The organism is Apilactobacillus timberlakei (genome assembly GCF_002993965.1).
GTDB classification, from domain to species: Bacteria; Bacillota; Bacilli; order Lactobacillales; family Lactobacillaceae; genus Apilactobacillus; species Apilactobacillus timberlakei.
On the sequence record NZ_POST01000003.1, the window covers coordinates 57,672 to 115,342 of the forward strand.

Annotated in this window: 65 protein-coding genes and 1 other annotated feature (2 of these 66 cut by a window edge); of the genes, 25 read left to right on the plus strand and 40 right to left on the minus strand. The window is 29.7% G+C overall.

Going from position 1 to position 57,671, the window contains the following annotated elements; all coding sequences use genetic code 11:
• The 8 genes from C7N71_RS04090 to C7N71_RS04125 form a co-directional block, all read right to left on the minus strand.
• Positions 1-4,914 carry the 5' end (the start) of a DUF5776 domain-containing protein gene (locus C7N71_RS04090; protein ID WP_105987865.1) on the minus strand. The gene continues 5,457 nt to the left of window position 1, outside the view, so 4,914 of the gene's 10,371 nt are visible here — the first part of the coding sequence; the start codon lies at positions 4,912-4,914; its stop codon lies off the left edge, out of view.
• Positions 4,915-5,177: 263 nt separating this feature from the next.
• Positions 5,178-5,726, minus strand: a complete 549-nt coding sequence (locus C7N71_RS04095) for a hypothetical protein (RefSeq protein ID WP_105987866.1) — start codon at positions 5,724-5,726, stop codon at positions 5,178-5,180.
• 63 nt (positions 5,727-5,789) lie between these two features.
• A complete protein-coding gene (locus C7N71_RS04100) occupies positions 5,790-6,329 on the minus strand; it encodes a GNAT family N-acetyltransferase (protein WP_105987867.1) in 540 nt (179 codons plus the stop codon).
• Positions 6,330-6,347: 18 nt separating this feature from the next.
• A complete protein-coding gene (locus C7N71_RS04105) occupies positions 6,348-7,343 on the minus strand; it encodes a C40 family peptidase (RefSeq protein ID WP_105987868.1) in 996 nt (331 codons plus the stop codon).
• A gap of 4 nt (positions 7,344-7,347) precedes the next feature.
• On the minus strand, positions 7,348-8,268 hold the full coding sequence (locus C7N71_RS04110) for a D-alanyl-D-alanine carboxypeptidase family protein (protein WP_105987869.1): 921 nt from the start codon (positions 8,266-8,268) through the stop codon (positions 7,348-7,350).
• A 13-nt stretch (positions 8,269-8,281) separates the two neighbouring features.
• Positions 8,282-9,265 carry an LD-carboxypeptidase gene (locus C7N71_RS04115; RefSeq protein ID WP_438829996.1) on the minus strand — a complete coding sequence of 328 codons (984 nt, stop codon included), beginning with the start codon at positions 9,263-9,265 and terminating at the stop codon, positions 8,282-8,284.
• Between the two features lie 94 nt (positions 9,266-9,359).
• Positions 9,360-10,184 carry an SPFH domain-containing protein gene (locus C7N71_RS04120; protein WP_105987871.1) on the minus strand — a complete coding sequence of 275 codons (825 nt, stop codon included), beginning with the start codon at positions 10,182-10,184 and terminating at the stop codon, positions 9,360-9,362.
• Positions 10,185-10,203: 19 nt separating this feature from the next.
• Positions 10,204-10,512, minus strand: coding sequence for a toxin-antitoxin system HicB family antitoxin (locus tag C7N71_RS04125; RefSeq protein WP_105987872.1), 309 nt, complete (start codon positions 10,510-10,512; stop codon positions 10,204-10,206).
• A gap of 151 nt (positions 10,513-10,663) precedes the next feature.
• On the opposite strand from C7N71_RS04125, the gene C7N71_RS04130 reads away from it, so the two are divergent.
• The 4 genes from C7N71_RS04130 to brnQ all read left to right on the plus strand — a co-directional run bounded on the left by C7N71_RS04130 (position 10,664) and on the right by brnQ (position 13,934).
• Positions 10,664-11,044 carry a YbgA family protein gene (locus tag C7N71_RS04130; RefSeq protein WP_225361877.1) on the plus strand — a complete coding sequence of 127 codons (381 nt, stop codon included), beginning with the start codon at positions 10,664-10,666 and terminating at the stop codon, positions 11,042-11,044.
• Entirely contained in the window at positions 11,041-11,403 is a 363-nt protein-coding gene (locus C7N71_RS04135; RefSeq protein ID WP_105987873.1) for a TIGR02328 family protein, read from the plus strand. The genes C7N71_RS04130 and C7N71_RS04135 overlap by 4 nt, the downstream gene beginning before the upstream one ends.
• Positions 11,404-11,478: 75 nt before the next feature.
• Positions 11,479-12,120 carry a hypothetical protein gene (locus C7N71_RS04140; RefSeq protein ID WP_105987874.1) on the plus strand — a complete coding sequence of 214 codons (642 nt, stop codon included), beginning with the start codon at positions 11,479-11,481 and terminating at the stop codon, positions 12,118-12,120.
• A gap of 88 nt (positions 12,121-12,208) precedes the next feature.
• Positions 12,209-12,438: a binding site (T-box leader), on the plus strand.
• 137 nt (positions 12,439-12,575) lie between these two features.
• Complete coding sequence (gene brnQ, locus C7N71_RS04145; RefSeq protein ID WP_404799022.1) at positions 12,576-13,934, plus strand: branched-chain amino acid transport system II carrier protein; 1,359 nt, start codon at positions 12,576-12,578, stop codon at positions 13,932-13,934.
• A 79-nt stretch (positions 13,935-14,013) separates the two neighbouring features.
• On the opposite strand, the gene C7N71_RS08260 is transcribed toward brnQ, so the two are convergent.
• From C7N71_RS08260 to C7N71_RS04155, 3 genes are all read right to left on the minus strand, one after another.
• The gene (locus C7N71_RS08260) at positions 14,014-14,148 is read right to left on the minus strand and encodes a hypothetical protein (protein WP_263850906.1); all 135 of its coding nucleotides are present in this window, start codon (positions 14,146-14,148) and stop codon (positions 14,014-14,016) included.
• Between the two features lie 215 nt (positions 14,149-14,363).
• Positions 14,364-14,975: a LemA family protein gene (locus tag C7N71_RS04150; protein WP_105987876.1), complete on the minus strand. Its 612-nt coding sequence runs from the start codon at positions 14,973-14,975 to the stop codon at positions 14,364-14,366.
• A 26-nt stretch (positions 14,976-15,001) separates the two neighbouring features.
• Positions 15,002-15,892 (minus strand): TPM domain-containing protein, encoded by an 891-nt coding sequence (locus C7N71_RS04155; protein ID WP_140929696.1) that lies wholly within the window; start codon positions 15,890-15,892, stop codon positions 15,002-15,004.
• An 89-nt stretch (positions 15,893-15,981) separates the two neighbouring features.
• Here C7N71_RS04155 and C7N71_RS04160 point away from each other — a divergent pair, with 89 nt between their 5' ends.
• From C7N71_RS04160 to C7N71_RS04180, 5 genes are all read left to right on the plus strand, one after another.
• Positions 15,982-16,341 (plus strand): hypothetical protein, encoded by a 360-nt coding sequence (locus C7N71_RS04160; RefSeq protein WP_105987878.1) that lies wholly within the window; start codon positions 15,982-15,984, stop codon positions 16,339-16,341.
• Positions 16,342-16,419: 78 nt separating this feature from the next.
• Entirely contained in the window at positions 16,420-17,589 is a 1,170-nt protein-coding gene (locus C7N71_RS04165; protein ID WP_105987879.1) for a tetratricopeptide repeat protein, read from the plus strand.
• Between the two features lie 179 nt (positions 17,590-17,768).
• Entirely contained in the window at positions 17,769-18,656 is an 888-nt protein-coding gene (locus C7N71_RS04170) for an XRE family transcriptional regulator (protein ID WP_105987880.1), read from the plus strand.
• Positions 18,657-18,659: 3 nt separating this feature from the next.
• Positions 18,660-19,397: an ABC transporter permease gene (locus C7N71_RS04175; RefSeq protein WP_105987881.1), complete on the plus strand. Its 738-nt coding sequence runs from the start codon at positions 18,660-18,662 to the stop codon at positions 19,395-19,397.
• 4 nt (positions 19,398-19,401) lie between these two features.
• A complete protein-coding gene (locus tag C7N71_RS04180) occupies positions 19,402-19,677 on the plus strand; it encodes a hypothetical protein (protein ID WP_105987882.1) in 276 nt (91 codons plus the stop codon).
• Positions 19,678-19,717: 40 nt separating this feature from the next.
• Here C7N71_RS04180 and C7N71_RS04185 read toward each other — a convergent pair whose 3' ends face one another.
• The 6 genes from C7N71_RS04185 to C7N71_RS04215 all read right to left on the minus strand — a co-directional run bounded on the left by C7N71_RS04185 (position 19,718) and on the right by C7N71_RS04215 (position 23,757).
• The gene (locus tag C7N71_RS04185; protein ID WP_105987883.1) at positions 19,718-20,605 is read right to left on the minus strand and encodes a DNA/RNA non-specific endonuclease; all 888 of its coding nucleotides are present in this window, start codon (positions 20,603-20,605) and stop codon (positions 19,718-19,720) included.
• 105 nt (positions 20,606-20,710) lie between these two features.
• Positions 20,711-21,463, minus strand: coding sequence for a nicotinamide riboside transporter PnuC (pnuC, locus tag C7N71_RS04190; protein WP_105956674.1), 753 nt, complete (start codon positions 21,461-21,463; stop codon positions 20,711-20,713).
• A gap of 651 nt (positions 21,464-22,114) precedes the next feature.
• Complete coding sequence (locus C7N71_RS04200) at positions 22,115-22,540, minus strand: hypothetical protein (protein WP_105987885.1); 426 nt, start codon at positions 22,538-22,540, stop codon at positions 22,115-22,117.
• An 18-nt stretch (positions 22,541-22,558) separates the two neighbouring features.
• A complete protein-coding gene (locus C7N71_RS04205; protein ID WP_105987886.1) occupies positions 22,559-22,957 on the minus strand; it encodes a hypothetical protein in 399 nt (132 codons plus the stop codon).
• Positions 22,958-22,971: 14 nt separating this feature from the next.
• Positions 22,972-23,373, minus strand: coding sequence for a hypothetical protein (locus C7N71_RS04210; protein ID WP_105987887.1), 402 nt, complete (start codon positions 23,371-23,373; stop codon positions 22,972-22,974).
• A 15-nt stretch (positions 23,374-23,388) separates the two neighbouring features.
• A complete protein-coding gene (locus C7N71_RS04215; protein WP_105987888.1) occupies positions 23,389-23,757 on the minus strand; it encodes a hypothetical protein in 369 nt (122 codons plus the stop codon).
• A 478-nt stretch (positions 23,758-24,235) separates the two neighbouring features.
• Between C7N71_RS04215 and C7N71_RS04225 the strand changes: the two genes are divergently transcribed.
• Complete coding sequence (locus C7N71_RS04225) at positions 24,236-25,603, plus strand: class II fumarate hydratase (RefSeq protein WP_105987890.1); 1,368 nt, start codon at positions 24,236-24,238, stop codon at positions 25,601-25,603.
• A gap of 44 nt (positions 25,604-25,647) precedes the next feature.
• Here C7N71_RS04225 and C7N71_RS04230 read toward each other — a convergent pair whose 3' ends face one another.
• The 8 genes from C7N71_RS04230 to C7N71_RS04265 form a co-directional block, all read right to left on the minus strand.
• Positions 25,648-26,382: a sulfite exporter TauE/SafE family protein gene (locus C7N71_RS04230; RefSeq protein WP_105987891.1), complete on the minus strand. Its 735-nt coding sequence runs from the start codon at positions 26,380-26,382 to the stop codon at positions 25,648-25,650.
• A 52-nt stretch (positions 26,383-26,434) separates the two neighbouring features.
• Entirely contained in the window at positions 26,435-27,196 is a 762-nt protein-coding gene (locus C7N71_RS04235; protein WP_105987892.1) for a CPBP family intramembrane glutamic endopeptidase, read from the minus strand.
• 62 nt (positions 27,197-27,258) lie between these two features.
• Entirely contained in the window at positions 27,259-27,960 is a 702-nt protein-coding gene (locus C7N71_RS04240; RefSeq protein ID WP_105987893.1) for a CPBP family intramembrane glutamic endopeptidase, read from the minus strand.
• A gap of 65 nt (positions 27,961-28,025) precedes the next feature.
• Positions 28,026-28,421 (minus strand): DUF3021 family protein, encoded by a 396-nt coding sequence (locus C7N71_RS04245; protein ID WP_105987894.1) that lies wholly within the window; start codon positions 28,419-28,421, stop codon positions 28,026-28,028.
• A 10-nt stretch (positions 28,422-28,431) separates the two neighbouring features.
• Positions 28,432-28,893 (minus strand): LytTR family DNA-binding domain-containing protein, encoded by a 462-nt coding sequence (locus C7N71_RS04250; RefSeq protein ID WP_105987895.1) that lies wholly within the window; start codon positions 28,891-28,893, stop codon positions 28,432-28,434.
• A gap of 43 nt (positions 28,894-28,936) precedes the next feature.
• Positions 28,937-29,788 carry an ABC transporter permease gene (locus tag C7N71_RS04255; protein ID WP_105987896.1) on the minus strand — a complete coding sequence of 284 codons (852 nt, stop codon included), beginning with the start codon at positions 29,786-29,788 and terminating at the stop codon, positions 28,937-28,939.
• Positions 29,789-29,790: 2 nt separating this feature from the next.
• On the minus strand, positions 29,791-30,678 hold the full coding sequence (locus C7N71_RS04260) for an ABC transporter ATP-binding protein (protein WP_105987897.1): 888 nt from the start codon (positions 30,676-30,678) through the stop codon (positions 29,791-29,793).
• Positions 30,679-30,833: 155 nt separating this feature from the next.
• Entirely contained in the window at positions 30,834-31,742 is a 909-nt protein-coding gene (locus C7N71_RS04265) for a prenyltransferase (protein ID WP_105987898.1), read from the minus strand.
• Between the two features lie 116 nt (positions 31,743-31,858).
• On the opposite strand from C7N71_RS04265, the gene C7N71_RS04270 reads away from it, so the two are divergent.
• Genes C7N71_RS04270 through cydC form a run of 5 tightly spaced genes read left to right on the plus strand, consistent with a single transcriptional unit; the run spans position 31,859 to position 39,026 of the window.
• Positions 31,859-33,040, plus strand: coding sequence for an NAD(P)/FAD-dependent oxidoreductase (locus tag C7N71_RS04270; protein ID WP_105987899.1), 1,182 nt, complete (start codon positions 31,859-31,861; stop codon positions 33,038-33,040).
• A 17-nt stretch (positions 33,041-33,057) separates the two neighbouring features.
• A complete protein-coding gene (locus tag C7N71_RS04275) occupies positions 33,058-34,494 on the plus strand; it encodes a cytochrome ubiquinol oxidase subunit I (RefSeq protein ID WP_105987900.1) in 1,437 nt (478 codons plus the stop codon).
• Positions 34,491-35,519: a cytochrome d ubiquinol oxidase subunit II gene (gene cydB / locus C7N71_RS04280; protein WP_105987901.1), complete on the plus strand. Its 1,029-nt coding sequence runs from the start codon at positions 34,491-34,493 to the stop codon at positions 35,517-35,519. Before C7N71_RS04275 ends, cydB begins: the two co-directional genes overlap by 4 nt.
• Before the next feature lie 26 nt (positions 35,520-35,545).
• On the plus strand, positions 35,546-37,285 hold the full coding sequence (gene cydD, locus C7N71_RS04285; protein ID WP_105987902.1) for a thiol reductant ABC exporter subunit CydD: 1,740 nt from the start codon (positions 35,546-35,548) through the stop codon (positions 37,283-37,285).
• A complete protein-coding gene (cydC, locus tag C7N71_RS04290; RefSeq protein ID WP_105987903.1) occupies positions 37,278-39,026 on the plus strand; it encodes a thiol reductant ABC exporter subunit CydC in 1,749 nt (582 codons plus the stop codon). Before cydD ends, cydC begins: the two co-directional genes overlap by 8 nt.
• Here the strand turns inward: cydC and C7N71_RS04295 are convergent.
• Positions 39,023-39,997, minus strand: a complete 975-nt coding sequence (locus C7N71_RS04295) for a polyprenyl synthetase family protein (protein ID WP_105987904.1) — start codon at positions 39,995-39,997, stop codon at positions 39,023-39,025. The genes cydC and C7N71_RS04295 overlap by 4 nt on opposite strands.
• Positions 39,998-40,207: 210 nt before the next feature.
• Between C7N71_RS04295 and C7N71_RS04300 the strand changes: the two genes are divergently transcribed.
• Both C7N71_RS04300 and C7N71_RS04305 read left to right on the plus strand, forming a co-directional pair.
• Positions 40,208-40,936, plus strand: coding sequence for a gamma-glutamyl-gamma-aminobutyrate hydrolase family protein (locus C7N71_RS04300; protein ID WP_105987905.1), 729 nt, complete (start codon positions 40,208-40,210; stop codon positions 40,934-40,936).
• Between the two features lie 13 nt (positions 40,937-40,949).
• Positions 40,950-42,242 carry an APC family permease gene (locus tag C7N71_RS04305; RefSeq protein ID WP_105987906.1) on the plus strand — a complete coding sequence of 431 codons (1,293 nt, stop codon included), beginning with the start codon at positions 40,950-40,952 and terminating at the stop codon, positions 42,240-42,242.
• 39 nt (positions 42,243-42,281) lie between these two features.
• On the opposite strand, the gene C7N71_RS04310 is transcribed toward C7N71_RS04305, so the two are convergent.
• Both C7N71_RS04310 and C7N71_RS04315 read right to left on the minus strand, forming a co-directional pair.
• Complete coding sequence (locus C7N71_RS04310; RefSeq protein ID WP_140921710.1) at positions 42,282-42,986, minus strand: class I SAM-dependent methyltransferase; 705 nt, start codon at positions 42,984-42,986, stop codon at positions 42,282-42,284.
• Between the two features lie 146 nt (positions 42,987-43,132).
• A complete protein-coding gene (locus C7N71_RS04315) occupies positions 43,133-43,747 on the minus strand; it encodes a YdhK family protein (RefSeq protein WP_105987908.1) in 615 nt (204 codons plus the stop codon).
• A gap of 169 nt (positions 43,748-43,916) precedes the next feature.
• Between C7N71_RS04315 and C7N71_RS04320 the strand changes: the two genes are divergently transcribed.
• Positions 43,917-45,200 carry a hypothetical protein gene (locus C7N71_RS04320; protein WP_105987909.1) on the plus strand — a complete coding sequence of 428 codons (1,284 nt, stop codon included), beginning with the start codon at positions 43,917-43,919 and terminating at the stop codon, positions 45,198-45,200.
• A 43-nt stretch (positions 45,201-45,243) separates the two neighbouring features.
• Here the strand turns inward: C7N71_RS04320 and budA are convergent, their stop codons facing one another.
• On the minus strand, positions 45,244-45,957 hold the full coding sequence (gene budA, locus C7N71_RS04325) for an acetolactate decarboxylase (protein ID WP_105987910.1): 714 nt from the start codon (positions 45,955-45,957) through the stop codon (positions 45,244-45,246).
• A 110-nt stretch (positions 45,958-46,067) separates the two neighbouring features.
• A complete protein-coding gene (locus C7N71_RS04330; RefSeq protein WP_105987911.1) occupies positions 46,068-46,580 on the minus strand; it encodes a type 1 glutamine amidotransferase domain-containing protein in 513 nt (170 codons plus the stop codon).
• A 153-nt stretch (positions 46,581-46,733) separates the two neighbouring features.
• Between C7N71_RS04330 and C7N71_RS04335 the strand changes: the two genes are divergently transcribed.
• A complete protein-coding gene (locus tag C7N71_RS04335; RefSeq protein ID WP_105987912.1) occupies positions 46,734-47,327 on the plus strand; it encodes a DUF3862 domain-containing protein in 594 nt (197 codons plus the stop codon).
• Positions 47,328-47,359: 32 nt separating this feature from the next.
• Here the strand turns inward: C7N71_RS04335 and C7N71_RS04340 are convergent, their stop codons facing one another.
• The 4 genes from C7N71_RS04340 to C7N71_RS04355 all read right to left on the minus strand — a co-directional run bounded on the left by C7N71_RS04340 (position 47,360) and on the right by C7N71_RS04355 (position 50,346).
• Positions 47,360-47,638: a hypothetical protein gene (locus tag C7N71_RS04340; protein ID WP_105987913.1), complete on the minus strand. Its 279-nt coding sequence runs from the start codon at positions 47,636-47,638 to the stop codon at positions 47,360-47,362.
• Between the two features lie 99 nt (positions 47,639-47,737).
• Entirely contained in the window at positions 47,738-48,772 is a 1,035-nt protein-coding gene (locus C7N71_RS04345) for an oxidoreductase (RefSeq protein WP_105987914.1), read from the minus strand.
• Positions 48,773-48,865: 93 nt separating this feature from the next.
• Positions 48,866-49,111 carry a hypothetical protein gene (locus C7N71_RS04350; RefSeq protein ID WP_105987915.1) on the minus strand — a complete coding sequence of 82 codons (246 nt, stop codon included), beginning with the start codon at positions 49,109-49,111 and terminating at the stop codon, positions 48,866-48,868.
• A 14-nt stretch (positions 49,112-49,125) separates the two neighbouring features.
• Positions 49,126-50,346, minus strand: a complete 1,221-nt coding sequence (locus C7N71_RS04355; protein ID WP_105987916.1) for a multidrug efflux MFS transporter — start codon at positions 50,344-50,346, stop codon at positions 49,126-49,128.
• Positions 50,347-50,459: 113 nt separating this feature from the next.
• Here C7N71_RS04355 and C7N71_RS04360 point away from each other — a divergent pair, with 113 nt between their 5' ends.
• Positions 50,460-51,485: a YdcF family protein gene (locus tag C7N71_RS04360; RefSeq protein WP_157944352.1), complete on the plus strand. Its 1,026-nt coding sequence runs from the start codon at positions 50,460-50,462 to the stop codon at positions 51,483-51,485.
• Between the two features lie 34 nt (positions 51,486-51,519).
• Here the strand turns inward: C7N71_RS04360 and C7N71_RS04365 are convergent, their stop codons facing one another.
• Positions 51,520-52,185, minus strand: coding sequence for a type 1 glutamine amidotransferase (locus C7N71_RS04365; RefSeq protein WP_105987918.1), 666 nt, complete (start codon positions 52,183-52,185; stop codon positions 51,520-51,522).
• 21 nt (positions 52,186-52,206) lie between these two features.
• On the minus strand, positions 52,207-52,557 hold the full coding sequence (locus C7N71_RS04370; protein ID WP_105987919.1) for a hypothetical protein: 351 nt from the start codon (positions 52,555-52,557) through the stop codon (positions 52,207-52,209).
• Between the two features lie 98 nt (positions 52,558-52,655).
• Between C7N71_RS04370 and C7N71_RS04375 the strand changes: the two genes are divergently transcribed.
• Both C7N71_RS04375 and C7N71_RS04380 read left to right on the plus strand, forming a co-directional pair.
• Complete coding sequence (locus tag C7N71_RS04375; protein WP_105987920.1) at positions 52,656-53,381, plus strand: hypothetical protein; 726 nt, start codon at positions 52,656-52,658, stop codon at positions 53,379-53,381.
• A 31-nt stretch (positions 53,382-53,412) separates the two neighbouring features.
• Positions 53,413-53,916, plus strand: coding sequence for a GNAT family N-acetyltransferase (locus tag C7N71_RS04380; protein ID WP_105987921.1), 504 nt, complete (start codon positions 53,413-53,415; stop codon positions 53,914-53,916).
• 50 nt (positions 53,917-53,966) lie between these two features.
• On the opposite strand, the gene C7N71_RS04385 is transcribed toward C7N71_RS04380, so the two are convergent.
• From C7N71_RS04385 to C7N71_RS04395, 3 genes are read right to left on the minus strand one after another with little or no spacing between them, the layout of a single operon-like run.
• On the minus strand, positions 53,967-54,359 hold the full coding sequence (locus tag C7N71_RS04385; RefSeq protein WP_105987922.1) for a DUF805 domain-containing protein: 393 nt from the start codon (positions 54,357-54,359) through the stop codon (positions 53,967-53,969).
• Positions 54,360-54,379: 20 nt separating this feature from the next.
• Positions 54,380-54,811 carry a DUF805 domain-containing protein gene (locus C7N71_RS04390; RefSeq protein ID WP_105987923.1) on the minus strand — a complete coding sequence of 144 codons (432 nt, stop codon included), beginning with the start codon at positions 54,809-54,811 and terminating at the stop codon, positions 54,380-54,382.
• A gap of 58 nt (positions 54,812-54,869) precedes the next feature.
• Positions 54,870-55,292, minus strand: a complete 423-nt coding sequence (locus C7N71_RS04395) for a DUF805 domain-containing protein (protein WP_105987924.1) — start codon at positions 55,290-55,292, stop codon at positions 54,870-54,872.
• Between the two features lie 118 nt (positions 55,293-55,410).
• Between C7N71_RS04395 and C7N71_RS04400 the strand changes: the two genes are divergently transcribed.
• The 3 genes from C7N71_RS04400 to C7N71_RS04410 all read left to right on the plus strand — a co-directional run bounded on the left by C7N71_RS04400 (position 55,411) and on the right by C7N71_RS04410 (position 57,208).
• Positions 55,411-55,812, plus strand: coding sequence for a TM2 domain-containing protein (locus tag C7N71_RS04400; protein ID WP_105987925.1), 402 nt, complete (start codon positions 55,411-55,413; stop codon positions 55,810-55,812).
• A 93-nt stretch (positions 55,813-55,905) separates the two neighbouring features.
• Complete coding sequence (locus C7N71_RS04405) at positions 55,906-56,760, plus strand: SDR family oxidoreductase (RefSeq protein WP_105987926.1); 855 nt, start codon at positions 55,906-55,908, stop codon at positions 56,758-56,760.
• Positions 56,761-56,782: 22 nt separating this feature from the next.
• The gene (locus tag C7N71_RS04410; protein WP_105987927.1) at positions 56,783-57,208 is read left to right on the plus strand and encodes an Rrf2 family transcriptional regulator; all 426 of its coding nucleotides are present in this window, start codon (positions 56,783-56,785) and stop codon (positions 57,206-57,208) included.
• 50 nt (positions 57,209-57,258) lie between these two features.
• Here C7N71_RS04410 and C7N71_RS04415 read toward each other — a convergent pair whose 3' ends face one another.
• Positions 57,259-57,671, minus strand: partial view of a sucrose-6-phosphate hydrolase gene (locus C7N71_RS04415; RefSeq protein WP_105987928.1) — the 3' end only. The gene runs 1,036 nt beyond the window's last position; the window shows 413 of its 1,449 coding nt (coding positions 1,037-1,449); its start codon lies beyond the right edge, outside the window — the gene reads right to left on this strand; the stop codon is at positions 57,259-57,261.

The following is a 57,671-nucleotide window of genomic DNA, read 5'->3' on the forward strand; positions in this document are numbered from 1 at the left end:
TTGTCCACCATCTAAAGTTCCATTGTATCCAGCTGTTTGAGCTGCATTATGATGACTGTTAGCATAACTAGGATCCTTAGTAGTTGCGTTGTTAGCATCGCTAACTCCAGCATTAACACTATTATTCATATCAACTCCGGCTTTATAAGATGGRTCATTTTTATATTTATCTTGGTTTACTTGACCAGGGTTAGCTTTAGCATCATTATATCCAGCTTTTGCTTGTTGATAACCATAGTCATCAGCTGTTCTTTCAGCAGCTGTCCCTTCATTTGGATTATTAGTATTGTTACCATTTACATAACTTTGTGCACCTGTATTTGCAGCTGCTTTAGCAGCCGTTTGGGCATCGGTAAATGCTTTACTGTAAATAGGATCTGATTTTTGAGTAGGCATCATCGTACCAGTACCACCATTAGCATATCCAGCTTTTGCTGCTTGATAGGCTCTCGATGCATTATCTGTGCCACTATATTTACTATCACTTTCAGTATTTGGATTCTTAGCTGCATCACTAGCCTTAGCTACCGCCTGTGGTGAATTGTTATAGGCTGCTTGTTGACCAGGACTTAAATTACTTGGGTCAATATCCCCTGAAGCAATTTTAGCAGCCGTTTGTTTTCCAGAATCATATGCCCTATTATATGCATCTTGATAAGCTTGAGATTGATTACTTAAATCAGGTTTAGGATCACCATTCATCCCAGCTTGTCCACCATCTAAAGTTCCATTGTATCCAGCTGTTTGAGCTGCATTATGATGGCTGTTAGCATAATTAGGATCCTTAGAAGTTGCTTTATTAGCATCATTTGCACCATTGTTTACTGCAGTATTCATATCAACTCCGGATTTATAAGATGGATTATTTTTATATTTATCTTGATCTATTGTATTAGGATTAGCTTTAGCAGCATTATATCCTTGTTGAGCTTGTTGATATCCATAGTTATCGGCAGCTCTTTCAGTAGCTGTCCCTTCAGTTGGATTATTAGTATTGTTACCATCTACATAACTTTGTGCACCTGTATTTGCAGCTGCTTTAGCAGCTGTTTGGGCTTTATCAAATGCGTTTTTATATACTGGATCATCAGAAGCTGGTTTATCTGTTCCGCCATTAGCATATCCAGCTTGGGCTCCTTGATAAGTTTTATCAGCATTAGTATCACCCTTATATTGATCATTTTTTGATGAATCAGCTGTTTGAGCATCGGTAGTAGCTTGATTCATGGCCTGTTGAGCTGTATTCTGGGCGGCTTGTTGAGCAGGCGTTAATGTAATGCCATCAGTATTACCACCATTTTTAGCAATTTGAGTAGCTGTATTTTGCGCATCCTTATATGCCTTATTATAAGCATCTTGATATACTTGTGGTTGACTACCTAAATCTGGCTGTATAGGATCATTGTTAATTCCAGCTTTAATGGCATTAACAGCTGCTTTATAGGCAGTTCTTTGAATATCATTACCGCTATAACTGTCACCTTGATTTGGATTATTATTAGCATCTGAAATTCCTTGTAATACGGATTGCCCTTGAGAAAAACCTAACTTATTGCCTACATTATCAGATTCTGATGGTAATGCATTAAGATTATTACCATTAAGTGACTCCATATATCCTTGATGCAAGTCTTTAGCTGCTTGACAATATCCTTTAGAAAATGCTCCTGGATCGGTAACATTTAATTTATCAGGAATTGAGGGAATGTGTGGATCTTCTTGATTATTAGGATCTCCAGAATTATCCATATAATATTTATATCCAGATTGTGCACTATCGTAAGCATTGGTGTAGTCTAAATCTTTTTGGTATTTAGTAGGCACTTTAGCATTAGAAGAATTAGTTTCAATATCAGATATTCCATTGTTCACACCATCATTAGAACTATTTAATTGTCCACTTGCAGATTGAACGTCACTTTCTTGTAGTTGACCATCATTTGATGAGTAACCTTCAGTATTAGCAGTATAAGACTGATTGCCTGCTTTATTAGTCGTAACAACAGCATTGACACCACTAACTCCATATCTCAATCTAATTCCATAAGATGAAGCATTAGTTCCATTAGGGACTTGAAAACTTAATGGAATTAAATCATTTTGTGATGGGACAATAGAATGATAATAATTATTATTATCAACATTTTGATACTTATCATTTTTAAATGGTTGATTATCAAACTGGTTTAATTTACTATATTTTGCATTATTTCCATAAGCATATTGAACATAAAGATTTCCGGCAGCTGAACTATATTTAGAAATCTTTGCATACCCATGAATGGTAGTAACACCTTGATCATTAGTAGTATAAATAGGCCCAATGAACGAAACTGATGGAACACTATTAATGTATAAACTATTGCCTGGAAGACTAAGTGTATTTTTTACTCCATCGACTCCTAGTACAGTAGCATTCCCATTTGAATCCATATTGAAATTATAATAGGCTGTGGGATTTTGATTATTATTAGTATTAGAAACAGTTACTGTATAAGCATTAATACCACCGTTAGTAAATTGGCTACCAGAAGCCTTATTATTAATGAGAGTAACTCCGCTATCTCCAACATTATAAATATTTAATGGTTGACCACCAACCAAGGTAATGGCTCCTCCACTATTGTCTATATCTTGAACACTTAAATTACCAAGATTAGAAATATTGATACTATTTTGGTTGTTAATTATTCCAGATGAGGTCGTAGAACCAAGATTTGAAACTTTCACGTTAATAAGACCACCGTTAGTAACATTAATTTTACCATTAGAATAAATCATCTGATTGCTACCATTTGCAAAGGCACTATTAGATTCAGCATTAATAGTTCCGCCATTGACATTAATAGTTCCAAGGTTATAAATTCCAGCGGTTTGATTACCATTATCATTATTCAAAAATATATTTAAAGAAGCATTATTATTAACATTTAAAATAGACTTTTGATTTTTTAAATAAACACTATAATTATTATTATCTGGACTATCCTGACCATTTGCTGCACCAGTAGGAACTAAAGTCATATTTGATCCTGTACCTAAAGTTAAATTACCATTAACTTGAACATTTTGGGAACCAGTTTGAGAAGCAGAAGAACCAAAATAATTAGCATTCACTCCTAAAATCATGTTTCCTACCTGTAAACCGGGTTGGTAGTTACCACCATTTCCATAGCCACCGTTATCATGATTACCAGAGGTTTGAGTTTGTACTGAAGAATTTACAGGCGAGGTATAAGTATCTACTTGATCAATATTTACATTTCCATTGATATATACATCACTATTGTAAGAAGAAACTAGTTTGGAGCCTACATAATTAAAATTACTATAAATAATAGAAGATGAAGTTATTTTATTGTCACTACCATTACTTACAATTGAGAATGGACCCCAATAGTTACTGCCATAAAGAGTCTTAAAGTTATGAATATTGATATTCATATTCATATTATTTGGTTGAAAATTATAATTATTATTCGTGATATCTAGAAGATGATTTTGACCATCTATATTCAAATTATTATTTATATTCACGGTGTTCCGAGGATACCCTTGTGAATTACTGCTGTCAGGATACATAACATCATTTACCAATTTAAGTGCTGTAACGTTGTTCATATTATTTTGCAATACATTGTCCATTTGACCAGAGTTTGATAAATATACAATGCCTTTTTGAGTATCATTAGCCACATCATTATAAGCACTTTGATACATATTACTATTACCACTACCAGTATAATTAGAAATTGTAGTGCCATTGGTTCCACTTTGAGTCTGATTTACTTGACTATTAATAGCAGCTTGAGCACCTAAATAGGCTTGATCATATGGATTGCTAGAACCAGCACTAGGTAGATATGATGCAGCAGTAGTTCCACCAGAATTGTTTTTAGTTTGACCATTCCATTTACCAGACTTGGCATCTACAACTCCTTGATTAGCCAAAAAGTAATTATAACCATATTGATAAGCTAATGCATATCCTGAATCAGTAGCATACTTTTTGTTATTTGCATATGTAGCAGCATTGGCTCCACTGATACTACTGTTTTGAGTTACTTGAATTTTACTGTTATTGGATTGAACACTTGCATTATTGGCAGTGTTTAAATTACCATCAATATTTTTCTGATAATCTGTAGCATTTTGTTTATTTTGAGTTGGTGTATCATTCTGTGATTTATTATTATCTTTCAACCACTGATTATATGAAGTGTAACTATTGGTGTTAGTTCCTTCATTTTTAGTTGCGTTATTATATGCTGCTTTAGCATCATTAGAACCATTATAAGCAGCATCATAATAATTTTTAGCATTATCAGATGTTTGAGTGCTTGTATTTTCAGAATTTCCATTAAAGGCATCCGCAGCACCAGCATTCATTGCACTACGATTTTGATTGTACTGACTAACACCATTTTGATATCCTGAATCACTTTTGCTTGGATTAGGATTGGTAGGTGTATTACTGTTTTGGCTCTGAACGACATTTTTACTGTCATTATTCATTGCATCTTTAAATCCTTGTGTTGAATTATTATAAGTATTTTTATAATCAGCACTGTTATCAGTATTATCCTTTTGGCCATTATTCCAATTGTTTTGAGCTTTAGTAGGTTCATCCACTGGTTGTGAACTTGGTGTTGCAACCTTATCGGATAATAATGTGGTTGATGTATGAACGGGAGTTGAATTTGATGCATTCTGATTTCTTCCAACGCTCGTAATTTTTGTTGAAATGGATTGATCATCTGCATGAACAATTGTTTCATTAGGATTAAGCATTTCAAATGCCGAAGCTCCTAACGCAGCAAATGCCGCAACAGATAAAACAACCCATTGTTTTTTAACTTTTCTCATCATTTTTTTGTCATTAATTTTCTTAATGTCACGCTTATTATATTGCATTAATAACATCCCCAACTTACAAATATTAAGTCAATTAAATATAGATATGTGAAAATATAATTTAATTTTGAGCAATAAATAATAGATTGATTGAAAGTTGTAAAAAACGATTAATTAGAATTATTATTACTTAACAACTTAAAACTAACGCTAATAATTCCTAATATCAAACAAATTGATTTTTAATTATTTTGCAATAACAATTTGGTTATCTTTAATGCAAACAAAAAACACGTTTATAAAATATAAACGTGTTKTATTAATTATTTTATTACTCCAGTAACTACTGTAATTGAAACAAAAATAACATATATAATGATTGATATCAAAGGCATTTGCCAATGCTTCATTAGCGATGAGTTCACTTGGCTTGTCCACTTGCCTAAAAATGTTCCTCCACTATTCTCATTCAAGTTATCCATTACATCAAAAGAAATACTAGAAAATGAATAAGCCATCCCTAATATAGATAACGTAATAATAAATTCAGCAATGGATCCCAAAATGTTTAGTCTTGGTAAAGTATAATAAAATTGTACTAGACTTTGCCCTGCACTCATTAAGAGAAATAAATTGGGAATCATCATAAATTTTTTTGATGGAATCATTGAAAATAATAAATAAATAACTAAAAAGAAGATTGCCATAACTAATTCTTTAAAATAGATTGCAAAATCAGTAAACAAAAAATTAATTTCAATCATTTTTATACCCGCATAATGAAAATTAATAAAACCAAAATAAACAGCTAATAAAAATATTACAACCGCAAATATCCATCCTTTAATAGACATATTAATTTTTTTAAACATAACGTAAAATCACCTTTCTTGTTTCAAATTTTACATTAAATAATACATAGTTACAAAAGGATTTCAATATTCTTTTTTTAACATGGACCAGCTATTTTCGTCGTGAAACCCATCTAAAAGTTTTTCATTTTCACGTAAAACGCCATCTAAATGAAAACCACATCTTTTAGCAACTTGATTACTAGCACGATTATCAACTGCTGCATTTATAATAATTTTATTTAGTTCATATTGTTTGAATCCAATTGATAGCATCCCCAAAACACAACGATGCATAATATTGTTGCCGGAATATGCTTTTCCCATCCAATAACCAATATCTGCGCTACAATTATTATGCTTAATCGTATTAAAACTAATCGTACCAACAATTGTTTTACGATATTGAATTAATAAGTTCAATGAATTTTTAGCTAAATATTGCTTTAAATTATCATCTAAAAAATCAATTTCGTCATCAACAGATTCAATTGCATTCGCCCAAGGCAGCCACCTAGCTAAGTATGAGCGATTCTCTTTGATGAGATTAAACATCATGGCACCATGCTTTTTTGGATTGGGCAAAATTAAACTAATTTCGTTATCAATTTTATAAGGAAACATCAATATCACCTACTTTAATTAGTAAACAATTCTTCTAACAGTATGATTAAATCTTGAACTCCAATGTGGATCTTTTAAGGATGAGATACCAACTCCACCAGTATCAGCCGAAGGTGAGTCATGCATAAATAAACCATTCCCTAAATAAAATCCAACATGGCAAAATTTTCCTTCTGACTTATCGTCGAAAAAGAAAATATCACCACGTTTCATATGCTTATAATTTACTGGTTTACCCATATTACGCAAACTAAAAGTGGTTGCTCCTGACATTGACCCCAAATGAATGCCCGCTTTGGAATAAATATAGTGAACAAATGATGAACAATCAAAATGGTGAGCTTTAATACTTGCTAGAGTTCTACCACCACCCCATGCATAAGGTGATTTTCCATAAAATTTATAGCCTGCTTCAAAGGCTTTTTCAATTTTATGATTATTTCCAATTAGTTCATTTAATTTAAACTTCAAATATTTACCAGCAATATAATAATTTTGGCCATCATAATTAAAACGATAGTAACCCTTTTTAGTATTCGTTTCAGCACGTCCATTAACAGTAATCCACTTATTAAGTAACCCCAATGATTCAGTGGTAGCTAATTTATGGTAACCTTTTGTATTCCTAGGTTGATTATAAACTTCAGTATTATGATTGCTAACTTGCATTGAGTAATTCATGTGACCAAATCCAGTTACCCATTGTGCAAATGCATTATGATCAATCCAGCCTTTTTTAGTTTTAACATATGTGACCTTAGGACTTGTTTTAGCAATCCTAGTTAATTTAAATCGTTTTTTATAATCATGTTTAGCTGAGCCAACCCATTTATTTTGATTAGGCTGCCTATAATAATTATATTTAGTGTGATACAAAACTTTATTAGTGTGATAAGGCTTATTGTATGTATTAGATGCATTAATGTTCAAACAATTAAATTTAATACTTATTCCAATTGTTATAACCATTAAAGATAAAATCATTAATAAGTTGTTTTTATATTTTAATTTCATAAGCTTAATTTTGCCCCTTTAATATATTACTTTGTATTTTATGAATCAATCTGGCTTGATCATATGAACCTTGTCGATCATTTAAAGTAGTAACTATTAGATGATTATGATTTGGTAGCTTACTTGTACTTACCAAACAATATCCGGCTAATGGTGTGTAACCAGTTTTTAATCCATCAACATGTAATGATGGTTGATAATTATAACCACCTTTTAATAATTCATTTTCATTTTTCATCTTTTGATGGCCCATATATTCAACTCGATGTTTAGCATCATTCACAATATTAGGATATAACTTTAATAAATGTGAGGCAATAGTAGTAATTGCTCTAGCACTAACACGATTATAATCATGATATTTTCCATATCGAATTCCATAACGATATAAATCATTATTTTCCAAACCAGACGAAGACACAAAATGGGCTTGATGATTAATATGCCATTGTTTAGCTTGAGCATTCATCATATTGATAAAATGATGATTAGATCCACCAACCCATTTGCCCAAAGTAATAGCTGAAGGATTAGAAGAGGCAATCAAACTAGCACGATACAAAGTTCGCACTGTATACTTTCGTCCAGAAACTAATCTAACATTCCCTAAATCTGGACTCTTACTCATCTTACTAAGATTATTACTAATTCTTACTCGATGATTCCAACCATTGCGTTCATGATTAATTTTATTAATAGTTAAATACAAAGTCATCAATTTAGTCGTTGAGGCAATCGCATAACGTTTATTGGCATTTTTAGTATAAAGGAAATGTCCCGTATTTAAATTCATTGCTGCTACAGCTTTAGCATGATTATGTAAATTTAGTTTGTTATTAGCATTGATAGTGCTAGTTGGTATTGTAACAAATAGCATCATCGACATGGTAATTGATACTAATCCTTTTTTTATTATATTTTTCAATTTATTAAACTCCTTATTTTAATATTTTATGAACAATAATTTCTTCTTTATGTGTATCTATCGTAACTATCCCTCCAATTGGAATTGTAAAAATTGGCTGTGCATGACCAAAATTAACATCATACATAACTGGAATTTGTTTTAAAATCGGAAATTTATTAAGTACATAAAATAATTTTTCTTCACTCATATTAGATTCAACTGGAAATCTACCAATCAATAGCGCTTTAGGATTGGTGGATGCTTGTAAGATTGCGGCTAAATGTCTCGACATTTCACTCCAATCCTGCCCTTCAGAAAATTCAAACAAAATTATATTGTTACTCAATTCAGGCTGATAATTGGTACCCATTAAAAGTCCAAAAGTGTCAAAGTTACCACCAACAGTTCTTCCTTCAACTATTCCATGATTATAAATTTTCCAAGAATTATCATGGAGAGACAAATTTGCATTTTCTTCATACCAAGGTCCACTTTGCCAATATTTAGAAGCATGTAATGTTAAATTCTGCGGAGTAGTTAACATTTTCTTAAAATATGAATCTTGATAAGTTCCAACTTTTCCAGACATTTTCAAGCTTGCATAGGCGGGACCATAAAATGTTATTAATCCTGTTTTAACAGTAATAGCATTAGCCAATGCAGTAAAATCAGAAAAACCACAAATTATTTTAGGATTATGCTTAATCAAATCGTAATCTATATATGGTAATAATTCATTAGATGTAAAACCACCAATAACTGAAAGAATAGCTTTCACTTTTTTGTCTTTAAATGCAGCATGTAAATCACTAACTCTTGACTTGATTGGAGAACTATTTGCAACATCGCATTCATTAATATGATCACCAAACGTGACTTTAAAGCCCATTTTTTCCAATTTATGTTTGGAACCTAAATTAGCTTTATATCCGCCAACACGTTTTAAAGAATCACTAGGTGCAATAATCCTTATTTCGTCTCCTTCTTTTAAAGGCTTTGGAAAAATATATTTCAATGAAGAAATCTCCTTTTTAATAAAATTATAAGCCATTTATAATAATAAATTAAGGACAAAATAAAAAGAGCTGTGAAAACAGCTCTTTAAAACATTATTGTTTATTCTTGTCATCTTTAAATATTTTCTTTAAGGTTGCCATTTGACCAAACTCATTAGTTTTATCCATAGGAGCAACAATTAAGTTACTATCAGACTTAGCAACTTCACTAAAAGCATTAATGGATTGATTTTCAAAATATTTTGCATCAGCATTTTTTAGACCTGATTGAACAGTATCAATCCGATATTTTTCAGCATCCGCTTTTAATTTAGTAGCCTTAGCATTAGCGTTAGCAGTGGCAATTAAAGCTTCATTTTGAGCCTTAGTTCTCAATTGGATAGATTGCGCATCCCCTTCAGCCTTCGAAATTTCAGCTTGGCGTTCACGATCAGCTGTTAATTGCTTATCCATAGCATCTTGAATCGCTGAAGATGGTGTTAATTCATCAATATTAATTCGATCAACATTAATCCCATAAGTATTAGTTAAATCACCGATGGCAATCGCTAAATTTTGGTTAATTTTAGCCGTGGAACCTAACACTTCATTCAATTCCATTCTTCCAATAATGTCACGCAAATGGCCACGTACTAATTGAGACATTGATTCAACGGAATCAGTATTTTCATATTGATATTTAACTGCATCGGTAACATGAAAATTCAAGGTAACACTAGCAGTAACTTCCGCATTATCCTTAGTGATAATTGAGTATCTTCTAAGGGTTTTTGGTTGCATTGCCAAGCTTACACTTCTAACCTTTTGCATAAATGGAACGTAGAAATGAAGACCTGATTGAATAGTTTTCTTATATTTACCCCAGTTTTCTACTAATCCTTCATAATTTTGTCTAACAACTTTAATTCCAAATGGCATAATAAAACTTCCTTTATACTTATTTTTTTAGATATAAAACATTGCCGTTATTGCCAACCACTGTATATTTAGCATCAGCAGTTGGTTCTTTTTCGTTAATTAAATCGAAACGATAATAAATGCCATCCATCATCACAAGATGACTTTTAATGTCCATTTTATTACCAACAATTTGCTTACCAACAAATTGACGTTGCTCAAAATTACCCGTTTTAACATGATTACTTAAAACATTAGTTATGTAATCCTCAATACTAGACTTTTCAGTAGCAGAAGCTTTTTTAACTTGATCTGCTAACATTGCATCTAGTTTGATTGTAACTTTCATAAATGATCCTCCTTTTTGCTGAAAGTATCCTAGATTATATAAGTTTCGATTAAATAATCAATACTTTTTAGTAATTTTTTATAAATAAATTAGCACTTGCATTTTTTAATAAAATACATAAAATAAGAAGAAAACTTTCGAGGTGATTAACTTGTCGTGGCAAAGTGATTGGGCATACAACAAATATTGGGTAATGGCACACTCGCAAAATGCATACAATGAAATTAGAAACCTCGCTAAAAATAATCAGTGGGATAAAGAAAAAGAATTACAATATCAAGAAATTGTACAATATTTAAAAAATATTCCACCTACCAAAGCAACCTTAGTAACTGCTTATCAACATATATGGGGATACTTCAAAAAAATTGCTGTACCAGCAGAAAAACAAAAATATTTAAAGTATTTAGATAATTTATCACCTGAAAAGGATGATTTAGGACCATTTTTGGCCCAATTAACTGATAAATATCAAGTGAAATATTTACAGAATTCTAGAATCATTATCGAAATTAAGGAGCAAAACAAATGAGATTATGGCATCAAAGTTTGATTAGTAAACTACCTCGTCAACAGTTATTAGGTCAACATCGAGAAATATGTGCACTACGTGGTAATGGCTGGGGTAAAAAACATGCCACTGTTAATTATGTATTTAAGCATTCTCCCTATAAACTGTTCCAATTCCATGAATTAGTAATCAATGAGATGCATATTAGAGGCTATTACCCTAATGAAAAATGGGAAAATAAAAATTATCGTGGTACTTCATGTGAACCATACAATAATTTAAAATCTGTAAAATTAACTGATCCTATTTACCCAGAACACAATGATAAATACTTAAAAGAATGCTTAGAAAATCTAGCAAATAAAGATATTTATATCTAAAAAGTAAATTTGTATTATCAAATATTAGTGTTAAGATTGTACTTATCATTAATTTAACTGAAAGGACATATTCCAATGAAATTTCAAAAAACGATTTTGGGTACAGTTGCTGTGTTAATTATTGCTGTTGGTGGCGGTGTCATATTTAATAATTTCAGTAACCATACTGATAAAGCTGACACGCTTACAAACAATTCAAATAACTTGATGAAACGTATTTCTGAAAATGACCAATATCAAAAATCATTAAAGCATCATAAAAAAGATACTGATAATTATGATAATGCAGCCACTCAAAGTGGTAATGATGTTAACAAAAAGCCAGTTTATAAACCCATTACTAAGGATTATTTAGGTAATTGGTACAAAGGATTAAATGCCAAAATGATTATTCAAAATAATATGTTTATGGCTGACCATCCTAGTGATCCTGTTGCTGGAATGCCTCCATTGAATATGGAACGTTACGGCAAAACTAATGCTATTTTTATTAGATCTGTTTACAGGATCAACACTTATTGGCCTGCAACTATTACTTACAATGGTCAAAAATATAAAGCAATGATTACAAGTAATGCTAAACAATTCAATCACTTTAAATTCTATACATCTGTAAAGACTGCTAAACCAATTCCAGACTACGTTTCTAAAAATAGTCATGCTGATTTAGTTGGTAAAAAAGATATTAATTTGGAACAATTAAGAACTGAAGAATAAAGAAAATCCAATCAATTGAGTGTCTTTTATTAGATTGACTTTTCTTTATTTTACTGATATATTTTTTAATATTAAATAAACAAGTTAATTAAAAGCGATGAAAAAGCAGAGTAATATTTTCACTTTAAATAGAGAGTCTTGGTATTCTGGAAAAAGATATAAAGTGAAATATGAAAGTATCTTTGGAGCTATATACGTAAAATCAAGAGAGTAACGTATATTGGGTACACCCATTAAAGTGTTAGCGTATGATAGTACGTGAAGTTGGCTATTTTTTGATAGCAATCAAGGTGGTACCGTGCAAAAAGCACCCTTAGTTTTATACTAAGGGTGCTTTTTTATTGCTTATTTAAAGGATTGGAGATGATGGTTATATGAAAGATGTCGTGAGTAAATGAAAATATAAATAAACAAACATTCAACGATATTTTGGAGGAAAAAACATGCAAGAAGAAATTAAAGACCTTAATAATAAACCATTATCCATCAAGCAATATTTAATTGTTGGATCAATGTTATTTGCCCTTTTCTTTGGTGCAGGTAACTTAATATTTCCAATTCATTTAGGACAATTATCCGGAGCCAACTGGATTCCAGCTGCTCTAGGCTTCTTAATTTCAGGAGTTTTATTACCGTTATTGTCAGTTTTAGCAATTAGTATTACTCGTTCTAAAGGAGTTTATGATATTGCAAAGCCTTTAGGATCAGGCTTTGCGATTGTATTTTTGGTATTAGTACATGCTACTTTAGGCCCATTGTTCGCAACACCCAGAACTGCTAGTGTCAATTTTACCGTTGGTATTCAATCATTTATTCCACAACAATATGCCCAAATTGGAATGTTTATTTTTACCGCTATCTTTTTTATTACCACTTTTTTATTAGCATATAAAACTAGTAGTATCTTAGATAGTTTAGGGAAAATATTAAATCCCCTATTTTTAGGCCTACTATTTTTATCATTTTTATTAGCATTTATTCATCCCATGGGGAGCGCATCTACTCAAGCAGTTTCTGCGTCATACCAACATGCATCATTTTTTAATGGATTTCTTGAAGGTTATAACACTATGGATGCTTTAGCTGGACTAGCATTTGGGGTTGCAGTGGTTAGTGCTGTAAATGTGCTAGGTAAAACTAATCCTAAATCAAATGCCAATGCAACTGCTAAAGCTGGTTTAATTTCTGAATCATTAGTAGGGATTATCTACATTATATTAATCTGGATTGGTGCTACCTCATTAAATTTATTTAAGATTAGTAATGATAATGGTGGAACTACTTTTAACCAATTTATGAGCCATTATTTAGGTGCAACTGGTCATGCATTATTAGCGACATTAATGACTTTAACTTGCATTACCACTGCCGTTGGCTTAGCGTCTGCATTTGCACAAGATTTCCATCAACATTTTTCTAAATTAAGTTATCATCAATGGTTAGGATTAAACTGTATTGTTTCATTTATCATTGCCAATGCAGGGTTGAACTTAATTATTACTTGGTCAACACCGGTGTTAATGTTCTTATATCCATTTGCCATTACGTTAATCTTACTTTCAATTTTTTCACCATTATTCAAGCGTGATAAAACCGTTTATATGACTACTATTATTTTCACTTTGATTCCTGCATTTTTTGATATGTTAGTATCATTACCACCAATGATTAGCCATCTTGGTTTCATTCAAGATTTAATTAAAATTGAACAACATATTTTACCATTTGCGAATATCAAAATGGATTGGGTCATACCAGCTATCGTTGGATCAATTATTGGTTTAATTATTTATAAATTTAAAAACAAGCATTAAAAAAGAACGCTCAATTAATTTTGAGCGTTCTTTTATTCTGGGAGGATAATATATATGAAGTATTTTATTTAGCAATCAATTATGGCTTTAACCATTTGAAAGTGTTCGGCTTGAAACTATGTCCACCCTTTAATTTTAATTCATATCGACCAATCATAATTGTAGTGTTTTCATTTAAACTAGTTGGATCCATTAAAATTTGTTTTCTTAACATAAAATCAAGCCTTCTTTCTTTATTGATTGTACTTAGTATATAAAATCTAGCTTAATAAAAACTTAAAATAGCCACTATTTATCTTTTTTACGAAATAAATTAACAATAGATCCACCAATGACTTTAACAAATATATAGTACAAAAATTTTAAAATGTCTCCTACAGCATCTATTAAGATTTCAATCATATAAACCATACCCAGCTATTTTAATTATTAAAAGTTAACCGATGGAGCTTTTTGTGCACTTTCATCAGCTTGGAAGTAATTAGCTTTCTTGTGATTAGTGATACTTGCAACTAATGAACCAGGGAATTTAACTAGTTTATTGTTGTATTCACGAGCAGTCTTGTTATAACGATTACGTTCAACACTAATACGGTTTTCACTGCCTTCTAGTTGAACCATTAAGGTTTGCATATTACTGTTAGATTCTAACTTAGGGTATGCTTCTCTAATTGATCCAACCATTACATTTAAGGCACGATCTTGACCACTTAAAGCATTAACTTTATCAGAACTATTATTAGCATTATTGTATTTTGATTTAGCATTGTAGTATTCAGTTCTAGCTTTACTAATATCACCGTAAACTTGTTTTTCTTGTTTTTGTTGTCCTTTTACAGCATTCATTAAGTTAGGAATTAAGTCAGCACGGCGTTGTAATACTGTTTGAACTTGACCTAATTGTTCTTCAACGCCTTGTTCACTAGTAGCCATACTATTTGATGATTTAATAAAACCACCAATTAATCCAATCAACACAACTGCAATCACAACGACTGTAATGAACCAACCACGTTTATAAAAAGGTTTATTTTCAATCATTTTTTATATTCTCCTCATTTAATAAATTAAATATCAGAGCCTCCGCCACCGAAGTCTCCGCCACCTCCGGAATCACCGAAGCCTCCAGAATCACCGCCAAAACCGCCATAATCATTATAAACGGAATTGGCTCCACCTAGTATTGCTCCCGTCCAGAAACCATTTCCTCCACCACCGGAATGATTATGATGGTCATCATCATTATTATTTTTCTTAAGATAATAAGCAATTCCTACGATAATTAAAACCAAAAACAATAAGATACCCCATGATACATATTTTTTGCGTTGATTAGCATCTTTAGTTGCTTTGGCATCTTTCAAAGATTTATTAGCATATTCCTTACTAACAATGGATGCAACATCTTGAAAAGTTTGCTGAATTCCGTTATCAACTTCAGATGAATTTTTTGATTTTAATAATGATTTATTATTATTTAAAATTTGATTAGTCTTGGCATCAGGTAAAATCCCTTCAATTCCATATCCAGTACTAATTCTAACATTATTTTTACCACCATTTTGAGCAAATAAAATTAATGTTCCATTATCCAGACCTTTCTTACCAAATTTCCAGCGAGCATTTTCTAAAATACTATCAGCATAATCAGCAATCGACTGTCCACCAGTGGATTTAACGGTCATCACAACAATTTGTGGTTTAGCTGCTGTTTGTTGATATTTTTTTGCTTGATCAATAATTACCTGCTTAGTACTATCAGACAATACGTTTGCATAATCATCTACTACATATTCTTTCGTTGGAGTAGGATTAGTTGATTCAGCATGTGAATTAACACTACTAAAAATTGCCATCAAAGCAACTACTGGTAACAATAAGCAAATTACTTTTTTTAAATACTTCGTAAATCTGCCCCCTTTTGCATTACTTCTTAAGAGAATATTAATGGATTGCAATATAATAGTAAAGCAAAATTTAGCTAAATCTTTGAAAAATTTATATTTTTAGCTTATTTTTGAATTAGTGATTAAAAGAAGGCTTTATTATGTATAAATATATTTCAATTATTCTAAGAACAATTAGTGTAGTTTTAAGTGTAGTTGCAGGTACAGCTATTGGTTTAAATATGATTCCTGTTGAGCCTATGGATCAACTACCAATTTACGGAATTATATATATTGCTATTGGCACGGTCACAATTATATTGCTGATATTACAAATTATTGCCGCGTTTTTTATCCAAAACACTAAATTTGATTTTATTTTAGCAATAATTTTAATAATGATGACCATTAGTTTGTGGGCATTAACACCGAACATAAAATTCCCATACATCTGCGGTATCATTTCAAGTGTTACATTAATGTTTGGTAACTTAAAAGAAATCCATAAATACAATTATTAAGGATAATTATTTTATCCTTTTTTTATTTTAGAATTAGTTATATCATAAGTTATAAAAACATGTCAGGAGTTTTTACAGATGGAAGCTATCAAATTGGGCCAGTCAAAGTCCCAACAAATTGCCCAACTTATTAACTTTGGCAATAAAAATTATGATAAAGAAGATAAAAAAAAAGCAATTGAGGCATTAAGTGCTGCAATTGCCATTTACCCTTTAAACAATCGAACAATCGAAGAAATTAATGGTGATATTCCTGATAGAAATATTATTCTAACTAAACTAGGAATGTTATTTACTAAATACGGAAACCAATTGGATCCAATTGGTGTGCACTTATTTAAACAGTCATTAATATATGATAAAAATGATATTGAAGCTAATTATTACCTAGGAAAATTACTATTTAATAATGGTAATGTTTATGAAGCTAATTTATATTTAAATAACGTTTTAGATAGTATTGATAAAAATGATAAATTGTATGAATCTACTAAAAAATTTTTGGATAACATTAATAATCAAAAAGAACAAGACCTACCAATTTTCGCAACTGATTTTGTAATTGGGCAGGCTTTATCGCATACCATGTTAAATAGTCCCATTGGTACTTTTAAGAAAATGAATTCTAAAAGAGTAGGAAATGATTACAATAATAGTGTTCAATTATTCCCTACTGAAACTACTAAACAATCATTAAATAAAATCCGTGATTTTAATTCTAATCATGGATTTAAACAAGATTCTTTTGAAGAATTTTTCTCTAATCATTCCCAGCTATTTGAAGTGAAAAATAACTTATCTTTATTTTTAGATGATGGCTATACCATAATTGATCAAGGTGCTGAAATATATGATGTTTGTGGAGTAAACGTCCCACCAGAATTAACATTTAATTTTTATAAATTAATTAATAATGAAACAAACAATATTTCATATTTATTGTTATCGGGTAAAAGCCCTTTGGAAATTAAAGATGCAAAGGTAAAAGCAGATGAAAATAATCATCACCAAAGGGAAATTTTTGATAGTTACAAAACTAATGTTTCTTACAGTGATAATGAAATGAGGTCATTTGTTTTGGCACTTGCAAAAGAATATTTTGAAGATGATATAAACGAAAATAATATTATTAACAGTCACATTTGGGGAATTAAGGATATCAACTTTGATCAAACTTTTGATAAACATGAAGATTTTGATTTAGCAGATTCACGTGTTGAAATTTTAATTGATACTAATAAAGAATAAAAAGGATTGATTCTTAGTTGAATCAATCCTTTTTATTGTGCCTTTAAAACGCTAATTTATAAGCATTGCAACTAATAGTTGCGAGCTTGTCAGTCAATAATATACATAAATAATTCAATTAACATTTACTATATTTAAATTTCAAGGATAATAAAAATTGTTCAAAGGAGGACACAATTATGAAAAATGTTTTTAGTAGCCAATTAATTAAACTAAGAAGACAAAGAAATTTTTCTCAAGGCGCATTAGCAAATAAAATGTTTGTTTCAAGACAATCAATCTCAAAATGGGAAAATGGTGAAAGCGAACCTAGTATTGATAAATTGATTGATTTATCAGATGTGTTCAATGTTGATTTAAATTATCTATTAATCGGTAAAAATAAAATATCAAAAGAAATCATCTTAAAAATTAGATCACTATATAAAGCTTTTAATAAGCCCGTTTTAAAAGATATTAATTTAGAAATTCATGGAAATGAACGCGTTGCACTATTAGGAAATAATGGTACTGGTAAGTCCACATTATTTAAAACATTAATTGGAATCGAAAAACCAGATAAAGGCAAGATTACTTATAGTTTTAATAAAAAGAAAGACTTAAATGTAATGCCTCAAAAGGATAATCTCATCAGCGGTTTAAAAGTTAATGAACATATTAACTTGTCAGCTGCAATTAATAAAAATTATTCTAAAGAATTAACCAATAATCTGATTAATAAATTTAATTTAGCTGATAATAAAAATGATTATGTAAGTAGCTTGTCTGGTGGACAAAAAAGAAAATTATCATTGTTAATTAGCGTGATTAGACCATCAAAATTACTGTTGTTAGATGAGCCTACTGTTGGAATGGATTTAGACACCATTGATTTTTTTTGGAGATATATTGATCATATTGGTGGATCAGTAATAACCATTACTCATGATTTTAACCAAATTGATAAATTCTTTTCACGTGTGATTTTAATGAAGAACGGAAAAATAGCTCAAGATGCTTCAGTAGACACCATTCATAGTCATAACCAAACAATCGAACAATGGTATCGAATAATGAACAAGGAGTAGCATATGATATTAAAAATTCAATTAAAAAAAGTATTTCGTAATAAAAGATTCTTATTTTTTACAATTATTATGCCGTCATTATGGTATTCATTAATGATATATGCTGCAACACATAGTAATCAAAATGGAAGCCCATCATTCAATAAATATATAATATTTATTATTGCATGTTTAATCGGAGTTGTTGGCAATAGTATTATTACTTTTGCCGGAAGAATTAGTGACTCCAAAAGATTTTATAATTTGCAAAACAGTATAACTGAATATTCAATTTGGAACTTTTTGGTGGACTATTTATTAACCCAATTAATATTAAACTTTATAATAACACTTATAATATTAATTATAGGTATTACCTCAAAACAAATAAATTTAAATTCTCAAGTATTATTATTAATAATTCTAACTACATTTACAGGTATTTATTTAAGCATTATTGGATTTTTCATAGGTATGACATTAGATAGAAAAATAATAACTACTGGCTCTTTTCCACTAACCTTAGTAGTAGGTTGCTTATTTGTACCATTTAAACAAACACTTTCTGGGACGTTAGTTAACATTATCGATATTATCCAAAGAATCTTCCCACTTCACTATGTAATGGATATCAGTAATGAAATTATAAATAAGCAAAGCATTGTCCAATCACTCTCAATGTTTATAATTACTTTTATCATCACCCTAATCCCATTTTTATTAATAATTTGGTTTAAATTTATAAAAAAGGAAGTGGCATAGAAATATGAAATTTAATAATCTTCATGATTTTGTTAAATATAATTATGAACACGGATATTATGATAATCAGTATAGTAATCATTATCATAAAAATACAATGAAAGATTATGATTTAGGATATTATCAAGCTAAAAAAGATTATGCAAATAATAGACATTTCAGGCATTATTTCATTAAGAAAGTAATAATAATTATTATTAATAAAATATTCAAAAATAAAGCAATTGAAATTTATAAATATATTAAAGGTTATGAAGATTTCAAAAACACTTATAAATAAAAAAGGATTGATTCATAATGAATCAATCCTTTTTATTACTTTATCTATAATGATGATATTCATGATAATTGTTGTAATGACGATAGTTACGGACATAATGATGATTGTTTTTATATGAACGATGATTGTTATTAAAGTTAGGTGCTCCTTCAGGAGTAGGAACACTCATATTTTTATCAACCTTAGATCTACCAGTCGCATAATCAAATTGAACTCCTGGTTGAACATTATATAAATAAACATTAAAATTCAAAGTTTCATCAGTAGAAAGTGCTTGCATATGAACACCACTAGCCATTAAATTATTACCTTTAAAAATAGGAGTAACTTTATAAATTACTTTTTTACCTTCTTTTAGCGCATCCCTAACCTTAGTTTCATAAATTGTTTGAACTTTTTGATTACTAAATGCACTTTGGGTAAATAAATTCTTAATATTATTTTGATCACCAGATTTTAGTCCCGGTTTATAGCTACCATCTAAGCTAATCCCACCAGAAACACTATAAGCAATCTCATGGCCACGATTAATAATAGCAGAACCGTTTACAAATTTTTGGTGCCAAGCAGTCGGTTCAACTCTTTGAGTACTTCTTAAACTACCATTTGCTAGATTACGATGTTCCAAATAAGCAATGTTCCCAGCTGAAGTACGATTCATATTATCTAAATCAGCATACACAACATGATTGTATTTCCAATCAGTAGTTTTTAAATTAGCTTTATTATTATTGATTTCAATATAGGCTTGATCACCAGACTTGTATTCTAATTGGTCTAATTTTTGATCAACTGCCTTATCATTTTTACTTTCCACATTAATATTATTATCTTTAACATTGTTTTGATTGTCAGCATTTTTCGAACCACAACCAGTCAACACTAATGCTAAAAATAAAGAACTAATCACTAAAACTTTACTTTTCATATCCTATCCATCCCTATTATTTATCTAATAATAATTTTAACATAACCCCAAAGTGTAATTTTTATAAAATAAAAAAGCTGGATAAAAATCCAGCTTTTTAGAAAACTATTCTTCAACTTCTACTTTATTAGCATAAGCTTGTTCTTCTTTGATTAAACGTTGTTTTTCTTTTTCATTGAACCAAGGAGAAGTAGTAAATGCTAAAACATCATTTGCAACATAAATTGCACTGTTTACAAACATTGCTAAAGTAGCAGAACCTTCCTTGAAAGTAATAAACCATAACACTAATTGAGCTAGTCCAGATGCTAACCACCAGAAGTATTGATTGTTGTATCTCATGAAACAGATAATTCCAGCAGTTAAACAAACAGCAAAACTAAATGCATCATAGAATGGGCGTCCATCATCAGTTAATGCTTGAATAGCAAAACCTGATCCAACGAATACAACTGCAGTAAAGGCAATGGAAATTACCCAACTTTTTGCAGTAAATTTACGGATTTTAGAAACCATATTAACATTCCAATTTTTACTTAATAAAACAGGAATATCAAGTGTGGCTATGTAAGCAATTTGTTCACCAATACTCAAATAATTCTTTGAAGTAAATCCAACAACTATAAAACAAATTCCAGATAAAATACCTAAAACACCATTGACGGATTTAGCAGCATTAATCGCAAGTACACATAGAACTCCTAAAGTAGTTCCAATAAAAGTTAAGATTGAAAGCCATGTGATTGGTGCATTCACCAATGTCATAACTTGGCAACCTAAACTAAAGAAAAATAAATAATAATTTTGTTTTGGCCAACCCTTTAATTGATGAGCCAAGAATTTAAAGTATGATGACAATTTAAAAATTCTCCCCTATTTAAATATATAATTTTTAAGGAGAACTACCTAGGATTACTATATATTGTATGTATATAGTGTTCTCTCATAAAAGCAACACTATATATATTACCATGTAGAAATATTTTTGCAATCGAGGATTCAAAAAATTAGAGCCTAAATGACTAGATAAATCAGTCATTACATTATATTTAAAAAATTTTTAATTAAATTTTTCCATGAATTTTTTAATTTTCAAAATTAAAGGTAGTACATTTGATGAATCTTATAAATACCTCAATCAAAATAAATAAAATTGTTGCAGTAAACAACGTTTCATTCCAATTATTGAAAAATAAAATTATTAATCCTATTGAGCATATAATTAAAGCAAAGCTATAAGCAATTTTCTTTATTTTTTATTACGTTTACCTAATGAATAATAGTTTCCATAATTAAGTCGATAAAATAATTTAACTTTTGAAAATTTTTTACTTAATAAATAACTAAATAATTGTAAAAGTAGAACATATACAAAATAAATAGCTATTTGTAAGCTTAAAATTCGTACTAAAAAAATGGTGTAAAGCATAATTGTTACTGGTAAATAAAGTAAGACTATTGTTGAAAGAAATAAGCCCCAATTTGTTTTCATATTAACCTCACATTTTATTATTTTGAATTCTTAACATCAGTGCACTGTAAGAAAAATGACGTAACAATAACAGCCAAGAGTGGAATAAGCATACCGTAAATATAATTAAAATTAGGTAGATATAATCCTAAAATAAAAACAAGCACCATAGCTAAAATACATGATAAGAAAATAGATTTTACATATACTGGTAACATCCTTGAATCTTTATTTTTCAAACTAAAATTAGTATTAACACCTTCATAAAATCTTTTAATTTGGGGATGATTTTTGGAAAATAATTTTGTAAAAAATATAAATAAAAGATAATAAGCTAGCCAAATGACTAATCTTATAAATGAGCTATTTTGATTTGGTTCTCCGTTGAATGATATAAATACTATCAAAAGTGGTAATACAAAAAACAATAGCTCTAGTCCGAATAATCTCCAATTTGTTTTCATAAAGATCCTCCTGAATAATTATTTTTCAAAATTAAATTTGGTAGTAGTTATAAAGGTAAACAATATACAGTATAAAAGCATATATAAACCTAAGAACAGACTATTCATATCAAAATTCACAAAGAATAATAAAATCATTGGTAAAAATGGTAAAAACATTATTGGTAAAATGATTATAATTTTCCTATAAGACAATGAATTTTTATTATTGATAAAGTATTCATAAAATTCATTTATTAATGAGTTACGTTTAGACATTAATTTGGATCCTATAATTATAGTAATATAATAAGCAATTATTAAAAATAAAATAAAATTTTTAATATTAACAAAAACATTGTTTATTAATATAAAAATAACTCCTGGCAATATTAATACAAGAATGCCTAGCCAAAAGGCTGTCCAGTTAGTTTTCATAAAAACGCCTCCAATCATTTTTCAAAATTAAAAGTAACGCATTGAATAAAAATCCCAAGTCCATATGAAATAGCAAACAATACCAATAGGCCAATATTAATAGTAATCAATCCTGAAATTATAAAAATAGATAAAATAACTAAAAGTAATACAAAAAATATCATATCGCTCCAAAAGATAATTGGGCTACGATCTATAGGTGCATTTTTAGAACTCATAACATTGTTGTATAGATACTTTATTCTTGCATTTTTGTTCTTAAAGATACTTAATATAGAAAACATAAGCATCAAACAAGCAAAAATTAAAATAAAAAGGATAAAATTATCAAATAATTCCAAACTTAAAAAGCTAAGCATAAACGGTAAATAAAATAATAAAAAGGATAAAATTAATCTTTGTTTATCAATTTTCATTCAATTCATAACCCCCTACTTATTTTCTAATGAGTAGAATAATTCCAAAATAACTACATAAATCAATGTGAAGAAGAAACCATTAAGTCGCAAAGCTCCAAATAATACGTTCATCAACAATAATATTGCAAGTAAAATCAGTAATGACACTGTTGGATGCTGGCGATAAAAGGAATTGTTACGAATGCCGAAGCCATAGTAAAACATTTGTGCTAATTTGCTATATGGATGATTTTTACAATACATATATAACACCACAAAATAAATAATAATGGCTACTAAACTTAATAACCAACCAATCAAAAATTCAATAATCCCAGCAATCACAAAAGCTGGTAAAACTAAAATAATTCCATTAATAAATGATTTCCAATTAATTCTCATAATAAACCTCCTATTTTTTCTCTATTGAATAAATAAAATTAGTAACTGATAAAATAATAAATAAATATAAAATACTGTTAATATTCCAAAATTTAATTGATATAAATGCAAAAATAAAATAAAAAATTATAATAAAAACAGGAATCATAATATGATGTTGTTTATAGAGCATTTTATTATCAATATTAATTTTCCAAAGCTTAAAATTAGGGAATAGTTTAAAACATATCAAAAATAATAGTATTAAAACACTTGCCACTATTAGTGAAACCATAAAACTAATCTGCCAAGCAGTTAGCATGATTAAAAAGTAAATTATAACTATCATTTTAATTAAAAAGTTGTGCCATAGTATTTTCAATAAACTACGCCTACCCTTCATCTATCTATGTTATCAAAGTTATAGCTATCTTTTAATAGTTTTTAGAATTATAAAATAATATAATGTAACTAATTCATAACAAAAGGATTTGATTAGATGGAATATCGAATTGAAAAAGATTCTCTAGGCAATGTCAAAGTACCAAAAAATGCTCTTTTTGGACCGCAAACGCAACGTAGTCGTACTAATTTTAAATTTGGTCGACTAATGCCAATTCAAATTATTCATGCCCTTTTACAAATTAAAAAAGCTGCTGCTATTGTTAACGCCAAAGATAAAAATTTAGATCAAAATAAATCAACAATGATTGTAAAAACAATTAATCAAATTTTAGATGGCAATTATCGTGATGAATTTCCCCTACATGTTTACCAAACTGGTAGCGGTACGCAAACTAATATGAATGTGAATGAAGTAGTTTCACATTTAGCACAAAAATTAAATTCAGATATTAAAATTCATCCCAATGATGATGTTAACAAAGCACAAAGTTCTAACGATACTTTTCCTACTGCCATGATGATTGCGGCTACTGATGCAATTAATAATTTATTGCCAGTATTAAGAAAACTAGTTAACAAACTAAATGAAAAAGAAATTGAATATCAAACTGTAGTTAAAATTGGGCGGACGCATTTACAAGATGCAACGCCAATTACCTTTGGCCAAGAAATTAGCGGTTGGAAGTCAGCAATTCAACATGATATTGATTTTTTAATAGCTAATAAAGCTGCATTGCTAGAATTACCAATTGGTGGAACGGCTGTTGGCACTGGTTTAAACACCCCTGACAATTTTGACTTGGATATGGTAAATCAATTGAATAAACAATTAAATGAAGATTTCAAAGTAGCGCCTAATAAATTTCAGGGACTTGCTAACCATAGTGGAATTACAATGATGCATGGTATTTTAAAAACCCTTGCTACTGATCTGATTAAGATTGGTAATGATATTCGATTCTTAGCATCCGGTCCCCGTGCTGGATATAATGAATTAAATATTCCAAGTAATGAGCCAGGTTCATCAATTATGCCGGGTAAAGTTAATCCTACTCAGATTGAAGCATTAACAATGGTCAGTGCTGAAATCATGGGCAATGATACTACCATTAATTTTGCCAATAGTCAGGGCAACTTTGAAATGAATGTCTATAAACCCCTAATCATTACTAAATTTTTAGAAAGTGCCAATTTACTAAGTGAATCGGTAGCATCATTTACTAATAAATTAGTTGACGGAATGACTATTAATAAGGAACGTATGGATAATTTATTGCAAAATTCATTAATGTTAGTCACTGCTTTAAGTCCTCATATTGGCTATGAACGTAGTGCTAAAATTGCTCAAAAAGCAAAGAAAGAAGGAACAACTTTAAAGGAAGCTGCTTTAGCTAGTGGCGTTGATGAACAGGAGTTTAAAAAATGGGTAGTTGCCCGAGATATGACTAATATTGATAAATAGAAAAATGGTCTATGAATTCATATTTGAATTTCATAGACCATTTTTTAAATTGAAGTAAAAGCCATTATAATCATAATAATTCCCATAATTGGTCTTAATACTTTAGTTACTTTATTAGGATCATACTTTGATAATAAATAAGGCATGATTGCTGCCCCGATAATTGCTCCAATTAATAGCATTGTGCCAGCATACCAAGCAACATGCCCTGTTGAAGCATGTGATAAAAATCCAACAATTGAAGTAATAATTAAGATATATGAAGATGTTGCAGCAGCTTCTTGCATCGTCAAGCCCATTACTAATAATCCACTAACGATGGGACCACCACCAGACATTCCAGCAATTCCAACCATTAATCCAGATAATGTTCCGTAAAAATATGCTACTTTTGGATTTAAATGTTTTTGCTTTTTGCTGGGATGAAAAGATTGATATAAAACTTGAATCCCTAAAATAAAAAAGACGATAAAAATTAGCCAAGAATAAACACTTTCAGGAATAAATTTAGATAAAATGCTGCCTATAATTGTGAACGGCACCGCTGTGATTAGCATGCGATTACCATATTTGAACTTCATATTGCCAGTGCGATAATGGCTGTATGAACCAATTAATAATGAAGGAATCGAAGTATATAAAGAAGTTGCCGCCGCAGTTGCTGGAGAGGTTCCCACTAAGGAAGTTAAAATTCCTAAATAAAGAGCGGCTCCGCCACCACCCATAATGATGACAAAGCCACCAATAATAAATCCTAAAAATAATAATATAAATGTCACATAAATCAACCTTCCTAATGAAAAAAAGATGTTCTCTAAACGAGATACATCTTTATTTTTTCTCTATTTTTTGTAGTAATAAATTATTTTCAAAGTGGAAACAAACAATCCAGATAGCAATACTAGCTTGAATTGCCAAAATAATGCATTCAATAAATATATCTTGTCCATTAATCGCTACATAATTAGTTTCTGGCATTCCATTTTTTAAAGTAACCACAAAATCCCAAATAAAGTGGGTTGCAATCGGAATAAATAAGCTACCAGACTTAACATAAATGGCACCTAATATCATTCCAAGACCTACAGCATTCATAACTTGCAACGTCGTAAAACCAAAAGATTGTTGTGCCAAGTTAATATAATGAAAACAACCAAATATAAGTCCCGAGATTCCTAATGCAATTGAAACATTTATATAGGATTGTTTAAATTTTGTGATTTTCTCTAAAACCCATCCCATGATGACACCACGAAACATAATTTCTTCAGGTAATGCAGCAATGATTCCAATGTCTAATGCAAGCCCAAAATGTTGTCCTTTTACACTAATCGCAATTATTAATAAACAGATAAAAATAAAAATTTGCCACCCAAATTCAGCAAAATTAGGTTTTAAATAAAATTTTTGCCCGATAATATAATAGTTTAAAATTAAAATTACAAAAATAGATAATATCTTAAAAAGATTTAAAAACAAAATATAATTATCGTGAACACCTTGATGAAAAATTAATTCATACGCTAATCCATATACTAATGGCAAAATAATTTGATCAAAAAAAAGCTCTAAAGCCAAGATCAATGGAATCATTGTCCATTGCCATTTTGGATTAATTTTTTTGATTAAAATATAAACACTTCCTATATGTAAATTTAGAACAACATCATAATCATAAGAATAGCAGATATCAAATTATTTAGCACGTGCAAGGCAATTGATACTTTTAAATTGTTTGTTTTCTGATAAACATATGCTAAAAAGAAACCAATTTGAGCATAAATCAAGAAAAAGAATATATTTAGTCCAGTATTATGTGCTAAGCCAAATAGCAATCCACTAATAATAATGGGTAACCATTTGAATTTAGGTGAAAATAAAGCATCCATTAAGTATCCTCTAAAAACTAACTCTTCCAAAATAGGACTAAAAATAACAATCCCAAAAATCATTAATACTACTGTCAATTTGTTAGATGACAACATATCTTGTAATCCTTGCTGATTACCACTCGTTGTTTCATGGTAAGTTAGAGTGCTTAAAGATGAAAGGACCCCCTCAATTACATGTGATAAAACATATGCAATAATAATAAATTTCCAATTAGATTTAGTTATTGGTCTCTTAAGATCATTTCGACCATGTTTTTTATAACTAAAATAGGCAATCCCAATCATCAAAAAATATATTAAAAAATATAATATTGATAAAATCACCTTAATATAGGTACTATTTGGATTAGATAAAATACCAATCGGAATAAACTGAGGTCCCAAAAAGATCATTAAGTACAATAAAATAAAGATAACAATTCGATCAAATAATTTATCTCCTGACCAAAATTTCGATTCGTTCATCTGTAATTCATCTCCTACAAAAATAACTTATTATGACAATATTATCATAATAAGTTATTTTTTATTTAATGCTCATTTCTTTTTTTTATTGCATCATTAATTTCTTTGGTAGTATTTCTGAAAAAAACAAGGGATATTCCCCATATAATTGCATAAATAATCAAAAATATAATTATAAATTGAATAAAATATGGCATCTCAAATGTCTCATAATCACCTAATAATAAGTTAAGTATACATACCAATCCAAGGGTTCCAAAGAAATGTAAAATAAATGCATAAAGTATTTTTATATTTTCATTATTGAACAATTCAGTTAAGATTCCAATTAATCCACATATAAATAGATAAATAATTCGATGATTTAAATTGGCACTATAAAAATCAGTCAACATGTAAATCATTGATCCGAAAAGCATTCCTGCTAAAAATTCTCGAAGTAGTCTTTTAATCAATTCCATTAATCTCACCTCACAACTTCAAACTGCGTTTCAATTCGGGTAAATATTTACGACTAACATTTAATTTCAAATCATTAGTTAAAAAAGCAGTCATACTACCAGAAAAAGCAGTTTCCATTGATTTTAAATGGTCAATGTTAATAATTGCTGACCGACTAATTTGAATAAAATGATATGCACTTAGTTTATTCAAAATATCCTTTAATTTACCAGTAGTAGTATAAGTTGATTTTACAGAATAAATTGTTAATTTATTGCCGTATACTTCAACTCCAATAATATCAGCAAAAGGCACCATAATAATTCGATCATTAGATGTAACTGGTAACATTTGATTATCATTAAATTCTTCATTCAGCTTATTTAATCGTTTTAATAAATCCATAACTTTTGGCGATAACTTACTAGCACTAACTAAAATTTTAATATCATCATCGGATAAATTATCATCTTGGTGAAAATCAATCTTCATAAATTATCGCCTCTTTTTTAAACAATATTAACACAGCACAGCACTATGCCCTTCTTCTTTTTAACAAAGATATTAAAGAAAAAATACAAATTAAAATCACTATAAAAACTAATAAAATAATTGTATGACCCATAATTGTGGAAACATCATTAATCTTTAGTCCCATATTTTTATTAAAAGATGTTAAAAATTTAGCTGGAACATTTTTAAAACTAATATTCATTTGATGCTTCATCAAAAGATTTCGATATAATGCTGAATTATACGAAGCTGGAATAAATTCCATTATTTTTTGGCCAGCATTAGGTAATGTTCCTAAAGGCATATAGACCCCCGCAAAGAATCCAGAACAAGTACCTACAATTGAGTTCACCCCAGAGATTGAAGCTTGATTATCAAAAAATAAATTAATAATCATATTAACCATCGTCCAAATAAAACTACTTAAAATAGCAATTAAAATAATTGCTATTAATTTTTCATAATTAATACTTAAATTATCGGAAAATAAAAAGTAAAAAGACATAATAATGTAAACAGCAACTTGCATAATAGTTCCAATAATAACTGAACTAAAAACATATCCAGCATTAATACCTAATTTAGATGTATCAGTAAGCATTAAATCATCAATACGATTGTTTTCTTTATCCATTATTTTCTGGTTCAGTGCACTTTGCGTAGTGGTAATTGCAGTAACCGTCATAGTTCCACCAATTAACCAAAGATCTAATAATTTAGTACCTTCATGAATTGATTTCCAGTCAGACTGAATTCCATTCTTTAAAAACAATACATATAATATAAAGGAAATGATAGCTCCCATTAAAGAGAAGAAAACTCTTTGTCGGTTGTTAAAATACAACATTAAATTTCTTTTTATCAAACTAATCATTATTATTTTACCTCTTTTCCAGTTAAAGCAATAAAAATGTCATCCATACTGCCACGCTGATATTCAAATGTAGTTATTAGCGGTTTAAATTTAGATAAAATGTTAATTGCTTCATTATTATCTTCTGGATTAATTGAAATTGAATTTTCGGTTTCTTCAACAATTTTTTGATTTAAATTATCCTTTATATTTTTCAAATGATCAGAATATAGGGTAAGAGTATCCTTAGCATATTTATTTTTCAGATTATCTACTGTATCACCTTCAACTAATTTTCCTTTGTCAATTACATAAACAAAATCAGCATCCTCAGCTTCTTCTAAATAATGAGTAGTCAAAATAATAGTAAGTCCTATTGACTTTCTTAAATTATTTAAGAACTCCCAGATTTTATTTCTACTTTGAATATCTAAACCTGTTGATGGCTCATCCAAAAATAATATTTCTGGTTTATTTAATAAAGATCTTGCAATATCAACTCTTCTACGTTGCCCACCAGATAATGTTTTGTATCTTTGATTTAAGATACTACTTAATTCCAGATCATTTAATATTTTATTTTTAAATGATGAATCTAAATTTTTATACATATTAGCTCTAATATCAATATTTTGTTTCACTGTTAAATTATTATCCAAAACACTGTTTTGAAAAACCACACCAAGTTTTCGACGATACTTAGATTCATTAACTTTTAAACCTTCAAATTCAATATTTCCACTAGTCGGTTGTATTAAACCAATTAACATTGAAATGGTTGTTGATTTTCCAGCACCATTATGTCCAAGTAGCGCTACTAACTGGCCCTTATTAATCGTCAGATTAAGATGGTCCACTGCTACATAATTTTTGAATTTCTTAGTTAATTCCTTTGTTTCTAATAATTGCATATACAACCATCTCCTTCGAATAATTGGTACTATGCTAACAAGATAATTAATTTATGTATCAAAAAATATGATAAGTGGTATTTAATATAAGACAAATGGCAAAAAAATGTATACAAAAAAATTCATTCTAGAAAATTTCTAGAATGAATTTTTCATTATAAGTATGAAATTACTGAATAAATAACTAGTGCAATTATAGTTAAGGATAAGAACCAGTTAATGTTTTGAACGGTCAAACCAAATGTTTCTTCTTTAACTTGCTTTTTAAAGAAGATTTTTGTATTAGTCCAAACTTTAGGAATACTAATTAATACTAATAACATTGTCCATGGTAACCATTGGCAAATAACTGAAACTATAATCGTTATATACATTAAAACATAATAAATTGCATAAAGCTTCAAAGCATTATCTTTACCAATTCTTGCCACAATCGTAATCCGATGAAGATCAACATCATCTTTCTCATCACAAATATTATTAGCTAATACCATGTTAGTGATTGAAAAAATAGTCAATCCAGAAGCAACCAGCGCAGTTAATAATAATTCAATAGTAATTTCATTTAATGGAACATTAATCAAAATACAAGCAAAGGTAATACCAATTCCCATAGTCAAACCTGAAGCCAAATCACCAAAACGAGTTGTTGATAAGGAATGCTTACCAGCTGAATAGAAAAATGCGACACCAAAGCCCCAAAGACCAATCAATAATAACCAATATGTAGTAATAAACACTAAATAGATTCCTAAAACAGCAATTAAAATTGCTAAAACAATATCTAAGCGAGTTGCCTTAGTAATTGATAATCCCTTAACTCGTGTGTTTTCAATAAAGCCATGTGCGCTATGCTTAACAGCTTTTTTATAATCTTCTAGATTATCGGTAACGTTAGTAAACATATGCATAAGCAGTGCAATAATTAAAAATAGCAATGAATGCCAAATGTTAATTGAACCAAAATTACCAAGTACAAAGGTAATTCCTAATAAAAATGCAAAAATAGTTGTTAACAATGGTCCCAGTACTATTAAATTCAAATATTCTTTAATGTTAACCATCTCCTATAAAAGTAATTAAATAATATTATAAATTATACAACAATTATTATACAAACGGTGTTGATTTATCATATAATGTAGATATGTAGATAATTTTAATAAAAGAAGGGGATAAAATGAAAGAAGTCGTTGTATTAGGTGGCGGATTTGCTGGTCTTCGTGCCTGCAGATTATTAGCCAAAAGTAAGTTAAATATTAAAATTACTTTGATTAATAACAATGATTATCATTATGACGCAACAGCATTACATACTGTTTCCGCTGGTACTAGTGCACCAGAGCAAATCACAATGAAAATTGAAAACTGTATTAGCCCTAAGGTTAAATTTATAAAAGACACAGTTAATAATATTGATCATGATAATAAAGTGGTTTATTTAGAAAATAATGGTCAAATTAAATTTGACTACTTATTTAACGCATTAGGTTTTGAATCAGAAACATTTGGTACCCCTGGCGCTGATCAATATGGATTACAAATTTGGAATATGAAGAGTGGTATTCAAAATATTCAAAAAATTGAAGATAATCTAAAAGAATATCGTAAATCAAAGGATAAAAGTTATCTTTCATTTGCAGTCATTGGCGGTGGATTCACTGGAATTGAATTATTAGGTGAATTAGCATATCAATTACCAAAATGGGCTAAAGAATGTGATTGTAATACTAATGACTTCACTATCACTTGTATTGCTCCTAGCTGCATTCCAATGTTTGATAAAAAATTAGTAGATTTCGCTTTAGATTACTTACATTCAAAAGGTGTACAATTCATTGTTAATAGTGATGCTAAAGCTAAAGAAATTACTGCTGACGGTGTTTATTATGGTGAAGATAATAAATTTGTTCCTGCTAAAACAACATTTTGGACTACCGGAGTTAAAGGTAACACCGTAATTAAAGAAGCTGGTTACGATCAAAAACGTAACCGAGTAATGGTTAATGACACAATGGCATTAGATAAATATCCAGATGAATATCTCATTGGAGACGTTTCAGCTGTTATGGATAAAGATACTAAACGTCCATACCCAACTACTGGTCAAATTTCTATTCAAGAAGCTTCCATTGCGGTAGAAAATTTAAAAGCTCGTTTAAATAATAAAAATAAAGTTCCATTTAGTTACAAATCATTGGGAACCGTTTGTTCATTAGGTCCTACAATGGGCATTGCTGAATTACCATTAGGTAAAAAAACAATGAAGTTAAAAGGCCACAAAGTTGCCTTATTAAAACACATTGTTAGAATGAATACTGCATTCGAAATTGCTGGCCCTAAAGCTGCAATTCAAAATTAAGGAGGAAAATATAGATAATGTTTAATTTCGCATTAAACGTTCTTCCGTTTGCACGTTTTCAATTTGCAATGACAACCATTTTCCATTACTTCTTTATTCCAATGTCGATTGGAATTGGTTTGTCTGTATGTATTATGGAAACAATGTATGCAATCACTAAGAACAAAATTTATCAAACTATGACAAAATTCTGGGGAAGAATTTTCTTACTTGCTTTCGCCGTGGGTGTTGTTACTGGTTTGATTCAAGAATTCCAATTTGGAATGAACTGGTCGCAATATTCAAGATTTATGGGTGATATTTTTGGTGCACCACTGGCAATTGAGGCTTTATTAGCATTCTTCTTAGAATCAACATTCTTGGGAGTTTGGATGTTTACATGGGACAAATTTAAGCCAGCATGGCATGCATTAATGATATGGTTAGTATTTTTAGCTTCCGCTGCTTCTGCTTTGTGGATTTTAACTGCTAACTCGTTCATGCAACATCCTGTTGGTTATAAATTAACTTCTTCTGGTCACGTTGAAATGACTAGTTTTAAAGCTTTACTTACTAATCAGCAACTATGGTACGAATTCCCTCATGTTATTTCAAGTTGTATTGTTACTGGTTCATTTATTGTTGCCGGTACTTCTGCTTGGATGATTTTCCGTAAAAAGTCAGTCGGATTTTTCAGAAAATCAATGCGTCTTGGATTAGTCCTTGGAATTGTTGGTTGTTTAGGTGCTGTTACTTCTGGTGATTTACAATCAGGTTATTTGATTAAAGATCAACCTATGAAGTTTGCTGCATCCGAAGGTATTTACAATCATACTGAAAATCCTGCCCCTTGGTCTGTTTTCCAATTAACTAATACTAAAACCCATCAAGAATATGGGAAAATTGAAATTCCATACATGCTAAGTTTCCTTTCATATCATAAATTTAGCGGTTCTGTTGCTGGGATGGATGAAGCCAATCGAGCTTTACACAAGCAATATGATGGTAAATTTGGTAAAAATATGGACTACTCACTTAATGTGAATGTTCTCTTCTTTGCATTTAGATTAATGGCTGCTGGCTTTGGTGGCCTAACATTTATAGCACTACTAGGACTATGGTTCTCAAGAAGAAGAAAGAATACGATTGTAAAACAAAAGTGGTTAACCTTTATCCTATTCTTAGCTACTTTTGCACCATTCGTTATTAATACTGGTGGTTGGTTATTCACCGAACTTGGTCGTGATCCATGGGTTGTTTACGGTTTACTACCAATCGCAAAAGCGGTATCACCAAGTACAAGTCCCGCTTCAGTAATCTTTACTATTATTGTTTACTTCTTACTATTCGTAACGCTTGCTAGTTGCATGGTCTTCTATGCTAAGAAATCCTTATACAAAGGACCTGAAAGTATCGATAAAACTATCGATTACGATAATGATGATCCATTTTCTAAGGAGGCCTTTAACAAATGAGTTTCTTACAATTTTTCTGGTACGCAGTAATTTGTTTCTTATTTATAATGTTCTTAGTACTAGATGGAGCTGATTTTGGTGCAGGTATGGCAGCAAAATTATTAGCTTTTCGTCCTGCTGAAAGTAATATGATTGTTCGTTCAATTAGCCCCCACTGGGATGGAAATGAAGTTTTCTTAGTCGCAGCTGGTGGATCAATGTTTGCTACAATGCCATTTTGGTATGCTAGTCTATTCTCTGGATTCTATCTATTATTATTCTTAGTACTAGTATCACTAATCTTTAGAGGAGTGGCGTTTGAATTTAATAATGTTGCTGAAACTCCTAAAGGAAAGAATGCATGGATGTGGGCTACTACTCTTAGCAGCACTGCTGCACCTTTTCTACTTGGAATGTTATTTACAGCGATGATTCAACCAGTTCCAATGGATAACCATGGAAATATTTTCGTTGGATTATTCAATGTGATTAATCCACTTTCAATATTAGGTGGCATTGCAGTAACTGCATTATGTTTATATCAAGGACTACATTTCTTTACTTTACATGCCAATGGAATCATGAGATATCGCGCTGCTAGCTTAGCAGGAAACCTATATTGGGCTGCTTATCCTGTTGAAGTATTATTTGCAATCGCATTGTTTTTTGAAACTAATTTCTTTGAAGAACATTTATTAAGTACATTGACCTTGTTAGTACTAATCGTTCTAACAACTTTTTGGGGGCATTTATCAACCGGAATGCACAAAGAAGTTCAAGCATATGTTGCAAACTCATTAACCATTGCTTTTGTTGTTATGCTAATATTCGTTGGCCTATTCCCACACGTATTAATTGCACAAAATCCAGTTAACTCATTATTAATTAAAAACGTTTCTTCTTCTCCATTTACTTTAACGGTAGTTACTATTGTTTTATGTATATTATTACCAATTCTAACTGCTTACTTCATTTGGAGTTATATAATTCAATGGAAACGTCATGATTTATCAGAATTCGAAAACACCGATAAAGGTGCCTACTAGAATTCCATATCGGGAGGAATCTTCATATGTTTAATAAAAAATTAATGACAATTCCCGGTATCAAAAAACTAATTATCAAAATTAGCATATTAGCAGTCATTCAGGCATTATCAATTATTGCTGAAGCATGGTTTTTATCCAGTGCTTTAGTGAATGCTTGGATGCTAAAAAAAGTAACAGCATCGATTTATCCAATGCTGTTCTTTTTTATTGCTTTCATAATTAGATATTTGATCACTAGAATTGAAAATCAAATCACTGATAATTTTTCCGACAAAGCTAGTAGTGATTTCAAAAAAGCCTTATTAGAAAAGACTTTTGAATTAGGTCCACAATCAGTTGCCAAATTAGGTTCTGGACAATTAATTACCATTGCACTTGAAGGAATTGACCAAATCAAGAATTATTTAAATCTAATTATTTTGAAAACATTAAATTTAGCAATCATTCCATGGATCATTTTAGTAGCTGTTTTCTTTGTGAATGCTTTATCTGGATTAGTACTTTTATTAGTGTTCCCAATCATCATTTACTTTATGATTATTTTAGGAATTGCGGCACGTAAAAAATCTGATCAACAATATTTAAATTTCTCAAAAATGTCTAATAACTTTATCAATACCCTTCGTGGTCTAAAAACCTTAAAGTTATTTGGATTAAGTAAAATTTATGGAAAAAATATCTTTCGTGTTTCAGAAAATTATCGTAAATCTACCATGGAAGTCTTAAAGATAGCTTTATTGTCTACCTTTACTTTAGATTTTATGACTACCATTTCAATTGCGATTGTTGCGGTTATCTTAGGAGTTAGATTAATTAATGGCTCAGTATTATTGTTTCCTGCATTATTTGCACTAATCACCGCCCCTGATTATTTCTTACCATTAAGAGATTATGGAAATGACTATCATGCAACTTTAGATGGTAAGAATGCTTTAGATCATCTAATCAGTATTTTAGATACGCCATCTCCTAAGGCAAAAAAAGAATTAAAACAATTCAAAACTTGGCATCAAAACTCTACACTACAAGCTAATCATTTATCTTTTCAATATGAAAAGGATAGTGATAAAGGTATAAAAGATGTTTCATTTAACTTTACTGGTAATTTAAAAGTTGGAATTGTTGGACAATCTGGTTCTGGTAAATCTACCATGTTGAACTTATTGGGTGGTTGGCTACAACCAGAAAATAAAACTAACTTTAAAATTAACGGTGAACAAACTGATAGTTTGGCTCAATTTGCTTGGCAAAAGCACCTTAGTTACATTCCACAAAATCCATATCTATTTTCTGGAACAATTGCTGAAAATATCGCTTTTTATGCCCCTAAAGCTAATAAAGATGATATTAAAAAGGCAGCAAAAAGTGCAGGCCTTGGAGAATTTATTAATTCATTAAAAGATGGTATGAATACTATCATTGGTCGTGGCGGCCGTGGGGTATCTGGTGGCCAAGCACAAAGAATTGCTTTAGCAAGAGTCTTATTAGACAACCAACGTGAAATTATTCTTCTAGATGAGCCGACTGCCCATTTAGACATTGAAACTGAATATGAATTAAAACAAACCATGTTACCCATTTTTAAAGATCATTTAGTAATCTTTGCTACTCATCGTCTTCACTGGATGAACGATATGGATTATATTTTAGTAATGGAAAATGGTAATTTAGTTGAACAAGGTAAGCCTGAAGAATTATTAAAACGTTCAGGCAAATATCACCAATTAGTTGATGAAATTAGAGGTGAAAATAACAATGCGTAATTTTTTTCATAAGGATACATGGATTAAACCATATTTAAAAAAGGATAAAAAATTACTATTCACTGCTTTTGGTCTTGGAATTATCACAATTATTTGTTCAATTGGACTAATGTTTGTCGCTGGTTATTTAATCAGTCGTTCGGCTACTAGACCATATAATATTTTAATTGTTTATATTCCAGTTATTTTAGCGCAAGCCTTTGGAACTGGTCGTCCAGTATTTCAATATTTAGAACAATTAACATCCCATAATTGGGTATTAGGAGTTGTATCTAAATTACGTCAACGTTTATACATGACTTTAGAAAGAGGTGCTGATTTTGTTGGTGAACGTTTTCAATTAGGAAACTTATTAGGCGTATTATCAGATGATTTAGAACATCTAGAAGACCTATATTTAAAAACTATTTTCCCAATTATTACTTCATACGTAACTGGTATTATCATAATTCTTTTATTAGGGATTGTTAGTATTCCATACGCATTTTTTATGTTTGTTTGTTTCACAATTATCCTATTAGTAATGCCTATCATTTCAGTCATCGTTTTTGGTAAAGCCAAAAAACATGAAAAAGATTTGGTTGCTAATAATTATCAAAACTTAACTGATGCTACTTTAGGAGTTACTGATTGGATGATTTCAGGACGCAAAAAAAATTTTATTGGTGAAGGAACTAAGAACGATAAAAAATTAGCTCAATTGCGCAATAAAGTTGATCATTTTGAATGGAATCGTGATTTTGCATTACGAGGCATAATTGGAATCATCATTGTTGGGTCCATCATTTGGGGGAATATATATCTAAATAATTCTCAATCAATTTCTAATTATATTGCTGCCTTTGTTTTAGGAGTTTTCCCATTATTAGATACATTTATTCCAGTATCACAAGCTATGGAAAATTGGCCTATTTATAAGGAATCCGTAAATCGTTTAAATAATTTATCCAATAAATTGGATAAAGAAGAAATTATAGATAATGAAAATAATTTTGATACTAATAAAATAAATAGTATTAGTATGAACGATGTATCATTCAAATATGAAGGTGATACTTCAGATATTTTAAATAATATTTCATTGAATGTTAAACAAGGGCAAAAATTAGCCATTATTGGTCCGAGTGGAGTTGGTAAAACCACCTTACTTCAATTATTACTTGGTAGTATCAATCCAACTAAGGGTGAAGTTAAAATAAATAATATTAAAGTATCTGATTTACAAAATAATCGTGATAATATTTTTAGTGTTTTAGATCAAAAGCCTTTCTTGTTCGATACTACAATTATTAATAATGTAATGATTGGAAATGAACAAGCTACTTTTACAGAAGCTAAGCAAGCTTTATCTGAAGTTGGTTTAACAGATTATATTGAAACCCTTCCTAAAAAATATGATACCGATATTGATGAAAGCGGAATTAAATTATCTGGAGGCCAACGTCAACGTTTAGCAATTGCCAGAATATTATTACAGGACAATCCGATTGTGTTATTAGATGAACCAACTGTTGGACTAGATCCAATTACTGAAAATAATTTGATAAATACTTTAAATAAGGTATTAAAAAATAAAACTATTATTTGGGTAACTCATCACTTGCAAGGATTATCAACTATGGATGAAGTTATTTTCTTACAAAAAGGAACCATCCAAATGGACGGTTCTCCTGATGGATTATATAAAAATAATGACAAATACCGTAAACTTTACAAAATGGATCAAGGAATTAAAAACTAACTAAATAACTTATTAACCAATTTTAATAATACTTTTCTAGCATTATTATTTGGTAATTGATCAATCATCTGTTTGATGGATTTGTTATACTCATCCATTTTGGCATGAGTTTTATCTAAAGATTCACTTTCTTTTACAATAGCTTTAACTTTAATCAGATCAGCTCTTTGGAGTTGATCTTTTTTATTTAAAATCGCAAATAATTCATCATGATAATTAGTTTGCATTGCATAAATGACCGGCAAAGTATAAACACCATCTAAAATATCATTTAAAATTGGTTTACCAGCCTCTTCTTCGGTGTCTTCAAAATCAATTAAATCATCACGAAGTTGAAAGGCAATCCCAAATTCTGAACCAATTTGTTCAGATAGTTTAATAATATTGGCATCGGCCTTGGAAATAATTGCTCCATTCCCCGCTGCAATCTTGAATAAGTCAGCCGTCTTACCTTGAATTGCTGCTAGATATTGCTCTTCAGTTCTTTTAGGATCGAATTTAGTTTCATTTTGTCGTAATTCTCCATCAATAATGCCTTCAATTCCACTAACATTATATTTAATATCGTTCTTATTAGGCAGTGTGTCTAATACCAAATGAAAATATTTAACAAATAAATAATCACCCAAATAAATTGAAGTTCGCTCACCAAATTTATAGTTCAAGCTGGTGACACCACGACGTAAATCGGATTTATCAATAACATCATCATGGACTAGTGATGCTAAGTGAATTAATTCTACTGATGCAGCAACTTTTTCAAAATAATCATCATTATCTTTTTGAGTACCAAATTCTGTAAATAACATTAGAAAAGCCGCACGCAACATTTTGCCACTACCATTAATTAATTCATTAATGCTTTTCTTAAAGTCATCATCATCAATTTGTACTTGCTGTTTCATGATGCTTTCTATATTTTGCAATCTTTTTTCTAACGTAGGTCTTTGTTTCCATAATCGAAGATCCATAAAATTCCCCTATTTCAAAACTCGTTTATTATATTTCACAATTTTACAACTTTTATAGATTCATATCCAGTCATCAAAGATTTATAAACTATAATATTAAAAAAATCATAATCATTAAGCCAATTAACTATACGTTTTTCTAAAAAATAGTTAGAATGTTTATTGTACGATGTATTTTTATACAAAAAAAATCGAAAAGGAATGATTTAAATGCGAATCGGCGTTACCGCAGACATTATTTTAAGTCAAAATCAAACTTTCAGACAACGTGAAGGTCATTTTGCACAACGTACATTAATGAATTGCCTTTTGGCTAATAATATAACTCCTGTTATTTTGCCAGTTGCTAAACCAGAGATGGCAGCAGACCTATTAGAAACAGTTGATGGGATAATATTAACTGGTGGTCCAGATGTATTACCTGAATTCTATGGTGAAGAACCAATTAGAGAAATCGGTACTACATATGAACCTCGTGATCAATTTGAATTAGCCTTGGTAAAACAGGCGGTTCAAATGAAGAAACCAATTTTGGCAATTTGTCGTGGACTACAAATTGTTAATGTTGCTTTGGGTGGAACTTTATATCAAGATATTGACACTCAATTTTACCCTAAGGATAATATGAGGATTTTACAACATTCCCAAAAAACAATCGGATATGCTCCTGTCCATCATATTAACATCAATAATGATTCAGCATTAGCAAAAACATTTGGTAGTCGAGCATTTGTTAATTCTTTTCATCATGAAGCAGCTAAAGATGTTGCTCCTAGCTTAAACATTGTTGCTAGTGCCGATGATGGAATGATTGAAGGACTTGAAAATGATGATAAGTCTATCCAATGTGTTCAATGGCATCCAGAAAATATGTGGGATCACTACGAAGATGAAAATCAATTATTTATTGATTTCTTCAATCGTATTCATACAAAATAAGGAGTGATATTTAATGCCTGATACGAAAAAGAAACTTAGTTTTTTTAGTATTGTACTTTTAGGAATAAATGCCATTATTGGTTCCGGAATCTTTTTATTACCTACAGCTGGAATGAAAATCTTTGGTCCAGCTAGTATTTTGGTCTTAGTTTTTGATGCATTTTTAGCATTTATGATTGGTCTTTGTTTTGCTGAATGCTCCGGATTGTTTGATGAATCTGGTGGTGCCTATATTTATGCTAAACATGCATTTGGTAACTTTATTGGTTATGAAGTTGGGATTGCTGCTTGGGCCGTTAGAATTATTGCTGAAGCAACTATGTATGTTGCTTTCGCAACTGCTCTGGGTGGTTTCTTCCCTGCTCTAAATACATCTTTAGCTAAAAACATTATTGTTACAATCATGGCAGTTGGATTAATGATTTTAAATTTATCAGGAATTGAAGCGGCATCTGTTTTCAGTAATATTATTACTGTTGGAAAACTGTTACCAATCTTTTTAATTATTATTATTGGTTTATTCTTTATTCATCCTGGTAACTTTACTCCATTCTTTGTGCCATCATTAACTCATACATCTAATTTTTCTGATGCAACATTAACCATGTTTTATATTTTTACTGGAGTTGAAGGATTGGTGGTAACTGCTGGTGAAATGAGCAATGTTAAAAAGAATTTACCTCGTGCCATTATGGTTGTTTTGTCAGTAGTAACCATTATATATATTCTAATTATGACTGTATGTATTGGCGTTTTAGGACCAAAATTAACTCAAACTTCAGTTCCATTACAAGCTGCTTTAACTGCAATGATCGGTAAAGTTGGTAGTTATATCGTGGTTGCAGGATCAGTGCTATCAATTGGTGGAATTTGTATTGCATCATCGTTCATTACACCACGTTCCACTGAAGCGCTTGCAGATAATGGAATTTTGCCAAAGGCATTTAGTAATAAAAACAGGAAAAATGCTCCTTATATATCTATTATTGTAAATGCTATTTTAATTTTGGCTTTATCATACTCAGGAACATTTACTTATCTAGCACAAATTAGTGCCATTTCAAGATTTGCTCAATTCATCCCTACTATCATTGCCGTTATGGTGTTTAGAAAAACCATGAAAAATCAACCTAGGGCCTTTAAATTACCTTTAGGTTACACCATTCCAATTGTTGCTTTAGCAATATCATTATGGTTAATCTTTAACACTAAAATTAACTTACTAATATTTGGATTTGGTGCTTTAGTGATTGCATTGCCATTCTACTTTTTAACTCGTGGTTTTCGTGAAAGAAAAATGAAGTAAAATACTAAAAAAACTCGAACTTCGATAGTTCGAGTTTTTTTATTTAACTTTTATAATAATTGCTCTTAAATTAAAGAAAAATTCAAATCTTTTATGCATATATTTAACAGATGCACCTTTTGCTTCAAATTCTTTTTTAAAACGTCTAATCATTCCAGGAGTATTTAACATAAAAATGACTCCACCCGATTTCACAACCCGATTTAATTCTTCAGAAATAGGTTGATAAATTGCTTTTTTACGATTACTTAATTGATCATCACGACCATGAACAGCAGTTGCTACATCAAAACTATTGTCATCGTACGGAATATCAGTAATATCATGAGATTTCAATTGAACCTTTTCTTTTACATCTTCCAATGTAGAATTCTTTTCTAACCTTTGGATGCTATATTGGTAGATATCTTCTACACCATCTACTTCTTTTAAGTTGGTATTTTTAGCCATTTTCAATAAAGCATAACCTGTTCCTGTTCCCAAATCTAGTCCCTTACTTGAAGCAACAAAATCCTGATTATCAACAAACTGGTTAATATAATTTTTCTTGAAAGTAACTGTTCTAAATAATGTCCAAAGTCCTAATAATATCAATATTAGAACATACATCATTAATTTATTTTTATGATCAAAATAAATAGAACCATATAAACAAAATGCAGCAATAAAAGATAACGCAATTATATATGGCTCATCGGTTTTATAACGATACCAATGTTTTACCCAATTTATAATTTTATTCATTATAATTATGTATCCTTTCAAATCTATTTTATAACCTAATGATAACAAATATAGACCTTTTTGCTAAAAAATTAAATATATTTTTACAATTTCATTGTAAAACAAAAAGAAGTTTATACATAAAATAAACTTCTTTAATATTATACTTATTTAGCTTTTAATTCTGATTGAACTAACCACTTATGATTTTTAATATTCATACCTGTTTGTTTATCTTTAAAGTTTACAGTATAAGCAGGTCCCTTATTAACTGAAACAATCTTACCTTTTGCACCTTTCATGCCGTACATATGGTCAGCTTTTACAGTAACTGATTTACCAGCTTTTAATGCCCCTTTAGCGCTTAATTCACTAGCTACTACCCATTTATGATTTTTTACTTCTTTACTGCCATTAGTAGGTTTAAAGTCTATTTTATATAACTTAGTCTTATATACACCAGCTACAGTGGCTTTTGCATTCTTCATACCTTTCATGTGATCTGCTTTTAGAATAACCTTTTCTCCAACATGAAACTTAGCATGCGTATCTTTTTTAAGCCCCTTAGGCATAGCTGAATTCATGTTCATTGTTAAACCATCCATTTTCATCATGTGCATAGATTTCTTTTTATCTTTGGTATGCATAGATTTCATATTCATTGATGATTTATCAGTATGATGCATCTCTTTATTCATCGATGCGTTTGCACCTACTCCACCAAACAAAGATAATGCTAGTGCTGCCATTGAAGTTGTAGCCAATACTTTTGATACTTTCATTATAAAGACTCCTCAAAAATGTATTTGGTAAGATATAATCTTACTTGATTCATTATGTTAGCACTTGCGTATAAAAATAACTACTCATTTGCTCAAATAATATCAATTGATAGATATCACACTTTAATTAAGTTATCATGAAGGTAAATATTAATAAAGAAGGGTTATTATGAATTTTAAGAAAAACGTTGCAACAATTCTCACTGGAATTACATTAGCATCAATGCCAGCAATGGTTGTCAGTGCCAATGGGATGCCTAAAAATAGTTCTAATTATTGGAATAAAGTTAGGTACATAAAAGTAAATAAAAATATCTCAGCTGTTCAAAGAACGGTTAAAAATAATTCTATCCAACCTAAAATTAATAAAAAAATGACCGTTAAAAAGGGTAGTATTTTAGTAGTCGATAGATTAAAAAATAGTCATAATGAATGGCTTTTATTGAATGGCTTAAAAAATAGTAAAAATTCTGTTTGGTCAACAAATCAAAAAAATACTAATTGGATGAGTAAATATACACCGAAGAAAGTTGATAATACATCCAAGTTGGTAACTTTAACTAAAAAAATAAATATTACTGAAAAGACCGTGAAAAATCATCAAATACAAAATAAAACATTGAAAAAATCAAGTCTAAAAAAAGGCTCAATTGTTTATGTAAAAAGCTTTGGTGGTAACGAATGGTTAGTTTATGGTAATAATATGCCTAAAACCAATAAGAATGGTGCTTGGGTTACTAATAATAAAGGCACTAAATGGATGAAGAATTACACACCAAAGCCTGCACAAAGTAAGTTAGTTAAGCTAACCAAAGAAATTAACATTATTGAAAAAGGTGTAAAAAATAATACCATTCAAAATAATGCAATCAGTAAAAATAAACTTCAAGCTGGCATGATAGTATATGTTAAACCTTTAAGTATTTATAATGATGAATGGCTAGTTTACGGTAATAACATTCCTAAGGGTAAAAATAATGGTGTTTGGGTAACATATAACAAAAATCAAAAATGGATGCAAGAACCAAAAACTGTTAAGTCTAATTACAAAACTGTAAATAATAGTGAAATTGGTAATGATTATACTGATGCATATTTATCAGGAGCATTAAATGGTAATGATCAACAAGTTATTGTCCAAGCTGGACAAAAGATTCAAGCTAAAAAACTTGATGATAATACCGAAGCAATCAAAGTTAATAACAAGGAATATTCACTTAAAGTAAAAGATAATCAATTTGCTACTCAAAATAATGTATATATATTTCAAAATGGTAATGTTGGTTCACTTTATGCACCAGACGATGACAATGCTGTGGTTACAAAAGATTACCAACCTAAAGACAATAGTCAATGGCGTCAAATTCTACCAAACAATCAAATGAAAATATTCTCATATTCAGCTCAAAAGAATGGCTGGATTGATATGGGAACATTTAATACTAAACAATAATTATAAAAAAATAAGGATCTGCAATTATGCAGGTCCTTATTTTTTATTCAGCTTCACCAATTGCTCCAGCAATATCATCCTTTGAAAAATCATGTTTCATAAACTCTTCATCATCAACTGGTAATTTTTGTTCTAATTGATCTAATACTTGAGCTGAAACTTCCCCTTTACTAGTGGAGAAGTCTAACAAATGACCTCCCATTGATAAATCGTCAGCAATAAAATGTAGATGAAATCCGCCTACTGCTGAACCATTAAATAGTTGAGGAGAATAATACCCCATAACAGTTCCAGTTACATTTTCACCACTAAATTCATGTTGCTTATGAGCACAACTAACTAAATTGGGATATGGTTTTGATTGTCTATTAATCGATCTAGTTTTAATCTCATCAAAAGTTCCATGAAGCTTAATCGAGAAGAACGTATTTTGCCAATCTTTTATCCCCATAACTTTTTCTTCTAACTTATCAGGAGTCATTGTTGATTCAACATCAAATAATTTTTTATAATCAGCAAAGTGAACATCAGCAAATGGAACGGTAAAATCCCCATCTAATTTATTAACACTACCATGACCATCAATTTGATATGGGATACCATCTTTAATGACTAATTCACCATCCAGTCCATCACCAGTTCCAATGCCAGTATCACCATGTTTTAATAATTCACTTAATTTTAGGGTTCCTTTAAATAATCCTGGAACTAGTAATGCTAAAGTCCCATATTGATATAAAGTATTAGTTTTATTCATTTTAAAACACTTCTTTCTACTTAAATTGTTAATATATTATAGTACATACAAGTAATAAAACAGTTAAAAAAGCTCCATCCCTGATGGATAGAGCCATTTGACAAAAAATATTATTTTAATAATTTCAAGCTTTCACGATTGAAGTCTTCCAAATCATCAGGAGTACGACTTGTAACTAATTTGTGTTTACTATCAACCACAACTGGTGCATTTAATACTTCAGCTCCAGCATAGAACAAGTCATATCTGATAGTTGTGTAAGCTGTTAATTTCAATTCATTAGTTAATCCAGTTTGAATAAAGAATTGAGGACCATGACAAATAGCAAATACAGGCTTATTAGCCATCAAGAATTCTTTAACAAAGTTAACGTAACGAGCATCAACACGTAAAGCATCGGGAGAGCCACCACCTGGTAGTAATAGAGCATCATAACTATCAAAATCAGCATCATCAATTGAAACATCAACTTTTTGAACATCACCATGTTCACCGTGAATTTCATTACCAGCTTTTGCTTCAATAATGTCTACACTGTGACCAGCATCTTCCAAAGCCTTTTTAGGTGAAGTTAATTCTGAATCTTCATATCCGCTTGTAACAACAGCAGCAATCTTACTCATATTAAAATTCCTCCTCTATTCATGTGATCATTTACATGCTACATAAGAATTAATCATGATACAAGTAAAAGAACTTATTCAAAGTAAATAATTGATATCGGCTTGGAAAGTCTATTATAATAAGGTTATACAATATACGGAGGAACCAAAATAATGAAAAAATTATTAAAAATTACATTAGCAACATTTGCTTGTCTATTTATTTTAAGCGCATGTGGTAAACAACAATCAAATGAAAATAAGAAGCCACTTCAAGTACCATCATTATCTAGTGCTTTTGATACAAGTGGTATTTCACTCCAAAAATATGACAACATTAAAGTTTCTAGTAATCAGTTAAAAGGTGGTAGTTCTAAAGAAAGTCTTATGAAGACTTTAGGTAAGCCATATCATACTTCAGACACTAAATTAACTAATAATCAAAATGCTAAAGAATATACTTGGCAATTAGGTAATGATGCCAAAATTAAATACATTTTTGCAATCGTTTATAAAGATAAAATTCTAAGTAAAGGATATCAACAAAACACATCATCTAAATTAGTTAAAAAGGAAACCATTAAGGACTTAAAAAATGGTACTTCTTATAATGAAGTCATAAATAAGTTAGGCAGTCCACTTGCAGAACAAATATCGGACGGTGTACAGTTCTTAACTTATCAAAATGATAAAAATGGAAATGCTGTTAACTTAACATTTAAAAATAGTAATTTATCAGGTAAGAATTTCACTAAATTAAACAAATAGCAAAAAAGGTCACTTTTAACAAGTGACCTTTTTTAATTATCAATATATTTATCAAGTTGTAATGACTGGAGTTCTTTAAACAACTCATCAGTACTCATCTTATTTAAAGTTTCCATAAATTTATCATCATAATTATCCATCAAATCATCAAAATATTTTTTAACTTGTTTAGGATCCATATTATGATAGAGTTTAGCCTTATCTTCTGGTTTTCTTAAATCATAATGATAATTAATATAAAATTTTTTTATGTACCATGCACCTTTAATTTTAGCTTGGTATGTTTTAATTCTTTCATCTGTCCAATACATGTCTTTCCACCTTCTTCAAATCTATTATATATAAAAAGATTCAGAAAGTGAAAGATAAGATGAAAGGCACCTAAAATAATAAATTTTAGATGCCCTTTCTTAATTTTGACCACGACTATATGAATCATTAAATGCTTTAAAATTTTTATCATGTAAATATTTAGCAGCATCTGATAGCCAATTTGTATTACGCAAAAGTGCTCGGCCTTCCATAATTAAATCGGCTTGGTTGTTTTGCAAAATATATTCACATAAACCTGGATTATCTAAAAGCCCAACCGTTGAAACTGGAATCTTAACATCCTGTTTCATCTCAGTTGCAAATTTAGTCTGATAACCATCATGTACCGGAAAATCAGGGCTAGCATCAGTTAAGCCACCAGTTGAAGCATCAATTAAATCAATTCCTGATGCTTCTAGCCAACGACCAATTTGCTGCCAATCAGACATTGTATTTTGAGTTCCTGTTGTATCATAGTCACTCAATGATAATCTAATCCAAATTGGACCACTATAATTGGACTTAACAGCTTCAATAACTTCACGAACAATACGGTAACGCTTTTCTAAACTACCACCATATTCATCATCGCGTTTATTTGAAACAGCTGATAAAAATTGATGTAATAAATATCCATGTGCTCCATGAATTTCAACCATATCAGCACCTGCATTAGCTGCTCTTTTGGCTGCTTTCCCAAAGTTTTCAACAATTTGCTGAATTTGAGGAATTGTTAGTGCATTGGGTGTTCGATAATTATCACTGAATTCAAATGAACTAGGTGCAACTGGAATATCAGCATCACTAGCTTTACGACCAGCATGATTTAGTTGAACTCCAATCTTACTACCCAAATAGTGAATGGAATTAACTAATGATTTCAACTTATCTGCTTGTTGGTCATTCCACAAGCCTAAATCATTTTTAGTAATACGTCCATCAGGTTCCACTGCAGTGGACTCAGTAATAATTAGTCCCACTTGACTAATAGCACGCATCCCATAATGTGCAAAATGAAATGGCGTTAAGATGCCATCTTCATTCTTCACCTCGTACATACACATTGGCGACATAACCACTCGATTTTTTAAATTTAATCCACCAATATTGGCTTTAGATAATAATAAAGACATATTAATTTATCCCCTTTGTTTAGCTTACTTAATGTTAGCAACACTAGCATGCTAATTTTTGAATGTAAAATAAAAACACTCGATTAACGAGTGTTAAGATAATGATTTCATAGCATTGGTAAAGCAATGCATCGAGCAATTAATTTCACCTTTAATAATTCTAATCTTATTATCAACATGTGCTTGATTAATATTATTATTTTGCTTTAAATAACTAACCAAATTATCAATGTCTGAAATCACATTAATTTTTGCATTTGTGTTATCAAAAGCATTTAGTAAATGTGAGCGCGTTCTTTTTAAATTTAATAAAGTTTGATTAATGCTGGTCTTTTCCATGTAAACAACACCTCTTAATCTCCATCATTTTTAATTGATTTTAGATTTTTTCTAACTAAGAATAAATTAATTGCTGCTAAAACAGTCGTTGCAATAAAAACGCCCCGATAACCACCAATTAAAACTACTGCTGAACCAATCATCGGGCCTGAAACATTACCAGCAGCTTGGAAGCTTTGATTCCAGCTAAAAACCTGACTGATTCTTTCTTTCGGACTATATTTAGCTAACATCGCCTGAACTGTTGGTAATAATGCTGCATCTGAAATACCAATTAAGAAACGAGTAACTCCTAGTTGCCAAATATTTTGCACAAAACTAGTTAAAAAGAAAATTAAAATTGAAAATAATATTCCAAATTTTAATATTTGATGGGAACCAATCCGATCACCTAGTTTACCAAAAAATGGCGCAATTGATATCATCGCTACCCCATTCAATGCTTGAATAATTCCTGCAACTAACGCAATATTAGTCGAATGAGGATCCAGCTGTTTTACATACAAACTAAGAATCGGTGAAATTGAATTATTAGTTGCTTGAATAAATAATGTGGTTAAAAACATCCCAAATAAAATTTGAGCTGTAGGAATGCCATTCAAGAAATGAGGTTGCTTTTCACCTTTTTCATGAACAACTGGCGTAAAGTTTTCATGAACAAAAAAGACACTTAGGAAAAATGCAATCAGCATCGCAATTCCAGTGATTAAAAAGGTATAACGATAACCGAATAAATCAGCTATTAAGCCACCGACCATTGGGCCAACTAATGTCCCAGATACATTCCCAGTTGATAATTTCCCAGAAGCATGTCCAATTTTACTTTTGGGTGTTTCAGCAGCTACCAATGCATTGGCATTACTAATAAATCCAGAGAAAATTCCTTGCAATAAGCGCAAAATAATCAATTGCCAAGCATTTGTTACTAAACTCATACAACCAATCACAACTGCCATTCCAAATGAAGCTCTTAATAACATCGGCTTACGTCCGTATTTATCAGCTAAATATCCCCAAAGTGGCGATACAATCATCTTAACAATAAATGGCGCAGCAAAGGCTAGTCCACTATATATTGAAGTTTCAGTCGCATTATAATGACCCAGTTGTCCGATAAATAATGCAATAAAAGGACTAATACAACTAAACCCAATTCCTGCTACAAAGGTTCCGAACCACAAAACATTTAAGTTCTGTTTCCAATTAACAGTTTTCGAACCCAATGTGTCACTCATCTCCTTTATTTATAATACTGATAAATAAAGAATTATAACACTAACAAATTAAATGCAAAAGTTATTGATATCAAATTATATAATGTAAAATGATAAATGGGAGGGCTGTATATATGATTTACATATTATTATTAACCTTGTTATTATCAATTATTTTATCCATCGTTTCATATAAATTAAATAAAACTAGCATCATAAATGGAATATTTATTTTATTGTCTGTTTTTAATATTATTTTTAACTTAGGTTATTTAACGTTTAATATACATATTAGAATAATCAATCTTCCAGTAATGATTTTATTTATGGTAACAAGTGCATTACTTATATTAGTTTATTTAATTTATACAATTATCTTAGTAATTGATGGCGTTATCGTCTGGTCTTATGAAAAACATCGTTTAGCAAATAAATTTAGTTTAATATTAGGAATTATAATAATCATTTATCCTATTATTAATCATTTTGTTTTCAATATTTTTCCCAACCCACTTAATTTAATTATCGAAAGAATAATTGAATTCGGACTACTGTACATTGTTAGTTTTTTTATTGCTTTTTCAATTTCAATAATTATATGTAATTTAAATAAAATTACATTAAACCAAGATTACATAATTATTTTAGGTGCTGGACTAATACATGGTGATAAAATCGGCCCCATTCTAGCAGCAAGAATTAATAAAGCTATCGATATCTATTGGCAACAAATTGAAAAAACAAATAAACATCCTTTCATAATTTGTTCTGGTGGCCAAGGCCATGATGAAACTGTTTCTGAAGGCTTTGCCATGTGTGAATACGCCAATCAACATGGTGTCAATGAAGCTGATGTAACTGCAGAAGAGCATTCAATTAATACAATGACTAATTTTAAAAATTCTAAGCAAATAATTGAGCGAAAACATTTAAAAATTAGTAAAGGTATTTTTGTATCGAGCAACTATCATATCTATCGAGCTAATAAATATGCTAAGATCGCTGGTTTACCAATTAATGGAATCGGCTCAAAAACGAAATTAACAGCTTTATCTCATAGTATTTTACGTGAATATTTTGCAATTATACTGAATCATAAGCTATTAAATTTATTGATTGGACTATTAATTGTAATAACAATAATATTTATATATATTTAAAAAGGCTCTATCTTAAAAGATAGAGCCTTTTAGTTTATTGATTGATATAATCTAATAATTGATACATAATCTTTTTATTTTCTTTGGGCACAGAATGATTAATGATATCAGAAGCATTTTGATTTAAAGCATTATCAGAAGCATAGTCACCATCATTAACAACAATTTCTCTTAGGTCAGTTTGCATTGGCTCAAAATGAAATTGTAGTCCAATAATACGATTGTTCATTATAAAGCCTTGATTTTTCATCAAATCACTAGAAAATAAAAGTTTAGCTTGATTGGGAACTTCAAACATCTCACCATGCCAATGTAGCGCCATTAATTTTTTAGGTAAATCATCTATTATATTAGTTTTCAAATATACTGGTGCCCAACCTACTTCTTTAACTGGAGAGGCAGATATACGATAACCTAAGGCTTTGGCTATTTGTTGCGAGCCAAAGCAAGCACCATAAATTGGAATATCTTTTTCTATTGCTTCATGAATCAATTTTCGCTCTGCTTTAATCCAATCGTCATCATCATTAGCACTCATTGGTCCACCTAATATTACTAACATATCTGTTTCATTAATATTAGGTAATTTATGAAATTCATTAGGATGATAAATATACATATCGTATCCATAATCTTCAGCCCATGAACGAATTAATCCAGGACCTTCATTAGATGCATGTTGTAAAACATTAATGCGCATATCAATTACCTTCTTTTAAATTTATTTAATAATTTTTAACCAACGAGTATTTTCTGGTTTAAACATAACCCATAATTGTTTAGTAGTTTTATGGTTTAATTTTAATACCCAGGTAAAATTACTCCCAGCACTAGTTAATTTAACAATTTGTCCTTTATGTAAGGTAATTTTTTTATCTACTTTAATGTGGTTATATTCAGGAGTCCCTGTAATTTTAATACGATCAACTTTTACTGGTTTAGTAACCCTAACCGTTCTAAAATGATACCAATACTTGGACATTTGACTAGGATTAGATTTTGCTGAGACAGTAGTTCCAACAAAAATTAATAAAAATAATGATAATAAAAATGATATAAATAGCTTTTTCATTATAAATATTTTCCCCCAAAAAATTTAATGTACTTTTATTTTAGCACGATTTTGAAATGGTATATAATAAAGGAAACTATTTCCAAAGAAGGTTTATTATGAAAAAGAAATTATTGGTATTATTAGTACTACCTATATTAATAATGTTTTTTCAAAAAAATAATATAGCAAAAGCTGATTCTAATCCTAAGATTTATAAAATTACAAAAACTAACAGCAATTCTATTGCTAATATAAATACTGCTAATGCAATTAATGTTTATACTAAGGATTTTAAAGGTAAAAATAAGACAAATGCACTAAAAAAAGTGATGACTGGCAAGCAATATCATGTAACTATTAATGGAACTAAGAAAATATATCAAGCAATATACAAAAAAAGAAAATTATTAGGTTACGTTTGGCATAATTTTTTAAATATAGATTATAATCGAACTTTTTCATATCAAGCCTCTAAAAATTTTAGAAAATTAATTAATACCTATCGTAATGAGAATGGAATTAATAAATTAAAAGTTAGTCACAAATTAAATCATGAAGCCAATTTAATTGCTAAAAACGTGGATAAAAACTTTTTACCCAAAAACACCAATAATCAAATGGTTTATTATACAAAATATCATGAAACATATATGCCCACTTCATTTAGTTATCTAGCATTTAAAAAATTTATTTACTTTGATCAAAATGAAAATAATCAAAGTTATAATGCTTTGAAAAATATTAATAATAAATATATTGGTTTATCAGCAATTAAAAGCCCTTTACATTTAGGCAACCATAACGAAATGAATAATTATTATTTAGTTGTTTTAATAAAGTAATAAAACAAGGTAACATTTAGGAGGACTAATCATGTCATTTAAGATTCGTGCTTTAGAAAAAAGCGATTTAACAAGTATTCATAAATTATTTAACGATCCCTTTAACATGCAATTTTGGTTTGAAGAACCGTACTTACCAATGGAACAATTAGACAAACGATTTAATAATGATCTAAATGATAATTCAACTCGCAGTTTTGCGGTTAGTTACAATGAAAATTTTGCTGGTATTGTTGAATTAGTTGATATTGATTTAAGACATCGTCATGCTGAAATTCAAATTATAATTGATAGTGAATTTAGAGGACTAAAATTAGCACAAAAAGCATTTGCAGAATGCATAAAATATTCATTTGAAACTCTAAACTTACACAAAGTTTACTTATATGTAGATGTAGATAATGCTCCAGCTGTAAAAGTTTATCAAAAAATGGGCTTTAAAACTGAAGGAACTTTAAAAGAACAATATTTTGCTAATGGAAGTTATCACGATTGCTACTTCATGAGTATTTTTAGAAAAGACTATATTGAATAAATAAAGAGGTGAGTTCTTATAGAACTCACCTCTTTATAAATATAATTTAGCTATTTATTAGATAATTTTTTAGTTGGTTTAATTAAAATCCAAAGATTAATTAGATGAACTAATCTGCCAACATAGTGCATTTTAGTATTATCAGGAAATCCAGTTAAAATAATGGAGCCTATTAATAGGATAAATAAATAATAAATTGGAATCCCAACATCACGATAACGTCTAATCATCATGAAGATAGTTGGGACTAAAATTATTATAAGATATACAATAATAATTACATTAAATAATACGAATAACTTATTACCATTAGTAAAATAATCCATAACAAGGAATATAAATATCAATAAAATATGAAATAATTGAGGAATCCAAAAGTCTTTTATATTAGTCCTACCTTTATAATTAAAAGCATTTTTCCAAAATTTTAAATATGAATTCATCAGTAATTTTTCTCCTCAAATTATTTTTTACTAGGCATAATCTTGATTATAAAATCTATTATTAATAAAACTAAAATTATTATATTTAAGTAATAAGGAACATTTTCCATAATAGATGCAAAAATTCCCATTACAAATGGGACAAAATTGGTTACTATGAACCAAACAGGCGAAATACCAGCATCTCTGTATCTTCTTATAATTAAGTTAATACTAGGAATAAGAATTATCAATTCATAAATCACAAGACCTATTATTGCAAAAAATAAGCTTAATATTAAATCACTTGCACCTGTAAATACTGAATATATAGTAAAAATAAGTATCGAAATTATTAATCTAATGATAAAGTTCATTAACACTGCAAACCAATATTCTGAGCGACTACTTTTACCCGATAAATGAAAATAATTTTTAAAAAATAATGAATACGATTCAAACAATCCGACCATAATCCCCCTCCTAATGTTATTAATAATAGTTAGATGGTCGTTTAAAATCAATCAATTATTATTTTTTACTAGGTAAAATTGTGATAACCAATCCAACCATAGAAATTATTATACCCATAATATAAAAAATATTAGCTAAATTAGACATAATTAAGAAAATAAACGAAGCTACCACGATAACGAGAAACCACCATGGTGAAATGCCTACATCACGATATCTTCTAACAGACAATGCAATACTGGGAATTAAAATAATAAGACTATAAATAGAAGTAAGTAAATATCCTACAATAATTCCCATTAATATCCCATAACCGTCCTTATTTATAAACATAAATACAGCAACACTTAAAATAAATAGTAATATTCCAATAATTAAATTTACTAAATAGACCCACCAATATTCTGCACGACTACTCTTACCACCAAAATTAGTATAATTAGTAAATAATAACTTGTAAGCTTCCCAAATTCCGACCATAAAAGGCCCTCCTTAAAAATAAATATGTATTAATTATTATATTAATGGATTAACCTAACAAAATCAATTTTATAAAAAACTGTGGTATAATTTTTTAATATTACCTAGGAGGCTTAGTATGGACAATTTAGATCAACTAGAAGCAGAAATTTTAAAAAAAGAACAAAGACTTTCGCCTGAACAACAAAATATTGTAGAAAATAGTGCCAATACTAATAAAGCTAATCCTATTATTGCATGGTTATTATGGTGGTTTTTAGGAGAATTAGGTGGTCATAGATTTTACTTACATCGCAACAACGCATTAGCTATGTTGATAATTGATGTTACTGGATGGATTTTATCAATTATCTTAATTGGCCTCCCTATTATATTATTCATCAGAATTTGGTGGATAATTGATGCCTTTTCCATCCAAACATGGCTACGTGAAGATTATTTATTAAAAAAGAAACAAGCCATTGATATTATTAATAGTAATGATAATTCCACTTTTGACGGACAGTTCACTGCTAAATAACTAGAATGCAATTAATGTTGCATTCTTTTTTATTGAAATCATTTATGCAACCTGTTACTTTATAAGTAACATATTAAAAGGGAGTCTTTAATTATGAAATATGCAATCACAATGGTTACTGGAAAATTCGGTAGAGCCGCTATTAATTATTTAATGAACTTAATAGATCACAAAGATATTATTGCTTTAGCTAGAAATGTAGATAAAGCTAAAGAAGAACTACCTGAAGATATTGAAGTTCGTCCTGGAGATTATACTAATAAAGATCAACTAGTTGAATCACTAAAAGATGTAGACAAATTATTATTTATTTCATCACAACCTGGTGGAGAAGTTTCTCGTTTACAACAACACAAAAATGTTGTCACTGCAGCTAAAAAAGCTGATGTAAAATATATCGCATACACGAGTTTTCCTCATGCCGACAAAGCCGATAACTTTCTATCAAAAGACCATACTGCAACAGAACTATATATCAAAGAAATGGGTATTGATCGTTCATTCTTAAGAAACAATTGGTACTTAGAAAATGAATTAGCTACTTTAAAAGCTGCTAATAACGGTGGTACTTTTGTATATGCTGCTGACAACGGCAAAGTTGGTTGGGCATTGGAAAAAGAATATGCTGAAGGTGCTGTTAAAGTGTTAACTATGGACAAACCTAAAGAAATATACGAATTTGCTGGCCAAAGTAGAAGCTATGCTGACTTAGCAAATGCTTTAAAGAAGGTTGCTGCCAATAATTTCGAAACTAAAAATGTAAGTCTCGATGAATACGAAGATGGAATGAAAAAGGCTGGATTACCTGATGAGGTCGCTAAGGTTGTTACCGATATTCAAGCACTAATCAAAGCTGGTCAATTACAGGAAGACACCGATGATTTAGAAAACGTTCTGGGTCATCCCTTAACCTCAATAAAATCCGCCTTAAAAGAAAACTTGCAATAAATTATAGATAGGTTATTTGCACATGAAATATTCACACAGATTAAGTGATGCCATTCACATCTTAACTTATATTGGTATTTCAGATAGTAATACTGACTTATCTAGTCGTGCGATTGCCGGAAGCATTGATTCGAATCCAAGTTTAGTTAGACGTTTAATGGCTACTTTAAGTAATACTGGTTTAATAAACAGTACTCCTGGAAAAATAAGCTTAGAACTCAGCCGTTCAGCAAAAGATATTAGTTTATTAGATGTTTACAAAGCAATTGAAGAACCTCAATTATTACATGTAGATCCCAAAACTAATTTAAAATGTATTGTGGGTGCTAATATTCAAAAAACATTAGCCGATGCTTACGATAAAATACAACAACAAGCTGAGCAAGAAATGGCTAATATTAGTATTCAAGAAATTGTAGATAGTATTTTAGCAGAAAATAAAAAATAGATTGTATAAAAAAAGATTCCTGTACTCAAAAGTACAAGAATCTTTTTTGTTTAAGCATTGATACCAATATTAGATAATTTATTTACAGATACATTATCTAAATTGTTAAATTTAAGATTTAAATGTTTACCATCATGGAAGAATGTTCCAGTCATCGTTCTTTGACCATCATTAATATAAATTTCAAAGACTGTATTATCAAAATAAATTGCACAATCTTGTAATCTAGATGATCCAAGTAACACACTACGACTATCTTCATCCTCACCAATATTTTTACGAGTTAATTTGAATTTATGCGAGTCTTTATCAAAAGATAGTTTTAGATAACTGTCATCAGAAGCAATCAACATTTCACTATCTTTACCATCTTCAACATTAAATTTAATTAGACTTTGTTTATCTAACTGCATATTATTTTTAATAATATCTTCAGCACCAATTAACGAATTATTTTCTTTAA

Excerpts from the sequence above, each read along its gene's own strand:
- C7N71_RS04225 (WP_105987890.1), top strand. The coding sequence starts at position 24,236 with ATGGAATATCGAATTGAAAAAGATTCTCTAGGCAATGTCAAAGTACCA.
- C7N71_RS04320 (WP_105987909.1), top strand. The coding sequence starts at position 43,917 with ATGAATTTTAAGAAAAACGTTGCAACAATTCTCACTGGAATTACATTA.
- cydB (WP_105987901.1), top strand. The coding sequence starts at position 34,491 with ATGAGTTTCTTACAATTTTTCTGGTACGCAGTAATTTGTTTCTTATTT.
- C7N71_RS04245 (WP_105987894.1), bottom strand. The coding sequence starts at position 28,421 with ATGGAATTGATTAAAAGACTACTTCGAGAATTTTTAGCAGGAATGCTT.
- C7N71_RS04125 (WP_105987872.1), bottom strand. The coding sequence starts at position 10,512 with ATGAAAGTTACAATCAAACTAGATGCAATGTTAGCAGATCAAGTTAAA.
- C7N71_RS04330 (WP_105987911.1), bottom strand. The coding sequence starts at position 46,580 with ATGAGTAAGATTGCTGCTGTTGTTACAAGCGGATATGAAGATTCAGAA.
- C7N71_RS04295 (WP_105987904.1), bottom strand. The coding sequence starts at position 39,997 with ATGGATCTTCGATTATGGAAACAAAGACCTACGTTAGAAAAAAGATTG.
- C7N71_RS04215 (WP_105987888.1), bottom strand. The coding sequence starts at position 23,757 with ATGAGAATTAATTGGAAATCATTTATTAATGGAATTATTTTAGTTTTA.
- C7N71_RS04310 (WP_140921710.1), bottom strand. The coding sequence starts at position 42,986 with ATGAATAAAATTATAAATTGGGTAAAACATTGGTATCGTTATAAAACC.
- C7N71_RS04235 (WP_105987892.1), bottom strand. The coding sequence starts at position 27,196 with ATGATTCCATTGATCTTGGCTTTAGAGCTTTTTTTTGATCAAATTATT.
- C7N71_RS04360 (WP_157944352.1), top strand. The coding sequence starts at position 50,460 with ATGATTTACATATTATTATTAACCTTGTTATTATCAATTATTTTATCC.
- C7N71_RS04250 (WP_105987895.1), bottom strand. The coding sequence starts at position 28,893 with ATGAAGATTGATTTTCACCAAGATGATAATTTATCCGATGATGATATT.
- C7N71_RS04395 (WP_105987924.1), bottom strand. The coding sequence starts at position 55,292 with ATGGTCGGAATTTGGGAAGCTTACAAGTTATTATTTACTAATTATACT.
- C7N71_RS04175 (WP_105987881.1), top strand. The coding sequence starts at position 18,660 with ATGATATTAAAAATTCAATTAAAAAAAGTATTTCGTAATAAAAGATTC.
- C7N71_RS04355 (WP_105987916.1), bottom strand. The coding sequence starts at position 50,346 with ATGAGTGACACATTGGGTTCGAAAACTGTTAATTGGAAACAGAACTTA.
- C7N71_RS04170 (WP_105987880.1), top strand. The coding sequence starts at position 17,769 with ATGAAAAATGTTTTTAGTAGCCAATTAATTAAACTAAGAAGACAAAGA.
- C7N71_RS04390 (WP_105987923.1), bottom strand. The coding sequence starts at position 54,811 with ATGGTCGGATTGTTTGAATCGTATTCATTATTTTTTAAAAATTATTTT.
- C7N71_RS04345 (WP_105987914.1), bottom strand. The coding sequence starts at position 48,772 with ATGTCTTTATTATTATCTAAAGCCAATATTGGTGGATTAAATTTAAAA.
- C7N71_RS04335 (WP_105987912.1), top strand. The coding sequence starts at position 46,734 with ATGAAAAAATTATTAAAAATTACATTAGCAACATTTGCTTGTCTATTT.
- C7N71_RS04350 (WP_105987915.1), bottom strand. The coding sequence starts at position 49,111 with ATGGAAAAGACCAGCATTAATCAAACTTTATTAAATTTAAAAAGAACG.
- C7N71_RS04370 (WP_105987919.1), bottom strand. The coding sequence starts at position 52,557 with ATGAAAAAGCTATTTATATCATTTTTATTATCATTATTTTTATTAATT.
- C7N71_RS04140 (WP_105987874.1), top strand. The coding sequence starts at position 11,479 with ATGAAATTTCAAAAAACGATTTTGGGTACAGTTGCTGTGTTAATTATT.
- C7N71_RS04385 (WP_105987922.1), bottom strand. The coding sequence starts at position 54,359 with ATGAATTCATATTTAAAATTTTGGAAAAATGCTTTTAATTATAAAGGT.
- budA (WP_105987910.1), bottom strand. The coding sequence starts at position 45,957 with ATGAATAAAACTAATACTTTATATCAATATGGGACTTTAGCATTACTA.
- C7N71_RS04375 (WP_105987920.1), top strand. The coding sequence starts at position 52,656 with ATGAAAAAGAAATTATTGGTATTATTAGTACTACCTATATTAATAATG.
- C7N71_RS04120 (WP_105987871.1), bottom strand. The coding sequence starts at position 10,184 with ATGCCATTTGGAATTAAAGTTGTTAGACAAAATTATGAAGGATTAGTA.
- C7N71_RS04380 (WP_105987921.1), top strand. The coding sequence starts at position 53,413 with ATGTCATTTAAGATTCGTGCTTTAGAAAAAAGCGATTTAACAAGTATT.
- C7N71_RS04265 (WP_105987898.1), bottom strand. The coding sequence starts at position 31,742 with ATGGTTAACATTAAAGAATATTTGAATTTAATAGTACTGGGACCATTG.
- C7N71_RS04185 (WP_105987883.1), bottom strand. The coding sequence starts at position 20,605 with ATGAAAAGTAAAGTTTTAGTGATTAGTTCTTTATTTTTAGCATTAGTG.
- C7N71_RS04160 (WP_105987878.1), top strand. The coding sequence starts at position 15,982 with ATGTATAAATATATTTCAATTATTCTAAGAACAATTAGTGTAGTTTTA.
- C7N71_RS04100 (WP_105987867.1), bottom strand. The coding sequence starts at position 6,329 with ATGTTTCCTTATAAAATTGATAACGAAATTAGTTTAATTTTGCCCAAT.
- C7N71_RS04105 (WP_105987868.1), bottom strand. The coding sequence starts at position 7,343 with ATGAAATTAAAATATAAAAACAACTTATTAATGATTTTATCTTTAATG.
- C7N71_RS04200 (WP_105987885.1), bottom strand. The coding sequence starts at position 22,540 with ATGAAAACAAATTGGAGATTATTCGGACTAGAGCTATTGTTTTTTGTA.
- C7N71_RS08260 (WP_263850906.1), bottom strand. The coding sequence starts at position 14,148 with ATGTTAAGAAAACAAATTTTAATGGATCCAACTAGTTTAAATGAAAAC.
- cydD (WP_105987902.1), top strand. The coding sequence starts at position 35,546 with ATGTTTAATAAAAAATTAATGACAATTCCCGGTATCAAAAAACTAATT.
- C7N71_RS04340 (WP_105987913.1), bottom strand. The coding sequence starts at position 47,638 with ATGTATTGGACAGATGAAAGAATTAAAACATACCAAGCTAAAATTAAA.
- C7N71_RS04205 (WP_105987886.1), bottom strand. The coding sequence starts at position 22,957 with ATGAAAACTAACTGGACAGCCTTTTGGCTAGGCATTCTTGTATTAATA.
- C7N71_RS04305 (WP_105987906.1), top strand. The coding sequence starts at position 40,950 with ATGCCTGATACGAAAAAGAAACTTAGTTTTTTTAGTATTGTACTTTTA.
- C7N71_RS04365 (WP_105987918.1), bottom strand. The coding sequence starts at position 52,185 with ATGCGCATTAATGTTTTACAACATGCATCTAATGAAGGTCCTGGATTA.
- C7N71_RS04150 (WP_105987876.1), bottom strand. The coding sequence starts at position 14,975 with ATGATTGAAAATAAACCTTTTTATAAACGTGGTTGGTTCATTACAGTC.
- C7N71_RS04400 (WP_105987925.1), top strand. The coding sequence starts at position 55,411 with ATGGACAATTTAGATCAACTAGAAGCAGAAATTTTAAAAAAAGAACAA.
- C7N71_RS04410 (WP_105987927.1), top strand. The coding sequence starts at position 56,783 with ATGAAATATTCACACAGATTAAGTGATGCCATTCACATCTTAACTTAT.
- C7N71_RS04180 (WP_105987882.1), top strand. The coding sequence starts at position 19,402 with ATGAAATTTAATAATCTTCATGATTTTGTTAAATATAATTATGAACAC.
- cydC (WP_105987903.1), top strand. The coding sequence starts at position 37,278 with ATGCGTAATTTTTTTCATAAGGATACATGGATTAAACCATATTTAAAA.
- C7N71_RS04135 (WP_105987873.1), top strand. The coding sequence starts at position 11,041 with ATGAGATTATGGCATCAAAGTTTGATTAGTAAACTACCTCGTCAACAG.
- C7N71_RS04240 (WP_105987893.1), bottom strand. The coding sequence starts at position 27,960 with ATGAACGAATCGAAATTTTGGTCAGGAGATAAATTATTTGATCGAATT.
- C7N71_RS04255 (WP_105987896.1), bottom strand. The coding sequence starts at position 29,788 with ATGATTAGTTTGATAAAAAGAAATTTAATGTTGTATTTTAACAACCGA.
- C7N71_RS04300 (WP_105987905.1), top strand. The coding sequence starts at position 40,208 with ATGCGAATCGGCGTTACCGCAGACATTATTTTAAGTCAAAATCAAACT.
- C7N71_RS04165 (WP_105987879.1), top strand. The coding sequence starts at position 16,420 with ATGGAAGCTATCAAATTGGGCCAGTCAAAGTCCCAACAAATTGCCCAA.
- C7N71_RS04315 (WP_105987908.1), bottom strand. The coding sequence starts at position 43,747 with ATGAAAGTATCAAAAGTATTGGCTACAACTTCAATGGCAGCACTAGCA.
- C7N71_RS04275 (WP_105987900.1), top strand. The coding sequence starts at position 33,058 with ATGTTTAATTTCGCATTAAACGTTCTTCCGTTTGCACGTTTTCAATTT.
- C7N71_RS04270 (WP_105987899.1), top strand. The coding sequence starts at position 31,859 with ATGAAAGAAGTCGTTGTATTAGGTGGCGGATTTGCTGGTCTTCGTGCC.
- C7N71_RS04095 (WP_105987866.1), bottom strand. The coding sequence starts at position 5,726 with ATGTTTAAAAAAATTAATATGTCTATTAAAGGATGGATATTTGCGGTT.
- C7N71_RS04260 (WP_105987897.1), bottom strand. The coding sequence starts at position 30,678 with ATGCAATTATTAGAAACAAAGGAATTAACTAAGAAATTCAAAAATTAT.
- C7N71_RS04210 (WP_105987887.1), bottom strand. The coding sequence starts at position 23,373 with ATGAAAATTGATAAACAAAGATTAATTTTATCCTTTTTATTATTTTAT.
- C7N71_RS04405 (WP_105987926.1), top strand. The coding sequence starts at position 55,906 with ATGAAATATGCAATCACAATGGTTACTGGAAAATTCGGTAGAGCCGCT.